This is a genomic window from Acidimicrobiales bacterium, from assembly GCA_016716005.1.
GTDB lineage: Bacteria > Actinomycetota > Acidimicrobiia > Acidimicrobiales > JADJXE01 > JADJXE01.
In genome coordinates this window covers 3,243,603-3,300,529 of record JADJXE010000001.1, presented here as the reverse complement: position 1 = coordinate 3,300,529, position 56,927 = coordinate 3,243,603, and the positions used below count along the sequence as shown (strand labels likewise).

General features: G+C 73.8%; 55 protein-coding genes and 1 pseudogene (2 of these 56 cut by a window edge). 25 read left to right on the top strand and 31 right to left on the bottom strand.

Translation table 11 applies throughout. The features are described from left to right. The 5 genes from IPM45_16045 to IPM45_16025 form a co-directional block, all read left to right on the top strand. Positions 1-1,618, top strand: the 3' portion of a protein-coding gene (locus tag IPM45_16045; GenBank protein MBK9181043.1) for a substrate-binding domain-containing protein. Its footprint begins 227 nt before the window's first position; only the last 1,618 of its 1,845 coding nucleotides appear in the window; its start codon lies off the left edge, out of view; its stop codon occupies positions 1,616-1,618. Positions 1,619-1,630: 12 nt separating this feature from the next. Further along, a complete protein-coding gene (locus IPM45_16040) occupies positions 1,631-2,386 on the top strand; it encodes a hypothetical protein (protein ID MBK9181042.1) in 756 nt (251 codons plus the stop codon). Positions 2,387-2,416: 30 nt separating this feature from the next. Beyond that, a complete protein-coding gene (gene murJ, locus IPM45_16035) occupies positions 2,417-4,045 on the top strand; it encodes a murein biosynthesis integral membrane protein MurJ (GenBank protein MBK9181041.1) in 1,629 nt (542 codons plus the stop codon). Between the two features lie 10 nt (positions 4,046-4,055). Then, on the top strand, positions 4,056-4,877 hold the full coding sequence (locus tag IPM45_16030) for a PspA/IM30 family protein (protein MBK9181040.1): 822 nt from the start codon (positions 4,056-4,058) through the stop codon (positions 4,875-4,877). 327 nt (positions 4,878-5,204) lie between these two features. After that, positions 5,205-5,600 carry a hypothetical protein gene (locus tag IPM45_16025; GenBank protein MBK9181039.1) on the top strand — a complete coding sequence of 132 codons (396 nt, stop codon included), beginning with the start codon at positions 5,205-5,207 and terminating at the stop codon, positions 5,598-5,600. A 15-nt stretch (positions 5,601-5,615) separates the two neighbouring features. Here IPM45_16025 and IPM45_16020 read toward each other — a convergent pair. The 6 genes and pseudogenes from IPM45_16020 to IPM45_15995 all read right to left on the bottom strand — a co-directional run bounded on the left by IPM45_16020 (position 5,616) and on the right by IPM45_15995 (position 11,238). Next, a pseudogene (locus IPM45_16020) lies at positions 5,616-5,861 on the bottom strand (type IV toxin-antitoxin system AbiEi family antitoxin domain-containing protein). Positions 5,862-5,933: 72 nt separating this feature from the next. Then, on the bottom strand, positions 5,934-7,040 hold the full coding sequence (proB, locus tag IPM45_16015) for a glutamate 5-kinase (GenBank protein MBK9181038.1): 1,107 nt from the start codon (positions 7,038-7,040) through the stop codon (positions 5,934-5,936). Positions 7,041-7,047: 7 nt separating this feature from the next. After that, positions 7,048-8,289: a GTPase ObgE gene (gene obgE / locus IPM45_16010; GenBank protein MBK9181037.1), complete on the bottom strand. Its 1,242-nt coding sequence runs from the start codon at positions 8,287-8,289 to the stop codon at positions 7,048-7,050. 47 nt (positions 8,290-8,336) lie between these two features. Beyond that, entirely contained in the window at positions 8,337-9,926 is a 1,590-nt protein-coding gene (locus IPM45_16005; GenBank protein MBK9181036.1) for a Tad domain-containing protein, read from the bottom strand. A 137-nt stretch (positions 9,927-10,063) separates the two neighbouring features. Further along, positions 10,064-10,687: a pilus assembly protein gene (locus IPM45_16000; GenBank protein ID MBK9181035.1), complete on the bottom strand. Its 624-nt coding sequence runs from the start codon at positions 10,685-10,687 to the stop codon at positions 10,064-10,066. Further along, a complete protein-coding gene (locus IPM45_15995) occupies positions 10,684-11,238 on the bottom strand; it encodes a pilus assembly protein (GenBank protein MBK9181034.1) in 555 nt (184 codons plus the stop codon). Before IPM45_15995 ends, IPM45_16000 begins: the two co-directional genes overlap by 4 nt. A gap of 298 nt (positions 11,239-11,536) precedes the next feature. On the opposite strand from IPM45_15995, the gene IPM45_15990 reads away from it, so the two are divergent. Next, positions 11,537-12,613 carry an HD domain-containing protein gene (locus IPM45_15990; GenBank protein ID MBK9181033.1) on the top strand — a complete coding sequence of 359 codons (1,077 nt, stop codon included), beginning with the start codon at positions 11,537-11,539 and terminating at the stop codon, positions 12,611-12,613. Positions 12,614-12,628: 15 nt separating this feature from the next. On the opposite strand, the gene rpmA is transcribed toward IPM45_15990, so the two are convergent. The 18 genes from rpmA to IPM45_15900 form a co-directional block, all read right to left on the bottom strand. Continuing rightward, entirely contained in the window at positions 12,629-12,892 is a 264-nt protein-coding gene (gene rpmA, locus IPM45_15985; GenBank protein ID MBK9181032.1) for a 50S ribosomal protein L27, read from the bottom strand. A 6-nt stretch (positions 12,893-12,898) separates the two neighbouring features. Continuing rightward, entirely contained in the window at positions 12,899-13,210 is a 312-nt protein-coding gene (gene rplU, locus IPM45_15980; GenBank protein MBK9181031.1) for a 50S ribosomal protein L21, read from the bottom strand. 36 nt (positions 13,211-13,246) lie between these two features. Then, the gene (locus IPM45_15975) at positions 13,247-15,172 is read right to left on the bottom strand and encodes an Rne/Rng family ribonuclease (protein MBK9181030.1); all 1,926 of its coding nucleotides are present in this window, start codon (positions 15,170-15,172) and stop codon (positions 13,247-13,249) included. Positions 15,173-15,187: 15 nt separating this feature from the next. Then, positions 15,188-15,931, bottom strand: a complete 744-nt coding sequence (locus tag IPM45_15970; protein MBK9181029.1) for a DUF2344 domain-containing protein — start codon at positions 15,929-15,931, stop codon at positions 15,188-15,190. After that, positions 15,928-17,883, bottom strand: a complete 1,956-nt coding sequence (locus IPM45_15965) for a TIGR03960 family B12-binding radical SAM protein (GenBank protein ID MBK9181028.1) — start codon at positions 17,881-17,883, stop codon at positions 15,928-15,930. The genes IPM45_15970 and IPM45_15965 overlap by 4 nt, the downstream gene beginning before the upstream one ends. Positions 17,884-17,937: 54 nt before the next feature. Continuing rightward, the gene (gene rodA / locus IPM45_15960) at positions 17,938-19,077 is read right to left on the bottom strand and encodes a rod shape-determining protein RodA (protein ID MBK9181027.1); all 1,140 of its coding nucleotides are present in this window, start codon (positions 19,075-19,077) and stop codon (positions 17,938-17,940) included. Continuing rightward, entirely contained in the window at positions 19,077-21,074 is a 1,998-nt protein-coding gene (mrdA, locus tag IPM45_15955; GenBank protein ID MBK9181026.1) for a penicillin-binding protein 2, read from the bottom strand. The genes rodA and mrdA overlap by 1 nt, the downstream gene beginning before the upstream one ends. Positions 21,075-21,156: 82 nt before the next feature. Further along, on the bottom strand, positions 21,157-21,672 hold the full coding sequence (gene mreD / locus IPM45_15950) for a rod shape-determining protein MreD (protein MBK9181025.1): 516 nt from the start codon (positions 21,670-21,672) through the stop codon (positions 21,157-21,159). Continuing rightward, entirely contained in the window at positions 21,669-22,601 is a 933-nt protein-coding gene (mreC, locus tag IPM45_15945; GenBank protein MBK9181024.1) for a rod shape-determining protein MreC, read from the bottom strand. Before mreC ends, mreD begins: the two co-directional genes overlap by 4 nt. An 18-nt stretch (positions 22,602-22,619) precedes the next feature. Next, entirely contained in the window at positions 22,620-23,657 is a 1,038-nt protein-coding gene (locus IPM45_15940; GenBank protein ID MBK9181023.1) for a rod shape-determining protein, read from the bottom strand. A gap of 103 nt (positions 23,658-23,760) precedes the next feature. Beyond that, complete coding sequence (ndk, locus tag IPM45_15935; GenBank protein ID MBK9181022.1) at positions 23,761-24,168, bottom strand: nucleoside-diphosphate kinase; 408 nt, start codon at positions 24,166-24,168, stop codon at positions 23,761-23,763. A 50-nt stretch (positions 24,169-24,218) separates the two neighbouring features. Next, positions 24,219-25,526 carry a bifunctional folylpolyglutamate synthase/dihydrofolate synthase gene (locus tag IPM45_15930; GenBank protein ID MBK9181021.1) on the bottom strand — a complete coding sequence of 436 codons (1,308 nt, stop codon included), beginning with the start codon at positions 25,524-25,526 and terminating at the stop codon, positions 24,219-24,221. Between the two features lie 28 nt (positions 25,527-25,554). After that, complete coding sequence (gene clpX / locus IPM45_15925; GenBank protein MBK9181020.1) at positions 25,555-26,829, bottom strand: ATP-dependent Clp protease ATP-binding subunit ClpX; 1,275 nt, start codon at positions 26,827-26,829, stop codon at positions 25,555-25,557. Positions 26,830-26,851: 22 nt separating this feature from the next. Beyond that, on the bottom strand, positions 26,852-27,469 hold the full coding sequence (locus IPM45_15920; GenBank protein ID MBK9181019.1) for an ATP-dependent Clp protease proteolytic subunit: 618 nt from the start codon (positions 27,467-27,469) through the stop codon (positions 26,852-26,854). Between the two features lie 20 nt (positions 27,470-27,489). Then, positions 27,490-28,878, bottom strand: a complete 1,389-nt coding sequence (tig, locus tag IPM45_15915) for a trigger factor (protein ID MBK9181018.1) — start codon at positions 28,876-28,878, stop codon at positions 27,490-27,492. A gap of 90 nt (positions 28,879-28,968) precedes the next feature. Continuing rightward, the gene (locus IPM45_15910) at positions 28,969-29,919 is read right to left on the bottom strand and encodes a calcium/sodium antiporter (GenBank protein ID MBK9181017.1); all 951 of its coding nucleotides are present in this window, start codon (positions 29,917-29,919) and stop codon (positions 28,969-28,971) included. Beyond that, entirely contained in the window at positions 29,916-31,202 is a 1,287-nt protein-coding gene (locus tag IPM45_15905) for an MBL fold metallo-hydrolase (GenBank protein MBK9181016.1), read from the bottom strand. Before IPM45_15905 ends, IPM45_15910 begins: the two co-directional genes overlap by 4 nt. Before the next feature lie 31 nt (positions 31,203-31,233). Next, positions 31,234-33,969, bottom strand: coding sequence for a glucosidase (locus IPM45_15900; protein MBK9181015.1), 2,736 nt, complete (start codon positions 33,967-33,969; stop codon positions 31,234-31,236). Between the two features lie 40 nt (positions 33,970-34,009). Here IPM45_15900 and IPM45_15895 point away from each other — a divergent pair, with 40 nt between their 5' ends. Both IPM45_15895 and IPM45_15890 read left to right on the top strand, forming a co-directional pair. Continuing rightward, complete coding sequence (locus tag IPM45_15895; protein ID MBK9181014.1) at positions 34,010-35,329, top strand: DUF1294 domain-containing protein; 1,320 nt, start codon at positions 34,010-34,012, stop codon at positions 35,327-35,329. A 71-nt stretch (positions 35,330-35,400) separates the two neighbouring features. Further along, positions 35,401-35,835, top strand: a complete 435-nt coding sequence (locus IPM45_15890; GenBank protein ID MBK9181013.1) for a pentapeptide repeat-containing protein — start codon at positions 35,401-35,403, stop codon at positions 35,833-35,835. An 82-nt stretch (positions 35,836-35,917) separates the two neighbouring features. On the opposite strand, the gene IPM45_15885 is transcribed toward IPM45_15890, so the two are convergent. Continuing rightward, complete coding sequence (locus tag IPM45_15885; GenBank protein ID MBK9181012.1) at positions 35,918-36,673, bottom strand: DUF72 domain-containing protein; 756 nt, start codon at positions 36,671-36,673, stop codon at positions 35,918-35,920. A gap of 191 nt (positions 36,674-36,864) precedes the next feature. On the opposite strand from IPM45_15885, the gene IPM45_15880 reads away from it, so the two are divergent. The 12 genes from IPM45_15880 to IPM45_15825 are packed head-to-tail and all read left to right on the top strand — an operon-like array spanning position 36,865 to position 46,169. Next, positions 36,865-37,314, top strand: a complete 450-nt coding sequence (locus IPM45_15880) for a hypothetical protein (protein ID MBK9181011.1) — start codon at positions 36,865-36,867, stop codon at positions 37,312-37,314. Next, positions 37,311-38,240, top strand: coding sequence for a hypothetical protein (locus tag IPM45_15875; GenBank protein MBK9181010.1), 930 nt, complete (start codon positions 37,311-37,313; stop codon positions 38,238-38,240). Before IPM45_15880 ends, IPM45_15875 begins: the two co-directional genes overlap by 4 nt. Then, positions 38,227-39,630, top strand: coding sequence for an ATPase (locus IPM45_15870; GenBank protein ID MBK9181009.1), 1,404 nt, complete (start codon positions 38,227-38,229; stop codon positions 39,628-39,630). Before IPM45_15875 ends, IPM45_15870 begins: the two co-directional genes overlap by 14 nt. Then, positions 39,624-40,043, top strand: a complete 420-nt coding sequence (locus IPM45_15865; GenBank protein ID MBK9181008.1) for an ATPase — start codon at positions 39,624-39,626, stop codon at positions 40,041-40,043. Before IPM45_15870 ends, IPM45_15865 begins: the two co-directional genes overlap by 7 nt. After that, entirely contained in the window at positions 40,040-40,255 is a 216-nt protein-coding gene (locus tag IPM45_15860) for a hypothetical protein (protein ID MBK9181007.1), read from the top strand. The genes IPM45_15865 and IPM45_15860 overlap by 4 nt, the downstream gene beginning before the upstream one ends. Continuing rightward, complete coding sequence (locus IPM45_15855; protein ID MBK9181006.1) at positions 40,252-40,752, top strand: hypothetical protein; 501 nt, start codon at positions 40,252-40,254, stop codon at positions 40,750-40,752. The genes IPM45_15860 and IPM45_15855 overlap by 4 nt, the downstream gene beginning before the upstream one ends. Further along, positions 40,749-42,491: a V-type ATP synthase subunit A gene (locus tag IPM45_15850; protein ID MBK9181005.1), complete on the top strand. Its 1,743-nt coding sequence runs from the start codon at positions 40,749-40,751 to the stop codon at positions 42,489-42,491. The genes IPM45_15855 and IPM45_15850 overlap by 4 nt, the downstream gene beginning before the upstream one ends. A 50-nt stretch (positions 42,492-42,541) precedes the next feature. After that, a complete protein-coding gene (locus tag IPM45_15845; protein ID MBK9181004.1) occupies positions 42,542-43,942 on the top strand; it encodes a V-type ATP synthase subunit B in 1,401 nt (466 codons plus the stop codon). Further along, on the top strand, positions 43,939-44,556 hold the full coding sequence (locus tag IPM45_15840; GenBank protein ID MBK9181003.1) for a V-type ATP synthase subunit D: 618 nt from the start codon (positions 43,939-43,941) through the stop codon (positions 44,554-44,556). Before IPM45_15845 ends, IPM45_15840 begins: the two co-directional genes overlap by 4 nt. Further along, entirely contained in the window at positions 44,556-45,029 is a 474-nt protein-coding gene (locus IPM45_15835) for a universal stress protein (GenBank protein ID MBK9181002.1), read from the top strand. Before IPM45_15840 ends, IPM45_15835 begins: the two co-directional genes overlap by 1 nt. Before the next feature lie 47 nt (positions 45,030-45,076). Further along, complete coding sequence (locus IPM45_15830) at positions 45,077-45,505, top strand: nitroreductase family deazaflavin-dependent oxidoreductase (GenBank protein MBK9181001.1); 429 nt, start codon at positions 45,077-45,079, stop codon at positions 45,503-45,505. 19 nt (positions 45,506-45,524) lie between these two features. After that, complete coding sequence (locus tag IPM45_15825; GenBank protein MBK9181000.1) at positions 45,525-46,169, top strand: methyltransferase domain-containing protein; 645 nt, start codon at positions 45,525-45,527, stop codon at positions 46,167-46,169. Between the two features lie 146 nt (positions 46,170-46,315). On the opposite strand, the gene IPM45_15820 is transcribed toward IPM45_15825, so the two are convergent. Further along, positions 46,316-46,747: an Hsp20/alpha crystallin family protein gene (locus tag IPM45_15820; GenBank protein MBK9180999.1), complete on the bottom strand. Its 432-nt coding sequence runs from the start codon at positions 46,745-46,747 to the stop codon at positions 46,316-46,318. Positions 46,748-46,892: 145 nt separating this feature from the next. On the opposite strand from IPM45_15820, the gene IPM45_15815 reads away from it, so the two are divergent. Next, positions 46,893-47,504: a hypothetical protein gene (locus IPM45_15815; protein MBK9180998.1), complete on the top strand. Its 612-nt coding sequence runs from the start codon at positions 46,893-46,895 to the stop codon at positions 47,502-47,504. Positions 47,505-47,528: 24 nt separating this feature from the next. Here the strand turns inward: IPM45_15815 and IPM45_15810 are convergent, their stop codons facing one another. Both IPM45_15810 and IPM45_15805 read right to left on the bottom strand, forming a co-directional pair. Then, positions 47,529-48,401, bottom strand: a complete 873-nt coding sequence (locus tag IPM45_15810; protein ID MBK9180997.1) for a hypothetical protein — start codon at positions 48,399-48,401, stop codon at positions 47,529-47,531. Further along, positions 48,398-49,309: a haloalkane dehalogenase gene (locus IPM45_15805; GenBank protein ID MBK9180996.1), complete on the bottom strand. Its 912-nt coding sequence runs from the start codon at positions 49,307-49,309 to the stop codon at positions 48,398-48,400. Before IPM45_15805 ends, IPM45_15810 begins: the two co-directional genes overlap by 4 nt. Before the next feature lie 126 nt (positions 49,310-49,435). Here IPM45_15805 and IPM45_15800 point away from each other — a divergent pair, with 126 nt between their 5' ends. Beyond that, the gene (locus tag IPM45_15800) at positions 49,436-50,092 is read left to right on the top strand and encodes a TetR/AcrR family transcriptional regulator (protein MBK9180995.1); all 657 of its coding nucleotides are present in this window, start codon (positions 49,436-49,438) and stop codon (positions 50,090-50,092) included. A gap of 20 nt (positions 50,093-50,112) precedes the next feature. Here IPM45_15800 and IPM45_15795 read toward each other — a convergent pair whose 3' ends face one another. After that, on the bottom strand, positions 50,113-51,180 hold the full coding sequence (locus tag IPM45_15795; protein MBK9180994.1) for a cell wall-binding repeat-containing protein: 1,068 nt from the start codon (positions 51,178-51,180) through the stop codon (positions 50,113-50,115). A 150-nt stretch (positions 51,181-51,330) separates the two neighbouring features. On the opposite strand from IPM45_15795, the gene IPM45_15790 reads away from it, so the two are divergent. Continuing rightward, positions 51,331-51,726, top strand: a complete 396-nt coding sequence (locus tag IPM45_15790; GenBank protein ID MBK9180993.1) for a VOC family protein — start codon at positions 51,331-51,333, stop codon at positions 51,724-51,726. Positions 51,727-51,865: 139 nt separating this feature from the next. Here the strand turns inward: IPM45_15790 and IPM45_15785 are convergent, their stop codons facing one another. Both IPM45_15785 and IPM45_15780 read right to left on the bottom strand, forming a co-directional pair. Then, entirely contained in the window at positions 51,866-52,867 is a 1,002-nt protein-coding gene (locus IPM45_15785) for a ribose-phosphate pyrophosphokinase (GenBank protein ID MBK9180992.1), read from the bottom strand. A 161-nt stretch (positions 52,868-53,028) separates the two neighbouring features. Then, positions 53,029-55,590, bottom strand: a complete 2,562-nt coding sequence (locus tag IPM45_15780; GenBank protein MBK9180991.1) for a penicillin acylase family protein — start codon at positions 55,588-55,590, stop codon at positions 53,029-53,031. Positions 55,591-55,898: 308 nt separating this feature from the next. Between IPM45_15780 and IPM45_15775 the strand changes: the two genes are divergently transcribed. Together IPM45_15775 and IPM45_15770 are read left to right on the top strand one after the other, a co-directional pair. Continuing rightward, positions 55,899-56,390 (top strand): SRPBCC family protein, encoded by a 492-nt coding sequence (locus IPM45_15775; GenBank protein ID MBK9180990.1) that lies wholly within the window; start codon positions 55,899-55,901, stop codon positions 56,388-56,390. 168 nt (positions 56,391-56,558) lie between these two features. Beyond that, positions 56,559-56,927, top strand: partial view of a dienelactone hydrolase family protein gene (locus IPM45_15770; GenBank protein MBK9180989.1) — the beginning only. It continues 960 nt past the right edge of the window; only the first 369 of its 1,329 coding nucleotides appear in the window; it begins with the start codon at positions 56,559-56,561; its stop codon lies beyond the right edge, outside the window.

The window sequence follows — 56,927 nt, the reverse complement described above, 5'->3', positions numbered from 1 at the left end:
GGTCGGCGACCAGTGCGTGTTCGTGCGCCCCTACAGCAAGGCGTCCGGCGCGGCCACCACCCTGCTCGCCGAGGGCTGGCCGAACCCCGACGTGGAGGGAGCTCGCCCGGTGGTGTGGTCGCCGGCCTCCAGCGCGTGGGGGGCGCTCCTCAACCAGCGGCTCGCCGACCAGGGCGAGGCGGCCATGGCCCCGCCCTCGCAGCCGTTCATGCTCACTCCCCTGGTGATCGCCATGCCCCGCCCGATGGCCGAGGCGCTGGGCTGGCCCGACGAACCCATCGGCTTCACCGACATCGCCGCCCTGGCCACGAACGGTGAGGGCTGGGGCGCCTACGGCCACCCGGAGTGGGGCCAGTTCAAGCTGGGCCGCACCAACCCCAACTTCTCGACGAGCGGCCTGTCGTTCACGATCGGCGAGTACTACGCGGCCACCGGGAAGACGTCCGACCTGACCCTCGAGGATCTCGACCGGCCCGACGTCGAGGGGTTCGTGCGCAGCGTCGAGTCGTCGGTGGCGCACTACGGCGACATCACCATGACCTTCCTCAACAACTGGTTCCGGGCCGACCAGCGGGGCACGGCGTTGACGTACGTCTCGGCCGTCGCCGTCGAGGAGAAGTCGGTGATCGACTACAACCAGGGCAACCCCGACGGCGTGCTCGACCCCGGCGAGGAGCCCCGGCCGCCGCGCGTGCCCCTGGTGGCCGTCTACCCGGAGGAGGGCACGCTCTTCTCCGACAACCCGTTCATCGTCCTCGACGCGCCCTGGGTGACCCCCGAGCAGCAGGAGGGCGCGGCCCTCTTCGAGGGGTACGTCCAGCGGCCCGAGAACCAGCAGCGGGTGCTCGAGTTCGGCTTCCGGCCGGGCAACCCCGAGGTGGCGATCGGCGCGCCCATCACGGCCGCCAACGGCGTCGACCCCGACCAGCCCCAGACGCTCGTCGAGGTGCCCGAGCCGCCGGTGCTCGAGCGCGTCCTCGAGCTGTGGGCCGAGCAGCGCAAGACGGCCCGGGTCCTGCTCGTCGTCGACGTGTCGGGCTCGATGGGGGACCTGGCCGACCCCGACACCGGCGCCACCAAGCTCGACCTGGCCAAGGAGGCCGCCATCGACGCGCTCGACCAGTTCAAACCCGACGACGAGGTGGGCCTGCGCATCTTCTCCACCGACCTCGGCCCCGACGGGCAGTCGAGCTACGTCGACCTGCTGTCGGTCGGGCCGATCGGCCCGCAGCGCGAGCAGATGAAGACGATGATCCGCAACCTCGTGCCCACCAACGGGACGCCGCTGTACGAGGTGACCGGCGACTCCTACGACGAGCTGCTCGCGTCCTACGACCCCGCCCGCATCAACGCGGTCGTGCTGCTCACCGACGGCATGAACGACGACGGCGACCCGAGCGACGACGACGAGCAGCTCGACCAGCTGCTGGCCGACCTGCGGGTCGGCAGCGAGGGTCAGGCCAGCCGCCCGGTGCGGGTCTTCCCGATCGCCTACGGCGAGGACGCCGACCTGGCCACGCTCCGCCGCATCGCCGAGGCGACCGCGGCGGCCGTCTACGACGCCAGCGATCCCGCGAGCATCAACAAGGTGTTCACCGCGGTCATCTCGAACTTCTGACACGCTGCACCTGTGCCCCTTCGGTTCCGCGACCGGTTCTTCACCCCGCCGGTCGCCCGCGCCATGACCTCGCCGTCGGGCATCCTCCTCGCCGGCGTGGGGGCCGCCGTCGTCATCGCCACCGGCCTGCCGCTCCTCCTGGCACCGGTCGTCGGGGCGGCCGCCTGGGCCGCCCGGGTCGCCGCGTCGGTGCCCCGGGCCGCCAAGCGCGAGCGCGTCGACCCCTTCGCCCTGGCCGACCCGTGGCGCCGCTTCGTGCAGGAGGCCCTGCAGGCGCGGGCCCGCTTCGACCAGGCGACCCGCACCATCGCCGCCGGCCCGCTGCGCGAGCGCCTCACCGGGATCGGCGACCGGATCCAGGACGGCGTCGACGAGTGCTGGCGCATCGCCACCCGCGGCCAGGCCCTCGACGAGGCCCTCGCGCAGCTCGACGTGACGTCGATCACGCGCGAGCTGGCCGCGGTCGAGCACGACGCCTCGTCGGGGGCCGAGGGCAGCAGCATCGAGCGCACGGCCGAGGCGCTGCGGGCCCAGCTGTCGTCGGCGGAGCGGATGACCCGGGTGGCGACCGACGCCCGGGACCGCCTGCGGCTGCTCGACGCCCGCCTCGACGAGGCGGTCGCTCGGGCCATCGAGCTCTCGGTCGGCACCGGTGACGACGAGTCCCTGGGGGGTCTGGGCAGCGACGTCGACTCGATCGTGGGCGAGCTGGAGGCCCTCCGCCAGGCCCTCGAGGAGACCGGCGGCACCCCCGCGCTCGGCGTGTGAACACGGGGCGGGCGTGATCGCGGGGCGGGCGTGACCGAGGCCACGGCGGCGTCGTCCCCGCGGCCCGCCCGCCGCCTGCTGCGCAGCAGCGCGGTGGTGAGTGCGGGCACGGCGCTCAGCCGGCTCACCGGGTTCGCCCGACTCCTGGCGATGGCCTTCGCGCTGGGCTTCACCGCCCTCACCGACTCGTACAACATCGCCAACAACACCCCGACCATCCTCTACGAGCTGCTCCTCGGCGGCGTGCTCGCCGCCACGCTCGTGCCGGTGTTCGTGGAGCACCTCGAGCGGGGCGACGACGACGGGCCGTCCGCCGTGGTGAGCGTGGCGCTCATCGCCCTGGCTGCGCTCACCGCCCTGGCCTTCGTGGCCGCTCCCTGGCTGATCCGGCTCTACACGGCCGCCGCCGCCGACACCCCCGGCTCCGACGCCGAGCGCCAGCTGGCAACCGACCTGTTGCGGTGGTTCGTCTTCCAGCTGCCCTTCTACGGCCTGGCCGCCCTGTGGTCGGCCCTCCTCCAGGCCCGGCGGCGGTTCGCGGCCCAGGCCTTCGCCCCGGTGGTGAACAACCTGGTGGTGATCGGCGTGCTGATCGCCGTCCCGCTGCTGGCCGGCGGCGCGCCCCAGGTGCGCGACGTTCTCGGCGACGCCGGCCTCACCGCGCTGCTCGGCGCGGGCACCACCGCGGGGATCGCGGCCATGGCGCTGGTGCTCTGGCCCGCGCTGCGGCGCGCCGGCGTGCGGCTCCGCTGGCACCCGGCCGGGCGCGACCCCGCGGTGCGCCGGGTCGTTCGCCTGGCCGGGTGGACCGTCGGCTACGTCATCGCCAACCAGGTCTCGCTGCTCGTGGTGACCGCCCTGGCCCTGCAGACCGACGGCGGGGTGTCGGCCTACCAGGGGGCCTTCCTGGTGCTGCAGCTCCCCTATGCGCTGCTCGGCCTGGCCATCACCACCACGTTCACCCCCGAGCTGGCGACGGCCGCATCGCAGCACGACGAGGCCACGTTCCGGCAACGCCTCGACCTGGGCCGCCGGCTGACGGCGATCGTGATGCTCCCGGCCGCCGCCGGCCTGGCGGTGCTGGCCCGCCCGCTGGTGTCGGCGCTGCTCGACCACGGTGCCTTCAGCGACGCCTCCGCCGAGCTCACCGGCGACACCCTCGCCCTGTTCGCCCTCAGCCTGCCGGGCATGGCGGCCTACCTGTTCATGCTCCGCGGCTTCTTCGCCCGGCAGGACACCAAGACGCCCTTCCTGCTCAACGTGCTCGAGAACGCCGTCAACGTGGCCCTCGCCCTGGTGCTCTACCCGTGGATCGGCGTGCCCGGCCTGGCCCTGGCCTGGACGGTCGCCTACGTGGTGGCCCCCGTAGTCACCCACGCGGTGCTCGCCCGGCGCCTCGGCGGCCTCGGGGACGGACGGGTGCCACCCGAGCTGGGACGCCCGCTGGCCGCCACCCTCGTGATGGCGGCCGCGGTGTGGGGCGTCACCCGGGTGGTCGGGGCCGACACGGGGCTGGGCTCGGTGGCCCGCACCGCGGTCGGGGTGCTTGTGGGCCTGGCGGTCTACGCGGCGATGCTCGTCGTGCTGCGCGAGCCGGCGGTGCACGAGCTGCGGGGCCGACTCGGCTCCCGAGGGCGCCACCCCGTGCCGGGCGCCTAGCATCGGATCCATGTTCAAGGCGATCAAGCGCTGGTGGAAGTACTGGACGGCCAAGGTCAACAGCCGGTTCAACGAGCGGGCCGATCCGAAGATCCAGCTCGAGCAGGCGATCACCGAGGCGCAAGATCAGCACCGGCGCCTCAAGGAGCAGGCCGCCAACGTCATCGCCAACCAGAAGCAGGCGGAGATGCGGCTCAACCGGGCCATGGACGAGCTCGAGAAGGTGAACGGCAACGCCCGCCAAGCCCTCCTCATGGCCGCCGACGCCGAGAAGCGGGGCGACACGGCCAAGACCGCCGAGTACAACCAGGCGGCCGAGGCGTTCGCCAACCGCCTCATCAGCCTGGAGCACGAGGTCGACGACCTGAAGACCCTGAGCCTGCAGTCGGCCCAGGCGGCCGACCAGGCCAAGGCCGCCGTCCAGCAGAACGCCGCCGTCCTGCAGAAGAAGCTCTCCGAGCGCCAGAAGCTCCTGTCGCAGCTCGACCAGGCCAAGATGCAGGAGCAGATGAACACGGCCATGGCCTCGCTGTCGGAGACCGTCGGCGAGGACGTGCCCACCTTCGACGAGGTGCGCGACAAGATCGAGGCGCGCTACGCCAAGGCCAAGGGCATGTCGGAGCTCACCGAGACCTCGGTCGAGAGCCGGATGCTGGAGATCGAGCAGGCAGCGCGCAACACCGAGGCGCAGGCCCGCCTGTCGGAGCTGCGCTCGCAGCTGGGCCTGGCCCCGGCCGCCGAGCCCGCGTCGCTGCAGGCCGAGGCGGCCTCGGTCGAGGCCGAGCCGGCGGCCCAGCCGGCGGCCGAGCCCGAGACGACCCCCGGCTCCTAGCTCCTGCGGTTCTGCGTCCCGCCCGTCCCGCTCACCGGGCCACCCGGGACGGAGAACCCGCGACGGACGGTCACGCGACGCGGGAAGCGGTGAACCGGGTGAGCATCGACGGAGGTCGGCGGCCACCTGCGCGGGACGCAGCACGAGCTGGCGGCGGAGGTGGCGCCGGACGCTCCAGCCGGCGTCCTCGAGGACGTGCTGGCGCTCGCGGTCGTCCTCGGCGGTGGCCATCCGCTCGTGCACCGTCCGCCCGTCGATCTCCACGATCCCCGCACACCACGGGTAGCCGAAGTCGGCCTCGAACACCCGCGCCCCCACGACGACCAGGTGGTGGTAAACGGGCTCGGGCAGCGGGTGGTCACCCACGAGGCGAGCGACGAGCATCTCCGCCGTGCTGTCGGGACGGGCGTCGGCCAGCTCTTGGCGCTCGAGGGCCCGCCGGAGCGCACCGACCCCGTTCCTCCCCGACCGGGCCATCTCCTGGAGCAGACCCACCACGGACGTTCCCGTCACCAGCCGGCGCACCAGCCACTCCTCCAGGGCCCGCTCGACGAGGAACGGGCGAGCCACCGCGCCCAGGTCGAGCAGCATGCGCTCGAGGGTGGTGACCGCCAGCGGCCCGACTCGGGCGACGTGCGCCTCGGGGAGGTGGGCCGAGCGGTGCGACACGGCCGCGCCGTCGCCGGCCGCGAGGCAGGCCGCCAGGAGCCGCTGGGTCGGTGATGCCGGCCACGCCGAGAGCCGGTGGACGCCGGGGTGGACCGGCACCAGCACGCCGGAGGCGTTGCGCCGGGCGATGCTCGATCGCGACAGCCCGGCCTGCACCAGCTGGGGGGTGGTGGCCAGCCCGAGCTGGTTGGCGAGCACGTCGACGAGGATGCGGTCGGCCCGGTTCACACCCCGACGATGCCAGGACGCTGTGTCAGCCTCGCCTCCCCCCGCTTCTGCGTCCCGGATGGCCCGCAAAGCGGGACGGGGAACCAGCGGTGGAGCGGATCAGCCTGCGGTGGAGCGGATCAGCCTGCGATGGCACGGGTCGACCCGGGGTGGCGCGGATCAACCCGCGATGGCGCGGGTCGGGACGACCACCAGGTCGTCCCGGTGGATCACCACACCGGCGGTGCCCTCGGGCAGCTCCGAGGAACGCCGCCCGGCCACGTCGGCCAACGTGGCTGCGTCGAAGCGCACCAGCCCCTTGGCGAACACCTGCCCGTCGGGCCCCGCCACCTCGACCGGGGCGTCCTCGCCGAACTGGCCGTCGACGGCCACCACACCTGCCGCGAGCAACGACGTCCCCCGGTCGAGCACCGCGCGCCGGGCCCCGTCGTCGACCACCACCGTGCCCTCCGAACCCACCGCGAAGGCGATCCACAGCTTCCGGGCCGTCAAGCGGCGGTGCGCGTGCGGGCGCACCACCGTGCCGACCCCGACCTCGTCGGCCACCGCGCCGGCCAGGACCCCGGGCCGGTCGGCCGCGGCGATCACGGTCCGCACCCCGGACCACGCCGCGATCTTGGCGGCGGCCAGCTTCGAGGCCATGCCCCCGCTGCCCCGGTCGGTGCCGGGCCCGCCGGCCAGGGCCTCGAGCTGGTGGTCGATCTGCACGATCTCCTCGATGAGCGAGGCCTCGTCGTCGACGCGGGGATCGGCCGTGAGCAGGCCGGGCGCGTCGGTGAGCAGCACCAGCAGCTCGGCCCCCACGAGGTGCGACACCAGAGCGGCCAGGCGATCGTTGTCGCCGAAGCGGATCTCGTCGTCGGCGATGGCGTCGTTCTCGTTCACCACGGGCACGACGCCCAGCTCGAGCAGCCGCCCCAGGGTCTGCCGGGCGTGCAGGTACTGGCGACGGTGCACGAAGTCGAGGGGCACCAGCAGCACCTGGGCGCCCACCAGGCCGACCGCGCCGAGGACGTCGTCGTAGGTGCGCATGAGGCGGCTCTGGCCCACCGCCGACAGCGCCTGGAGCGTCCCCACGTCGGCCGGCCGCTCCACCCCCAGCGCCTCGACACCGGCCGCGATGGCGCCCGAGGTGACCAGCACGACCTGGTGACCGGCGGCGCGCACGTCGGCCACCTCGCGGCACAGCTTCTCGACCGAGCGGAGGTCGATGCGGCCGCCGGCGTCGGTCAGCGACGACGTCCCGATCTTCACGACGGCGATCACCGGCACCTCACTCGTCGGGCTCGTAGTCGAACGACATCGACCCCACGTGGATCACGTCGCCGGCGCGGGCGCCGGCGCGGGTCAGCGCTCGGAACACGCCAAGCCGCCGGAGGCGGTCGTGGGCGTAGGCGAACGCCTCCGGGTTCGTGAGATCGCTCAGGGCCACCGCCCGCTCGGCCTGGCGACCCAGCACGGCGAACCCGTCGCCCGTGCGCTCGACGCGGATCCCCTCGGGCACGGGCCGGTGCACCACGAACGACCCGGACACCGGGGTGGCCGCCCGGGCCGCCGTGACCAGCTGCGCGACCTGGCCCAGGAGCGTCGGCAGGCCCTCTCCGGTCACCGCCGAGATGCGGGGCCCGGCCCAGGCGACGCCCGCTTCGGCAACGTCGGCCTTGGAGCCCACCGTCACCCGCGGCCGGGCGACCAGCTCGGGCTGGTAGCGGCCCAGCTCGTCCAGCAGGATCCGCTCCTGCTCCGCCGGGGCGTGCGGCGCCAGGGCGGACAGGTCGACCAGCACCACCAGTGCCCGGGCCCGCTCCACGTGGCGCAGGAACCGGTGACCGAGACCCCGCCCCTCGCTCGCACCCTCGATCAGCCCGGGGATGTCGGCCACCACGAACTCGGTGCCGCCGCCGAGCCGCACCACGCCCAGGTGCGGCTCGAGGGTGGTGAACGGGTAGTCGCCGATCTTGGGCTTGGCCGCCGAGATCCGGCTGATCAGGGTGCTCTTGCCGGCGTTCGGGAACCCCACCAGGGCCACGTCGGCGAGCAGCTTGAGCTCGAGGCGGAGCCAGCGCTCCTCGCCCGGCTCGCCCTGCTCCGCGAAGCCGGGTGCCCGCCGCTTGTTCGACAGGAACCGCGCGTTCCCCTTGCCCCCCTGCCCGCCGGCCGCGGCGAGGTACCGGTCGCCGTGGGCGGCCAGGTCGGCGAGCACCGAGCCGGTGGTGGGGTCGAGCACGACGGTGCCCTCGGGCACGGCCACCAGCAGGTCGGCGCCGGACGCCCCGTGTCTGGCCTTGCCCTGGCCGTGGGCGGCGTCGGCGGCGCGCCGATGGGGGTGGTCGCGGAAGGCCAGCAGCGAGGCGACGTTGTGGTCGGCCACCAGCCACACGGAGCCCCCGTCGCCCCCGTCGCCCCCGTCGGGCCCGCCCTTGGGCACGTGGGCTTCGCGTCGGAACGACACGCACCCGGCACCGCCGTCCCCACCGCGCACGTTCAGCGCGCACTCGTCGACGAAGCCGGACACGGGCGCTCAGGATAGGGTCGCCGGGCCCTCGACCCCGGCCGGCGGCCTCAGCCGACGAGGCGGACCGGGTCGCCGGTGATGTTCGCGCCCCAGGTGGTGGTGTCGTTGGGCTGGGCGTTGGTGAAGTCCATCCGGACCTTCACCCAGCACCCGTTGGTGACGTCGCCCTCGTTGCAGGTGTAGCTGGTGGAGATCGGGATGCTCATCTGGTAGAGGCGGCCGTTGCTGTTGCCGCTGTTGCGGTCGAGGATCGCGCAGTTCGGCGCGTTCGTCAGGCTGCCCCCGTCGACCGTGTACTGGCAGCCGGTGAAGGCTGCCGACTCGCTCGGCGCCTGGATGAAGAGGTCGACGTCGCCGCTGCTGGTGTCGCCGATGTCCCAGAACTGCAGGTTGAGGATGCGCCCCGTGCTGGGCGCGGGTGTCACCCGCACCAGGTAGAAGGTGCTGCTCCGCGTGACGCTCCCGGTGGCGGCCACGTTGGTGTAGATGGGCAGCCGGCCCTTGGCGAACACCTTCACGTCGGAGGCCGCCGGCTCGCCGGTTGCGCCCATGCCGGCCCGGACGGAGTACCGGTTGTGGCCGCCGGTGCTGTTCATGCTCGCCGAGAAGGTCTCGGGCGAGCCGGTGGCGGCCGTGGACCGCACCTGCAGGAAGTACTGGCCCTCGACCGGGTTGTTGATCGTGCAGATGGTGGCCCAGCGCCGGAAGTAGCCGGGGAAGGCCGCCGGGTTGTTGACCTGGGCGACCTGCCCGTTGAGCAACGGGTACACCGCTGCGCTGGTGGGCTGGTACTGGCGGCTGCACGAGGAGATGACCGGGTTGTTCGCCGGGTCCCACGGGGTCGAGTCGGGCGAGCGGACCAGGTACGAGGTCACCTCGTTGCTGCCGCCCACGTTCATGTCGCCGGTGCAGTAGGCGCTCGTGGAGCCGCTGGCGTAGCGGGTCGCGGCGTCGGTGTAGCCCTGGGCGACCAGGGTGGCGAGCTGGGTTGCGTTGGGGAGGTTGACGGTGCAGAGGTCGCCCACGTACACGTAGGCGGGGTCGAACACCTCGATCCGCAGCGGCTGGCCCGAGGCGACCGCAGTGGGGCCGACGTCGACGGCGAAGAAGTAGTTGTTGGTGTCCCACTCGTTGTTCACGCCGCCCGAGCACTGCCACCCACTGGCGCACTGGCGTGCTGCGAACCGGTCACCGGACACCTTGGTGGCGTTGGGCGCGGCGGTGTTGAGCCAGTGCTCCGGGTAGGGCGTCTGCGGGTTGTCGGGGTCGTTGGCCAGCTTGTTCGTGGGCGAGCCCATGGGGAGCTCGTCGTCGAACTCCGCCAGCGCCGAGCGGGTGATGTTCGTGGTGGCGAACCCGAGGAGCCCGGCGAAGAAGTTGGTGACCCGGCCGGTGATGGTGACCTGCAGCTGGTTGGGCCGCGCCGTGCCGTTCACGGCGACGGTGGTGCCGCCCGTACCGTTGGTGTAGCCGTTGGCGGTGGCGACCGACCGGGCCAGGGTCGCCGCCGACGAGGGGTTGCCGGGCATGTAGACGACCCCACCGAGGGCGGCCGCGTCGGCCGCCTTCTGGATGCGGGTCGCCGACCACCACCAGTTGCCCACGTCGATGGCGAAGCCGGCGAAGGCCAGGAGCACCACGAGCAGGAGGGCGAACCAGGCGATGACGAACCCGCCCTCCTCACGCCGGCCGGCTCGGCGGGGCGGCTGGGACCATCGCCACCTCGCCGATCGGTCGAGACAGGCGGGCCTGGCAGAGGAGGATCGGGTCGAGGTCATGTCGCACCACACACGTTGCGGGGGAGTGGCTCCAGCCGCGCCATCGACCGCTCGGCGAGCGTGCGGGAGGCGCCGAAGAAGCCCGTGACGAAGGAGTGCTGCACCGTGACGTAGACCCCCACGGACATGGGGCCGTCCGGGCAGGCGTACTGGCTCGACGGCGGCCATGAGCCGCTGGTCAGGTCGAAGCGGCGGGTGCCGGTGTTCCACTGGTACTGGAGGCACCACCCCGTCGGGCACCCGCCCGGCGTGAGGGTGCCGCTGCCGGTGCAGGCGGTGTCGGAGCAGGGAAGCCCCGTCTGGGGGTTCGCCCGGTAGAGGTAGAGCAGCTGCGGCGTCCCGTTCGACAGGGCGCTCAGGTCGCGCTCCACCACGCCCTTCGCGGCATCGGGCGCCAGCGCGCTGCGCGGGAGCGTGGAGAAGGCCCGGGCGCCGTCTCGGGCCGCGGCCGACGTGGTGTTCACGTTCTTCATGGCCATGCCCCACTCGAGGATGCCGAACGAGAACAGCATCACGATGGGGAAGACGATCGCGGCCTCGACGATGGTGGCGCCGCGCGAGCGGCGGGTCCGCCGGGGGGAGCGGGCGGGGTGGCGCCGCGGCGGCAGCGAGGCGCTCATGTCGGCGCGCAGAACCCGACGGGCATCGGCTCCAGCCGCATCATGGTTCGGTCGGTGAGGGTGGTGGACGAGCCGAAGAAGTTGGTGAAGAAGTTGTACCGGGCGCTGACCTGCGCGCCGACGGAGTCGGCCGTGGCCAGGCAGGCGTTGCGCGAGGACGGCGGCCACGAGCCGCCGCTCAGGACGAAGTCGGACGTGCCCGCGTTCCAGGTGTAGCTGAGGCACCACGTGGACCCGGACGTGCACACCGCCGAAACGGTGCTGCTGCCGGTGCAGCCCGAGTTGGAGCAGGGCTGACCGGTGGTGGGGTTGGCCCGGTACAGGTAGAGGTTGAGGGGCGTCGCCGACACCAGCGAGTTCAGGGCGTCCTCGGCGGCGAAGCGTGCCGCGTCGGCGGCCTCGTCGGACCTGGGCTCGGCCGCGAAGGCCCGGGCCGCGGCACGCGACGACTGGCTCACCATGCCGCCGTTCTTGAAGGCGACGCCGTACTCGAGGATGCCGAACATCACCAGGGCCAGGATCGGCAGCACGAAGGCGGCCTCGACGAGCACGGCCCCCCGCTGCCCCCGGGCGCGCCCCACCGGCCGACCGGCCGCACGGCCGGACACCCGGTGCTGGGCTCCCGGAGCATGGGTACGCATGGTCGGCGCCGCCCCCTGCGGCTCGTCGTCACGGCGGGAGAAACCGGCGACCGTCGCCGGACGCCCATCCCGATCGTACGGAGGCTCCCCCACCGTGACCACCCCACGCGCCGAAAATGGGCCGAATGGCCCACGCTCCGTGGTGACGGCGGTGCGACGGCGCCTCACGATCCTCTTCATCGTCACAACCGGTCGCTACCGTGAGCCCATGGCCGAGATCGGCGAGCCCGTCGCCGACACCGCGTGGGCCCATGGGCCCCTCCTCGTGGGCGAGCCCGGCCACGTCCTGCACCCGCGTCACGCCCGGGAGGAGGCCGAGGAGGCGCTCCTCGCGCCGTCGGCCACCCGCTCCCGAGGTGCCGGGTGTCGGGTCGAGCCCGAGGAGCCCGACCCGTTCCGCACCTGCTTCGAGCGCGACCTCGACCGCATCCACCACTCGAAGCCGTTCCGGCGGCTGGCGGGCAAGTGCCAGGTCTTCGTGGCGCCCGAGGACGACCACCTCCGCACCCGCCTCACCCACGCCATCGAGGTCAACCAGGTGGCGGTGAGCATCGCCCGGGCCGCCGGCCTCAACGCAGCCCTCACCTCGGCCGCGGCCACCGGGCACGACTGCGGCCACGGGCCCGCCGGCCACGCCTCGGAGGAGGCCCTGTCGCCCTACCTCGAAGGCGGCTACCACCACGCGGTCTACGGGGCCGACGTCGTCCTGGCCCCGCTGAACCTGTGCGCCGAGACGCTCGACGCCATCCGCAACCACTCCTGGAACCGGCCCGCCCCCACCACCCCCGAGGGCGAGGTCGTGGCCTGGGCCGACCGCATCGCCTACCTCTGCCACGACTTCGAGGACGCGGTGAGCGCCGGGATCGTCAGCCCCGCCGACCTGCCCACCGACATCGCCGACGTGGTCGGCCGCGACCGCCGGGGCCAGCTCCACCGGTTCATCACGGCCATGCTGGAGACCATCGCCACCACCGGCCAGGTGGGCATGCGCGCCGCCGAGGCCGAGGCCCTGGCCGCCTTCCGCGCCTTCAACTACGAGCGCATCTACCTGCGGCCCGAGGCCCTCGACCAGGCCCGGCGGGTGATCCGGCTGCTCCGCGACCTCACCGGCTGGTTCATCGAGCACCCCGAGGCCGTCACCGATGCGCCGCCGGCCGCACCCGGGTCGGTCGACGCTGTGGCCGGGGCGGTGCGCTACGTCAGCGGCATGACCGACCGCTTCGCGCTGCACCTGGCCGTCGAGCGCCTGGGCTGGTCGCCCTCGGCGCTCCCCCGGGGCGTCTGACGCGTCGGGGCCCGCTCAGACGCGGGCGGTCTCGGCCAGCACGTCGACCAGACGACGGCCCTTGCGACTGCCGAACTTCACGGTGCCCGGAGCGGTGGCGAACAGGGTGTCGTCGCCGCCCCGGCCGACGTTCTCACCGGGATGGAACCGGGTGCCGCGCTGGCGCACGATGATGGCGCCGGCCTGCACCCGCGTGCCGTCGAACACCTTCACGCCGAGCCGCTGCGCGTGGGAGTCACGGCCGTTGCGGGTGGACCCACCGCCCTTGGTCTTGGACATCTGCCGCTACCCCTTGCTGATCGAGGTGATCTCGATGACGTCGTACGTCTGGCGGTGGCCCCAGCGCCGCCGGCCGCGGGCCTTGGCCTTGTAGGTGAAGCCGACGATCTTGGGGCCCCGTGCCCGGCCGACGACACGGGCCGAGACCTCGGCGCCGGCGAGCTGGGCCGGGGTGGAGCGGACCTCGTCGCCGTCGACGACCAGGACCGGCGAGAACGAGACCGACCCGCCCTCGTCCACACCCAGCAGCTCGACGTTCAGCCGCTGGCCCTCCGAGACCCGCTCCTGCTTCCCGCCGGTGCGGATGACTGCATACATAGATCTGCCAGCGTACCGAGCGAGGAACCCCGGTCGCTAGTCGATCAGGTCGGTGTCGACCACGATGCCGCGGCCCCCGCACTCGGGGCACGACGCCGCGAACGCCGTGAGCAGCCCTTCACCGATGCGCTTGCGGGTCATCTCCACCAGGCCGAGCTCGGAGATGTCGAAGACCTGGGTGCGCGTCTTGTCGCGGGCCAGGGCCTCGCGGAAGGCGCGCACGACCGCCTCTCGGTTGTCCCGCACCTCCATGTCGATGAAGTCGATGACGATGATGCCGCCGATGTCGCGGAGCCGCAGCTGGCGGGCGATCTCCTCGGCCGCCTCCAGGTTGTTGCGGAACACCGTCTCCTCGAGGTTGGACGTGCCGACGTTCTTGCCGGTGTTGACGTCGATCACCGTGAGCGCCTCGGTGTGCTCGATGATCAGCGACCCCCCCGACGGCAGCCACACCTTGCGGTCGAGGGCCCGGTGGAGCTGCTCGTGGACGTGGTGGCGCTCGAACAGCGGCAGCGGCTCCTCGGCCACGTCGTAGAGCTCCACGCGGTCGGCCAGCGCGGGGCTGATGCTGGCCACGTAGTCGCGCACCTCCTCGAAGAGCCCCGGATCGTCGATCACCACACCCCGGTAGTCCTGGTTGAACTCCTCGCGTATCACCCGAACGGCCATGTCGGGCTCGCGGTAGAGCAGGGCGGGGGCGCTGGACCGGCGGGCCAGGCCGTCGATCCGCTCCCACTGGCCGAGCAGCCGCACCACGTCGCGTTCGATCTCCTCCGCGGTGACGCCCTCGGCCGCGGTGCGCACGATGAGGCCGTGCTCGGCCGGCTTCACCCGGTCGAGGATCGAACGGAGCCGCTTGCGCTCGTCGTCGCTCAGACGCTTGGAGATGCCGTAGGTGGAGCTGTTGGGGATGAGCACGACGAACCGCCCGGGCAGCGACACCTCCTGGGTGAGGCGAGCCCCCTTGGCACCGATCGGGTTCTTGGTGACCTGGCAGACGATGGTCTGGCGGGGCCGCAGGATCTGCTCGATCCGCGGGTTGGCCCCCCGCTCCACGATGTCCTCGGGCTCGTACTGGACATCGCCCCGGTAGAGCACGGCGTTCTTCGGGGTGCCGATGTCGACGAAGGCCGCCTCCATGCCGGGGAGCACGTTCTGCACCCGTCCCAGGTAGATGTTGCCGTGGATCTGGGCGGCGTCGTCGGACGATCGGGACACGTAGTGCTCGATGAGCGCCCGCCCCTCGAGCACCGCGATCTGGGTGGCCTGGGGTTGGACGTGCACCGCCATCAGGTACCGGCCGACCGGCCGCCCCTTGCGCTCACGGCCGCGGCGGCGCTCGAGGGTCTCGGCGTCGAGCTCGACGGGCTCGTCGGCCAGCACCGCCTCGACCGGCTGCTGGTCACGCGAGCGGCCCGCGCCGCGGCCCCGCCCACCGCGCCGGCGGCGCCGCCGTGGGCTCTCGTCGCCCTCCCCGGCCCCGGCCCCGGCCCCGGCCCCGGCCCCGGCCCCGGCCCCGGCCTCGGCGCCCGCGCCCTCGGCCTGCGGGCCGGGAGGCGCGGCGGGCGGTGCCGGGCGGGTGTCGCCGATCTGGGGGCGGCGTCGCACGAGTGCCCGCTCAGCGGCCGCCGCCGACACGCGGCCCTCCTGGGGCGGATCGGGGAGCTCGGTCGGCAGCTCGTCGCCGCCATCGGCCCTGTCGGACCGGTCCTCGGCCGCAGGGGTGTCGGCCTGGCCCTCCGGCTGGCGGCCCCGGTTGCGGCTCCGGCCGCCCCGGGAGCCCCGCCGACGCTTGCGGACCCCGGCGTCGGTGACCGGACCCTCCGGGGGCGCGCCGGCGTCGGGGCCGCCCCCGCCCGGGGAGGGCTCGGCGGGTTGCGCGACAGCTCGGGGCTCAGCGCCGGGGCGGGCGGCGGCGAGCTCGTCGGGCGGGGGCTGAGCGCCGGCTGCGGTGTCGGCCATGGAGACGATCCCTTCTCACGACGCACGCGCCTCGGCGTGCGGCGCCCACGTCGCGCCGGCCGGGAGCGGCTCCCGGCGCGCGCCGTCGCGCTCGATCCACTGGTGCAGGCGGCACACGCCGCCCTCGTCCAGACCCGGCCCGAGCGCGCTGATCAGCTCGCTCGGCCGGAGGCCACGGGGCTGCGTGGCCAGCTCGGCCTCGAGGAGGACACCCCGGGCCGACGGGCCGGTGACCGCCAGGTGGCGGATCGCGGGCCGGATGTCGTCGTGGACCTCGTGGCCCTTCCGCGTGCGTGCGACCACGAGCGACGGGGTGGCCAGCAGAGCCACGACCTGGTCGTGCACCTCGGCCAGCGACGCCCCGACCACCTCGATGCGCCACGTGCAGCTGGTGACGTCCTCCTGGAGCGACGGCGTGCGGGGAGCGACCACCGCCGCCGCCGTGACCTCGACCCCCGGGGGGAGCACCGGCGACAGCAGGTCGGCGAGGGCGGCCGGGTCGACCACGCCCACGGTGGGGCCCAGCGGCCCCACCAGCCCGGCACCGTCGACCAGCTCGACGTCGAGGTACTCGCCCTCGGACTCGTGGCCCGTGGACAGGGCGAGCCCGAAGCTCACCCGGGGGCGGGGTGAGAACCCCGCGGTGCGGGCCACCGGGAGGCCCACCTTCCGGAACGTCCGCTCGAACACCCGGGCCACGTCGCGGTGGCTCGCGAAGCGGACCTTGCCGTGCTTCGTGTAGCGCAGCCGCACCCTCATGCGCCCAGCCTCACCGGTCGGGCGGGCCGGATCGTGACCGGCGTGACGCCCCCCGCGGCGTGGTCCTGGCCGGTCCCCTGGCTGCCGCCGGCCGGTGGCGTGGCCGAGGCCACCACGTGCTCGATGCCGTAGCCGGTGCAGACGCCGCAGTCGTAACAAGGTGTCCACCGGCAGTCCTCGAGGCCGTGCTCGCGCAGGGCGTCCTGCCACTCCTGCCACAGGAAGTCGGGGTGCAGGCCGGCGGAGATGTGACCCCACGGGAGCACCTCGTCCTCGGCGCGGTGCCGGTGCACGTACCAGTCGATCGACAGCCCGTGGGCGGCCATGGCCTCCTCCCAGCGGCGGACGTCGAAGTGCTCCGACCACTCCTGGAACACGCCGCCCCGCCGCCAGACCTCCTCGATCACCGGCCCGAGCCGGCGGTCGCCACGGCTCACCAGGCCCTCGGCCAGGCTGGCGCGGGGGTCGTGCCACTTGAGCTGCACCGCCCGGTCACGGCGCAGGTCGTCCCGGAGCAGACCGATCTTGCGCTGCAGCTCGGGGACCGTGTTCTGGCCGAACCACTGGAAGGGGGTGTGCGCCTTGGGCACGAACCCGCCGAGGGAGACCGTGACCGACGCCGACGACGTGTACTCGCGGCCGATGGCCACGCAGCTGCGGGCCAGCTCGGCGATGCCCCGGGTGTCGGCGTCGGTCTCGGTCGGCAGCCCCGTGAGGAAGTAGAGCTTCATGCGGCGCCAGCCGTTGGCGAAGGCCGAGCGCGCCGCGCCGTAGAGGTCTTCGTCGAGGACGAGCTTGTTGATGACCTTCCGCAGCCGCCAGGTACCGGCCTCGGGCGCGAAGGTGAGGCCCGAGCGGCGCGCCCTGGCGACCTGGGCCGCGACGCCGACGGTGAAGGCGTCGACCCGCAGGCTCGGCAGGGAGACCGAGACCTCGCCGCACGTGGTTGGATCGTCGACGGTGGCGGCCACCAACGCCTCGATGCCGCTGAAGTCGGCGGTGGAGAGCGACGTGAGGCTCACCTCGTCGTAGCCGGTGCGCCGGATGCCCTCGGCCACCATCGTGCGGACCTGCTCGGCGGGGCGCTCGCGCACCGGGCGCGTGATCATCCCGGCCTGGCAGAAGCGGCACCCGCGCGTGCAGCCACGGAAGACCTCGACGTTGAGCCGGTCGTGCACCACCTCGGTGAGGGGGACGAGCTGCCGCTTGGGGTAGGGCCAGTCGGCCAGGTCGGGCACCGTGCGCTTCCCGACCCGCTCGGGGACGCCCGGGTGGCGGGGCGTGACCGACACCAGACGGGGGCCGTCGTAGACCACCTCGTACATCGACGGCACGTAGACCCCGGGGACCGAGGCCAGCTCGCGCAGCACGCCCTGTCGCGACCCCGGCCCCCGACCGGACCGCTTCCACTCGCCGACCACCGTGGTGACCTCGCCGACCACCTCCTCGCCCTCGCCGATGACGAACAGGTCGACGAAGTCGGCCATCGGCTCCGGGTTGAAGGTGGCGTGGCCGCCGGCGATCACCAGGGGCACGTCGGGCCCCCGCTCCTCGGCCCGCACCGGTACCCCGGCCAGGTCGAGGCACTCGAGGACGTTGCTGAAGACCAGCTCGGCCGACAGGTTGAACGCCAGCAGGTCGAAGCCGCCCGCGGGCCGGTGCGTGTCGACCGAGAACAGCGGGAGCCGCTCGCGCCGCAGCAGGGCGGCCAGGTCGGTCCACGGCGCGTAGGAGCGCTCGGCGACGCTGTCGTCGCGCTCGTTCAGGATCTCGTAGAGGATCTGGAGCCCCTGGTTGGGGAGACCCACCTCGTAGGTGTCGGGGTAGATCAGGAGCCACGCCACCTTGCCCGGCGCGTGGAGCGGGGCACGGGCCCCGTCCTCGCAGCCGATGTAGCGGGCGGGCTTCTCCACCTTGGCCAGGAGCGGCTCGATCCGTGGCCAGAGAGTCATGTCCCGACGGAGTGTACCCGGCGGCTCCGCCGATGGGCAGACCCGGCCGGACGATCAGGTGAAGCGACGCATGTGGACGTTGACGACCAGCCCGATCGCCGCGAAGAAGGCCAGGGTGGAGGACCCGCCGTAGGAGAGCAGGGGCAGGGGGATGCCGGTGATCGGCATGATCCCCATGGTCATGCCGACGTTCTGGAACACCTGGAACACCAGCATGGCCAGCACGCCCACGCAGATCAGCGTGCCGGTGAGGTCGCGGGCCAGCTGCGCCGCCCGCCAGATACGCCAGGCCATCACCCCGTAGAGCAGCAGCAGGGTGGCGCCACCGGCGAAGCCGAGCTCCTCGCCCACCACCGTGAAGATGAAGTCGGTGTGCTGCTCGGGGACGTAGTCGAGGTTCGTCTGGGTGCCCTGGAACAGCCCCCGTCCCACCAGGCCGCCGGCACCGATCGCGATCTTCGACTGCTCGAGGTTGTACGTGGACTGCTGCGAGTCGGCCTCCTGGTCGAGGAAGGCCGTGAGGCGGTCGCGCTGGTACTCCTTGAGCACGCCCAGGTTCAGCACCGCGGCCACCCCGACCACGCCGATCATCGCCAGCACGAGCAGGTGGCGCGCCCGGGCGCCGGCCACGACCAGGATCCCCGCCAGGATCGCCGCGAACACCAGCGCCGTGCCGAGGTCGGGCTGGAGCATGATCAGCCCCATGGGGATGCCGGCCACCACCAGCACCCCGAGCAGCCGCCGGCCGTCCAACTCGCCCCGCCCGGCCGCGGCCACCGTGGCCAGGGTGACGACGAGCACCACCTTGGCCAGCTCCGACGGCTGGAGCTGGAACCCACCCAGCTGGAACCATGCCTGCGCGCCCTTGGACTCCGACCCCAGCGGTGACACGACCAGGGCCAGGCCGGCCAGCGAGAGGGCGTAGAAGATCGCGATCCGGTCGCGGATCCACCGGTAGTCGACCAGGGCGGTGAGCGCCATCACCCCCGCGCCGAGCGCCACGAACACGCCCTGGCGCACGGCGTACGTGGCGCCCGACAGCCCGCGGGTGGAGCTGTAGACCATCAGCAGGCCGAGGCCGGCGAGGGCCAGGCTGGCGCCCACCAGCGCCAGGTCGACGTGGCGGGCCGGCGCGGCGGGGTCGTCGGCGCCCCGGCCACCCAGCACACCGCTCAGAGGGGAGGCGACGGCCATCAGTCGCTCGCATCCACGATAACGCCCGGCGCCTGCTCGGCGGGAGGGGTCGCCGCCGGCGCCGGCGCGCCGAACAGCGGCGCCTCGCTCGCCGTGGGGAACGGGGCGAGTCCGGCCAGCCCGTCGAAGACGCGCCGGACGGCGGGGGCGGCCGCCGTCGATCCGAAGCCGGCCTCCTCGAGCACTGCGGCCACCACGTACTCGGGGTTGAAGACCGGGCCGAAGCCCACGAACAGCGAGGTGTCGAACACGTCCTCGTTGGCCCGTGTCTGGGCCGTGCCCGTCTTGCCGGCGAGCGGGAACTCGGCGAGCGGGAAGCCGGCGAAGGGCCCGTACGCGGTGCCCTCCTCGGTGGAGATGGCCTCGCGGAGGCCCTCGAGGATCGGGTCGCGCACCTCGGGCGGCAGCGCCACCTGGCGGAGCGCCCGCGGGCCGAACTCCCGCACCACCGCGCCGTCGGGCTCCTGCACCCGCAGCGCGATGTTCGGCGAGTGCAGCGTGCCGCCGTTGGCGAAGGTGGCGTAGGTGTTGGCCAGCTGCAGGGGCGTCAGCAGCATGTCGCCCTGCCCGATCGAGAGGTTCACGTTGTCGCCCGTGAACCACTCCCCGAAGGGGAACGCCTCGGGGTTCTCCTCGTGCAGGGCCTGCTTGGTCTCGGGGTCGGGCACGCGGCCGGCCTGCTCGTCGGGCAGGGGGATGCCCGACTCGGCACCGAGGCCCAGGTCCCTCGCCGTCTCCTGGATGCCGAGGCCCAAGCGGCCGCGGGCCATCCAGAAGTCGGCGCCGAGCTTGTAGAAGAACACGTCGCTCGACACGGCCATGGCCCGGCGGATGTCGACGGTGCCGTCCACCCCACCGCCGGAGTCGCGGAAGATGCACTGGTCGGTGCAGTCCGGCACCTCGTACTCGCCGTCGTCGACGATGGAGGTGCGAGCGTCGATCAGACCCGACCGCAGGGCGGCCACCGCGGTGATGAGCTTGAAGGTGGACCCGGGAGAGTAGAGGCCCTGGGTGGCGCGGTTGTTGAGCGGGTAGTGGTTCGCCGGGTCGTTGAGGAAGTCGAACTGACCTTGGCTGATCCCGTTGACGAAGACGCGCGGGTCGTAGCTGGGATAGGACGCCAGCGCGATCACGGCCCCGTCCCGGGGGTCGAGCACCACCATCGAGCCGGCCGGCGCCGCGTAGTTCACGTCGCTGGTCCGCGGGCGGCGGGTCCGGGCGTTGGCCAGCTCTTCGGCCAGGACCTGCTCGGTGTACGACTGCACGTTCAGGTCGATGGACAGCACGACGTCGTGACCGGGCTGCGGTGGGCGGCGGGCCAGCACCCGCAGCACCCGGCCCTGCGAGTCGACCTCCAGCTTGGTGACGCCGGGGGTGCCACGCAGATCCTGCTCGTAGGTCTTCTCGACCCCCGTCTTGCCGAGCTGGTCCCCGAGCTCGTACCCGTCGCTGGCCAGGGCTTCGAGCTCGCTCTCGTTGATCTCCCCCACGTAGCCGAGGACGTGGGCGGCCAGCGCGCCGTAGGGGTAGTCGCGCACCGCGACCAGCTCGGTGGACACCCCCGGAAGCTGGTCCTGGCGCTCGTCGAGGTACACCACCGTGCCCTCGGGGACGTCCTCGGCCAGCGGCAGCGGGAGGAGCGCGTTGTAGCGACCGTCCTGGTAGCGGGCCTCGAGGTCCTCCGGCGCCTTGCCGAGCACCGGCGCCAGGCTGGCGAACAGCGCCTCCCGATCCCCGGGTTCGGCGATGGCTTCCCGATCGACGGTGACGACGGCCGACTGGCGGTTCCCGACGATGATCGTGCCGTTCCGGTCGAGGATCCGGCCCCGCACCGGCGTCTCCTGCACGATGCGCACGCGGTTGCTCTCGGCGGCCACCTGGAAGGTGGGGGCAGCCATCACCTGCAGGAACCAGAGGCGCGCGAACAGCGTGGCGAACAGCGACACCACCACGATCCCGAGGATCCCGAGCCGGAGGCGGGGCGAGTCGGCGCTCACGGGCGCGTCGCCGCCACGATGCCCCTCGGTCCGCTCACCCCTCCATCCTCGCGGCTCCACGGCCCCGAGGGGCGTCGCGGCCTCATCGCCGGGCCGCGGCCAGGTCCGCCCCCGCCATCGCCCAGCGCTGCACCCAGACCGCCGGGCGGATCAGCACGGCGTTCACGGCCGCTTGGACCAGGATGATCCGCGCCAGCTCGCCGCTGAGGAGCTGGCGCTCGCCGAGCACGTAGCCACCCAGGGCGTAGATGCCGATCCCGAGGGCCGTGGCGGCCGCCGCGGTGAGCATGGGGATCCACCAGGTGGCCCGAAGCACGACCGTCTGGATGCTCGCGACGACGTAGGCGGTGAGGCACCCGGCGAGGGCCGACAGCCCGAACGGCGTCTCCACCACCAGGTCGAGGCCGAGGCCCGAGGCGAACCCGACGACGGCGGCCCGCTGGGGCGGGCCGACGAGCCCCGCGGCGACGGCCAGCAGCAGGAGGAGGTCGCCGTTCACACCGAAGAGGCGCAGCTCGGCCACGAGCGTGGTCTGGAGCACGACGGCCGCCACCAGCACCAGGGGCACCCGCACCCACGGGGTGGCGAGCGCCGTCACGGTTGGGCCGTGGTCGGGGCGATCGGCTCGGTGGCAACCGGGGCGGTCGTGGCCGGGGTCTCCCCCCCGGCCGGCGCCTCGGTGCCCGTGGGGGCCAGGAGCGCCGGCGCCTCCCAGAGCAGCACCTTCACGTAGGCGAGGCGGTCGAAGTCGACCATCGGGTCCACCTCGACGTCCTGTTGGATGGCATCGGGCCCGGCCGAGGCGGTACGCACCCGGCCCACGGGGATCCCCGGCGGGAACGTGGACTCCTGCAGCCCGCTCGTCTTCACGAACTCGCCCTCCAGCACGCTCGTGTCCGGGTCGATGAGGTCCACCGTGAGGGGCTCGCCGCGCCCGTTGCCGTGGGCGACGCCGGTGTCGCGGGTGCGGGTGAGCACCACGCCCACGGCCGAGGTCGAGTCGGTGATCAGGCGCACCACCGATTGGCTCCTCGACACCCGAACCACCCGACCGACGAGGCCGGCGCCGGTCACGACGGGCATGCCCTCGCGGATCCCGTCGGCGCTGCCCCGGTCGATCACGACCGTCAGGTCGAAGTTCGTGGGCGGGGCGCTGGTGACGCGGGCGGACACGGCCGGGATGTCGCCCACGTAGGGGAGGTCCTGCAGCGCCAGCAGCTCGCGTCGGTCGGCCTCGGCGTCGGCCGCCCGGGCCACCTCTCCCCGGGCGTCGTCGAGCTGCTGGCGCAGGCGGTCGTTCTCCGTCGTCAGATCGCCGTAGTTGGCCACCCCGTTCCACACGTTGGCGAACGGCGTGACCACCCAGTGAGCCGCCGACTTGAGGGGCGCCAGGACGTCGAGCGTCAGGTCGCGGGCCCCCTCCACCACCCCCGACCCGCGGTAGTCGAGCGTGAGCGCGGTGATCGAGATGAGCACCAGCAGGACGATCGTGAGCCGGGACCGCCCGGCACGGCGCGACACGGCCACGGGCGGGGCCCTCGCCCGTCAGTCGCGGGCGGAAGAGAAGAGCACCCCTCGCAGCGCCTCGAACTCCTCGAGGGACTGACCCGACCCGATGGCGACGCACTGCAGCGGGTTGTCGGCGATGCGGATGGGCATGCCGGTCTCCGCCGCCAGCCGGCGATCGAGGCCGTTGAGCAGGGCGCCACCGCCGGCGATCACGATGCCCTGCTCCATGATGTCGGCGGCCAGCTCGGGGGGCGTGCGGTCGAGGGTGGCCTTGACGGCGTCGACGATGGCGGTGACGGGCTCGTCGATGGCGTCGCGGATCTCCTCGGTGGTGGTGACGATGGTCTTGGGCAGACCGGTCACCAGGTCGCGTCCTCGGATCTCGGCGTGCAGCTCCTGCTCGAGCGCCCAGGCCGACCCGAGGGCGATCTTCACCTCCTCGGAGGTGCGCTCGCCGAGGGCGAGGCTGTACTCCTTCTTGATGAACTGGATGATCGCCTCGTCGAGCTCGTCGCCGCCGATGCGCACCGACTGGCTGGCGACGATGCCACCGAGCGAGATCACGGCCACCTCGGTGGTGCCGCCGCCGATGTCGACGATCATGTTGCCGGTCGGCTCCTGCACGGGGAGACCGGCACCGATGGCCGCGGCCATCGGCTCCTCGATGATGTAGGCGGGCTTGCGCGCGCCCGCGTACTCGGCGGCCTCCTGCACGGCCCGCTGCTCGACGCCGGTGATGCCCGACGGCACGCAGATCACCATGCGAGGCTTGCCGAAGCGGCGGTTGTGGACCTTCTGGATGAAGTAGCGGAGCATCTTCTCGCAGATCTCGAAGTCTGCGATCACCCCGTCCTTCAAGGGCCGGATGGCCTGGATGTGACCCGGCGTGCGGCCGATCATCCGCTTGGCCTCGGCCCCCACGGCGAGGGGACGGCCGTCGCGGACGTTGACGGCCACCACCGACGGCTCGTTGAGCACGATGCCCCGGCCGCGGACGTAGACGAGCGTGTTGGCAGTGCCGAGATCGACCGCCATGTCGCGGCCGACGATCCCGGAGAAGAGACGGTCAGGCATGAGGAGCCTCCGCTGCACCTTGACGGGCGCGCATCAGGTCAGCCTACGGGACGCCCCGAGGGGCCACAAGCGGCGCGCGACGTCCGTGGCGACGGCAGACGTGCTACCGCGCAGGGAAGAAGATCCCGATCTCGCGCTCGGCGGATCCGGGGCCGTCGGACCCGTGGATCAGGTTCTCGGTGAACAGGATGCCGAGGTCGCCGCGGATCGTGCCGGGCGCTGCGTCCCGGGGGTTGGTGGCGCCGATCATGGTGCGGACCACCTTCCAGGTGTCCTCGGGACCCTCCACCACCGCCAGCACCGAGGGGCCGCCGGTGATGAACTCGACGAGCTCGCCGAAGAACGGCTTCTCCTTGTGCTCGTCGTAGTGGCGGGCAGCGGTGTCGCGGTCGATCGTGCGGAGCTCCAGGGCGGCCAGGCGCAGACCCTTGCGCTCCAGGCGCCCCACGATCTCGCCCACCAGGCCGCGCTGGACGGCGTCGGGCTTGCAGATGACGAGGGTGCGATCCATGGGCGGCGAGGGTAGGCGACCCCTCCGGCCGGGGGCGAAACGAGCTCGGCTCAGCGCCGGCCCGGGAACAGCCGGCGGGCCTCGCCCACCACGTAGAGCGAGCCGGTGACGAGGACGACGTCGTCCTCGGCGGCCTCGTCGAGCGCAGCGGCCACCGCCCGGCCCACGTCGTCGTGCACGATCACCCGCTCGGCACCGAGGGCGCGTGCCGCGGCCCCGACCGCGGCGGCGGGCAGGGCCCGCGGCGAGCGCGGCGTGCACGCCACCACCATGCGGGCCGAGGCAGCGTCGAGCGCGCTCAGCATGGCCTCCGGATCCCGGCCGGCGAGCATCCCGACCACGAGCACCCGGTTGTCGTCGGCGCCGAAGTCCTCCTCGAGGACGCCGGCCGCCACCTCGGCGCCAGCTGGGTTGTGGGCGCCGTCGAGCACGACCAGGGGGTGCCGGTGCACCACCTCGAACCGGCCGGGCACCGTGACCTCGGCGAAGCCACCGGCGATCAGGTCGGGGTCGAGGGCCCGCCCGAAGAACGCCTCGGCCGCGGCCAGGGCCGCGGCGGCGTTGTCGCCCTGGTGGGCACCGTGCAGCGGCAGGAACTGCTCGGTGTAGCTCGCGGCCGGGGTGCGCAGATCGAGCATCCGGCCGCCGACCGCCACCCGGCTGTCGACGCAGTCGAAGTCGGGGCCCCGCTCCCACACCGCCGAGGCCCCCGCGGCGCGGGCCTCGGACCGGAGGAGGGCGGCCAGCTCGGGGTCGGTCTCGCCCTGCACGAGGGTGGCGCCGGGCTTCACGATGCCCGCCTTCTCCCTGGCGATGTCGGCGCGGGTCGGCCCGGCGTACTCGGTGTGGTCGAGCTCCACGTTGGTCACGACCGCCACCCGGCCGTCGGCCACGTTGGTGGCGTCCCACCGCCCCAGCAGCCCCACCTCCAGCACCGCCACGTCGACGGGCGCCTCGGCGAACCACCAGAAGCCGGCGGCCGTCAGGATCTCGAAGTACGTGGGACGCACACCGGCCAGGGGCTCCACCAGGGCCACGGCACCGATCGCTGCGACCAGGTCGTCGTCGGCGATGGGCTCGCCGTTGCGGGCGATCCGCTCGTTGACCCGCTCGAGGTGCGGGCTGCTGTAGAGGCCGACGGAGAGCCCGTGCGCCTCGAGGAGCCGGGACAGGATCCGGCCGGTGGAGCCCTTGCCGTTCGTGCCGGTGAGGTGGATGACCGGCACCGCGAGCTGGGGGTCGCCCAGCAGATCGACCAGGCGGCGCATCCGGTCGAGCGAGGGCGGGGCGACACGGCCGGTGGCGGCCTCGAGGTTGACGTGGTCGTCGAGGTACGCCAGCGCGCCGGCGAGATCCATCGGGGCCGGGGGCGCGGCGGGGACGGCGCTAGGACGCGGCCCGGCGCGGCCGCTGGCTGCGCGGCGCGCCGCTGCGGGGCACAAGCGTCGGGTTGGCCTTCTCCATCACGGCGGCGCGGTCGATCACGCAGCGCTCGACGTCGGTGCGTCCGGGCAGGTCGTACATCACGTTGAGCAGGACCTCTTCGAGGATCGCGCGCAACCCGCGAGCCCCGGTCCCCCGCAGGAGGGCGAGCTCGGCCACGGCCTCCAGGGCGTCGTCGCTGAAGTCGAGCTCGACGTCTTCGAACTCGAAGAACTTGCGGTACTGCTTCACGAGGGCGTTCCGCGGCTCCACGAGGATGCGGATCAGCGCGTCCTTGTCGAGGTTGGACACCGCACCGATCACCGGGAGCCGCCCGATGAACTCGGGGATGAGGCCGAACTTGAGCAGGTCTTCGGGGAGCACCATGTTCAGCAGGTCCCCGAGCTCCTTCTCGTCGGAGCGGCGGATGTCGGCCCCGAAGCCGACCCCCTTGCGGCCGACCCGGCTCTCGATGATCTTCTCGATGCCCGCGAACGCGCCGCCGCAGATGAACAGGATGTTCGTGGTGTCGATCTGGATGAACTCCTGGTGGGGGTGCTTGCGGCCGCCCTGCGGTGGCACGGACGCGGTGGTGCCCTCGAGGATCTTGAGCAGGGCCTGCTGCACCCCTTCGCCCGAGACGTCGCGGGTGATCGACGGGTTCTCGCTCTTGCGGGCGATCTTGTCGATCTCGTCGATGTAGATGATGCCGGTCTCGGCCTTCTTCACGTCGTAGTCGGCCGCCTGGATGAGCTTGAGGAGGATGTTCTCGACGTCCTCGCCCACGTAGCCGGCCTCGGTGAGAGCGGTGGCGTCGGCGATGGCGAACGGCACGTTGAGCAGCCGGGCGAGGGTCTGGGCCAGCAGGGTCTTGCCGCAGCCGGTCGGGCCGATCAGCAGGATGTTGCTCTTGGCCAGCTCGACGTCGGTGTCGTGGTTGGCCCCGAACTGCACCCGCTTGTAGTGGTTGTAGACGGCGACCGAGAGGATCTTCTTGGCCCGCTCCTGGCCGATGACGTAGTCGTTCAGGAACTCGTAGATCTCACCGGGCTTGGGGAGCTCGTCGAACTTGAGCTCGCTGGTCTCGCTGAGCTCCTCCTCGATGATCTCGTTGCACAGGTCGATGCACTCGTCGCAGATGTAGACCCCGGGGCCTGCGATGAGCTTCTTCACCTGCTTCTGGGACTTGCCGCAGAAGCTGCACTTCAGCAGCTCGCCCCCGTCACCGAACTTGGCCACGACCGCTCTCCCCCGTTCCCGCTCAGTCGCCCACGGCCGCGATGGGCCGGTCGCCGCCGGCCGACTGTCGCGACTCGATCACCTCGTCGATGATGCCGTAGTCGCGGGCCTCCTCGGCGGACATCACGAAGTCGCGCTCGGTGTCGCGATGGATGCGCTCGACCGTCTGGCCGGTGTGCCCGGAGAGGATCATCTCGAGCAGCTCGCGCATCCGCAGGATCTCCCTGGCCGCCAGCTCGATGTCGGTGGCCTGCCCGGCAGCGCCGCCGTAGGGCTGGTGGATCAGCACGCGGGCGTGGGGGAGGGCCAGACGCTTGCCCTTCGTCCCGGCCGCCAACAGCACCGCGGCCGCGGACGCGGCCTGCCCGAAGCAGATCGTGGTGATGTCGGGCTTGATGTACTGCATGGTGTCGTAGATGGCGAACAGGGCCGTGATGTCGCCGCCCGGCGAGTTGATGTAGATGTTGATGTCCTTGTCGGGGTTCTCCGACTCGAGGTGCAGCAGCTGGGCGCACACCAGGTTGGCGATCGTGTCGTCGATCGGGGTGCCCAGGAAGATGATGTGGTCCTTGAGGAGCCGGCTGTAGAGGTCGAACGCCCGCTCCCCGCGGTTGGTCTGTTCGATGACCGTGGGGACCAGGTAGTTCCGGATCGGCTCGATCACTCGCCGGCCTCCTGCTGTGCTGGCTCGTCGTCGGCGTTGGTGGGTTCGCCGGGCTCGGCCTCGGAGGCGTCGCTCGGGGGCGTCAGATCGCTGCGGTCGATGGGTTGGCCCTCTTCGTCGACGAGCTCGACCTGCTCGACGAGCCACTCGAGGGCCTTGCGCTTCTCGAGATCGGAGCGTACCGCCGAGAGCCGCTCGCCGCGCTCGAGCTGGCGCCGGAGCGCCGCCGGCTTCTCCCCGACGCGCTGGGCCAGCCGCTCGATCTCGACGTCGAGGTCCTCGTCGGCGACCTCGATGACCTCGGCTTCGACCACGGCCCGCAGGGCCAGGTCGACCCGCACCGCCCGCTCGGCCGTATCGCGGAGCTCCTCGGCCACCTCTTCCTGGGTTCGGCCGGTGGCCGCCAGGTACCCCTCGAACGTGGCGCCCTGGGACTGCAGCCGCAGGAGCAGATCCTCGAAGCGCACCCGCATCTCGTCGTTCACCAGCGCGTCGGGCAGCTCGTCGTCGACCAGGTCGGCGAGGGCGGCGGCCGTGTTCTCCTGCAGCGCCATCTGGGCTCGAACGGCCTTGACCACCTGCAGGCGGCGGCCGATGTCTGCCCGGAGCTGGTCGACGGTGTCGAACTCGGACGCCTCGTTGGCCCACTCGTCGGTGACCTCTGGCAGCAGCTTCTCCTGCACCTGCTTCACGAGGACACGGAAGTGGAGGGGCGGCTCGTCGGGATCGGGGTGGGCGCCGTCGAACTCGAGGATGTCGCCGATCTCGGCGCCACGGAGGTGCTCGTCGACCTCGGGCAGGATGCTGGCGCTGCCGACCTCGTAGGAGTAGTCCTCGGCGGTGAGACCGTCGAGCTGCTCGCCGTCCTGGGAGCCGGTGATGTCGATGGTGACGAAGTCGCCGTCGACGGCGGGCCGGTCGACGGCGGAGAGCTCGCCGAACTGCTGGCGCAGCCGCTCGACCTGGGCGTCGATCTCGTCGCTGGTCGGCGTGGGGCGGGGGATCTCCACCCGGAGGCCGCGGTAGCCGGCCACCGACACCCGGGGCCGCACCTCGACGACGGCGTCGAACGCCACCGGGCCCTGGTCGTGGCCCGCGGTGATGTCGATCTCGGGGGCGGCGATCACGTCGATGTCGTGCTCGCGCACCGCTCGGGCGTAGTAGTCGGGCAGCGCGTCGCGCAGCGCCTCCTCGCGGGCGACGCCCGCGCCCAGCCGGGCCTCGAGGATCCGCCGCGGGGCCTTGCCGGGGCGGAAGCCGGGGATGCGCACCTGGCGGGAGATCTTGCGGAACGCCACGTCGATGGCCTGGTCGAACTCGACCTCTTCGACCTCGACGGAGACCTTGACCCTGTTCCCCTCGAGGGGCTCGACGCTCGTCTTCACAGGATCGGCAGTGTACCGGCGCAACCCCCACGGCCCCGCCCGATCGGGACCGACCGCGACGGACGGCCGCCCCGCGACCCCGGCACGTGATCAGCCGAGCAGGGGCAGGCAGGCGGCGTACCCCACGAGGAGGATGACACCCTCCCCGCGGGTGACCCGCCGCCCACGGGCCATGAGGGCCCAGCCCAGCAGCGCCGCCACCACCATCACGGGCACGCCCACCTGGATCAGCGTGCGGTCGACCACCTCGCCCGGCCCGATCACCGCCGCCAGCCCGGCCACGCCCAGGCTGTTGAACAGGTTCGAGCCCAGCACGTTGCCGACGATCAGGTCGTGCTCGCCGCGCCGGCCGGCCTGGACCGCGGTGACCAGCTCCGGCAGCGAGGTGCCGACGGCCACGACGGTCACCCCCACGAAGCCCTCGGCCAGCCCGAGGTCGCTGGCGATCCCCGTCGCCGCCCACACCACCAGCTGGGCCCCGACCAGGGTGCCGGCCAGCCCGGCCGCCACCCGGAGCGCCTCCCGGCCACCCCGCAGCGGCGCGCCGTCGACGAACTCCTGGACCTCGCGACCGAGCTCGTCGGGCGGCTCGGACCGGGCTCGGCGCACCATCCACACCAGGGCCGCCGCCAGCACCGCGAGCAGCCCGACACCCTCCGCGCGGCCCAGGCCCCCGCCCAGCACGAGCAGTGCCCCGAACAGCACGACGGCCGCCGTCGACACCAGCGCCTGGCCCCGGAGGAGATCGGTGTCGACGTGGATGACGGCCACGACCGCAGCCAGGCCGAGGACCAGGCTGACGTTGGCCAGGTTCGAGCCCACGATGTTGCCGACGGCGAGGTCGAGGCGCCCCTGGCCGGCGGCGATGCCGCCCAGGGCCAGCTCGGGGGTGGACGTTCCGAAGCCGATCACGACCGCGGCCACCACCGCCGGGGCCACGCGCAGCGCAGCCGAGAGGCGGGCCGCCCCCCGCACCAGGTGCTCCGAGGCGACGGCCAGCAGCGCTGCGCCGGCGAGCCCGCCGGCCACGAGGGCGATCACGCCCCGGCGCGCTCCGAGGACTCCCTCGCGGCGCCGCCGAACACGCCCTTGGCCATCAGCGACATCTCGATCCGCCGCCGCTCGCCGTAGATCTCGGCCCTGGCCGCGTGGGCGGCGCGATCCTCCGGCGCGGCCTGCACGGCCCACTCCACCAGCTGGGCGGCGAGCCGCAGATCGCCGGCCGCGGCCCTGTCGCGGGCCCGTGAGACGAGCGCCGCTGCGCCGCCGGCCAGCGCGGCCACCTCCGCGGCCAGGGCCGCGTCGGCGGGGGGCTTGAGGCGGGCCGGGTTGCCGTCCCACCACCCGCCGAGCTGCCGCCACACGTTGCGCACCACGAACTCGGGCTCGTCGTAGATCGGCTGCATCCACGGCAGGGCCAGCACGTCGTCGGACACGCGCACCGCCGCGACGATCTCGTCGAGCACCGCGCCGGCGTTCATCATCCCGACCACCTGCTCGACGATGCCCTCGAGGGCACCGGCCACCGAGGACAGCACCGAGGCGATCCGGCCGGCCCCGCCGATGGGCAACCCGTGGGCCGGGAGGAGCAGCTCGGGCTCGAGCGCGACGATCTCGCGGAGCGCCGCCGCCCACTCCCCCGGGTACCGCTGGACCTTCTGGGGGTTGCCGGCGTTCGGGAACACCCAGGTGAGCAGGTCGCCGACGCACACGGCACGGCGGTCGGGGATCCAGGCCCAGGCGTGGTCGTCGGTCTCCCCCATGGCGTGGCGGAGCTGCACGTGCAGGTCGCCCACCTGGAACGAGCTGCGGTGCGAGAAGGTGTCGGTCGGCGCCAGGGTCCCGGGCGGCACGAAGCGGGGGGCGGCGCCGATGTCGAGGGCCGCCGCGCCGCGGGCGCCGCCGAACTGGCGGGCGTTGATGGCCAGGTTCCAGCCGTTGGTGCGCTGGTAGCGGGCCAGGCGGGGCCCCACGTTCTCGTGGCCGATCACCCGCGGGTCGGCGTGGCCGCGGGTGCGGCCGTCGGCCACCAGCGCCGCGCTGCCACCGACGTGGTCGACGTGGCCGTGCGTGTACACGACCGTGTGGACCGGGTCGGCCGACCAGCGGCGGAGGCTCTCGACGACGCCGCCCCCCGTCATGCCCGAGCTGGTGTCGAACAGCACGAGCCCGTCGCCCGTCCGGAAGGCGACGACGTGGGAGAACGACTCGACGACGGCCAGGCTCTCGTCGATCTCGGAGAGCTCGTTGGTGACCCGGTTGGTCGGGCCGGTCAGCTCCCGGCGGTCGATCATCTCCGCGGACAGGGCGAGCAGGTCGGCCATGGGCGGGCACCGTACCCGGCGCCCGCCGCCGTCACCCCTCGGTGGACCGCAGGTAGTGCACGGTGAGCGGCGCGATCCCCTCGTCGCGCAGGACCTCGGGGGTGAGCAGGGCCAGCAGCTGCATCACGCGGGCGACCGTGCCCGTCCAGCCGGTCTGGTGGCTGGCGCCGAGCCCGGCGCCGTCGTCGCCCTGGAAGTACTCGTAGAACAGGAGGTTGTCCCGCCAGTGCGGGTCGGTCTGGAAGCGCTCGGCACCCCCGAACACCGGGCGACGGCCGTGCTCGTCACGCCGGAAGATCGCCGTGAGCCGGGACCCGATCTCCTGGGCGACCTCGAACAGGTTCATCTCGCGGCCGGAGCCGGTGGGGCACTCCACCCGGAGGTCGTCGCCGAAGTACGTGTAGAGCTGCAGCAGGGCGCGGATGATCAGCACGTTGACGGGGAACCACACGGGGCCGCGCCAGTTGGAGTTGCCGCCGAAGAGCCCGCTGTCCGACTCGGCCGGCAGGTAGCCCACCTCGTAGCGCTCGCCGTGCACCTCGAACACGTAGGGCTCGCGCTCGTGCCACTTGCTGAGGGAGCGGACGCCGTACGGGCTGAGGAACCGCTCCTCGTCGAGCATGCGGGCAAGGATCCGGCGGAGCTTCCCCTCGTCGATCACGGCGAGCAGCCGACGCCCCTGCACCCCGGGGACGCGGGGGTCGGTGATGTTGGCGAGGAGGTCGCCGTGGCGCTCGAGCATCTTCCGGAGCTGCTCGGCCACCCGGGGGAACCGCCCGACGAGGTCGCCCGACAGCACCGTGACGGCGCACAGCGGGAGCAGCCCCACGTACGAGCGCACCTTGAGCCTCGTGGCGCTGCCGTCGGGCAGGCGGAGGACGTCGTAGAAGAAGCCGTCCTCCTCGTCCCACATCTCGTCGTCGTGGGTGCCGACCCGATCCATGGCTGCCGCGATGCGCACGAACTGGGCGAGGAAGCGCAGGACCATGTCCTCGTACGTGGGGTCGTGCAGCGCCAGCTCGACGGCGATCTCCAGCATGTTCTGCGTGTACAGCGCCATCCAGGCGGTGCCGTCGGCCTGCTCCAGGTGGCCCCCGGTCGGCAGGGGCTTCGAGCGGTCGAACACGCCGATGTTGTCGAGGCCCAGGAAGCCGCCCTCGAACACGTGGCGCCCCTCGCGGTCCTTGCGGTTGACCCACCACGTGTAGTTGACGAGCAGCTTCTGGAAGGCGTCCTTCAGGAACTGCAGGTCGGCGTGGGCGGGGGCGCCCTGGCCCCGGCCCGAGCGGTAGAGGAACAGGGTCGCCCAGGCGTGCACCGGCGGGTTCACGTCGCCGAAGTTCCACTCGTACGCGGGGATCTGGCCGTTGGGGTGCAGGTACAGCTCGCTGAGCATGAGGTCGAGCTGCTGGAGCGCGAAGTCGTGGTCGACCAGGTCGAGCGCGAGCGTGTGGAAGGCGAGGTCCCACGCCGCGTACCAGGGGTACTCCCACTTGTCCGGCATGGAGATCACGTCGTCGTTGATCATGTGGAACCACTCGCGGTTCCGCACGTCGGGCCCGCGGAAGCTCGCGAGCGGCTCGGCGCCGTGCTCCTCCAGCCAGGTGGCCACGTCGAACAGGTAGTACTGCTTCGACCAGAGCATGCCGGCGAGCGCCTGGCGGATGATCAGCCGGCCGTCCTCGTCGGCCGAGGGCGGGGTGATGGCGTCGTAGAAGTCGTCGGCCTCGGCGCGTCGCCAGACCATGATCCGCTCGAGCTCGTCGCCCACCGGGTCGTCCGACCACTCGTCCGGCCAGCGATCGACCAGCCGCAGCCGCAGGACGGCCGAGCCACCCGCAGGGACCTCGAGCTCGTGGTGGGCGGCGCACTTGGTGCCGACGCCGTCCGGGTTCACCGCGCCCGCGACCCCGTTGACGACGGCCTCGTGGAACGCGTCCTTCACGAAGGGCTGGGGGTTCGGCTCGCCCCAGAGCCGCTCGCGGTTTGTCTCGTTCTCGGTGAAGAGCAGCTGGGGCTGGCCCTCGACGTACAGGTGGCGGGTGCCGAGGCGAGGGTGCTCGGCGGCCACCGCAGCCGGCGCGTCGGCGGTGGCGTCCACCCGCCGGAGCACCGGCTTCGTGGTCTCGTCGCCACCCCACGACCAGGTGTTGCGGTACCACAGCGTCGGCAGCAGGTGGATGGTGGCCGACTCGGGACCCCGGTTGTGGGCCTCGATGCGGACCAGGAGGTCGTCCGGCCCCCCCTTGGCCACTTCGACCACCACGTCGAAGTAGCGGTCCTCGTCGAACACGCCGGTGTCCAGCAGCTCGTACTCCGGCTCGGTCCTCGTCCGGGCCCGGTTGGTGGCGACCAGGTCGGCGTAGGGGAACTCGGCCTGCGGGTACTTGTAGAGGTACCTGAGGTAGGAGCTCGTCGGCGTGGCGTCGAGGTAGAAGTAGTACTCCTTCACGTCCTCGCCGTGGTTGCCCTCGGCGTTGGTCACGCCGAAGAGCCGCTCCTTCAGGATCGGGTCGCGCCCGTTCCACAGCGCGAGCGCGAAGCAGAGCTGCTGCTTGTCGTCGCAGATGCCCGCGATGCCGTCCTCGCCCCACCGGTACGCCCGCGAGCGCGACTGGTCGTGGGTGAGGTAGCCCCAGGCGTCGCCGTTGTCGCTGTAGTCCTCGCGCACGGTGCCCCACTGGCGCTCGCTCAGGTAGGGGCCCCAGCGCTTCCAGGCGATCCCCTCGCGGGCCTCTCGCAGACGGGCGTGCTCGACGGTGGGCATGGCCGGATCCTACGGGCGACCACGAACGTAGGGTGGCGCCGTGGTCCCTGCCGTCCGCCCACACCGCTCGTTCGCGATCCTCGGCGGCGCGCTCACCGCCGTCGCCGTGGTGGCCCTGGCGGTCCTCACGCCGCTCCCCCTGGTGCTCGTCTGGCTGGTCGCCGCCGGCGCGGCCACGTTCGCCCTGTACGGGTTGGACAAGCGCCGGGCCCAGCGGGGAGGCACTCGCGTGCCCGAGGTGGTGCTGCACGCGGCTGCGCTGCTGGGGGGCGTGGCCGGGGGGTGGGCCGGCCGGGGGTGTTCCACCACAAGACCCGCAAGCCGGCCTTCACCCTGGTGCTGGCGCTGGCGACCGTGCTCTGGGCGGGCGTCGCCGTGGCCGCCCTCACCGGCTGAGGGCGGGGGCCCCATGACCGGCCCGAGCGTCCGGCCCTTCACGCCCCACGACGCGGCCGGCGTGCAGCGCGTGCTCGACGCGGTGTGGTCGGGCGACCCCGTGATGCGCTCGATCTCCTCGGTGCACGGCCGGCTGCCCCTCCGCCCGGACCTCCCCGGCCGCACCCTGGTGGCCGTCGACGACCGCACCGTGGTGGGGGTGGGCTCCCTCGCGGGCAGCAGCCACTACCCGTCGCACCGGCTCGTCGTGATCGACGTGGCGCCGCAGCGCCGGAACGAGGGCATCGGGACCAGCCTGGTGACGGCCCTGCGGGAGGCCGGCGACGCCCGGCCCTGGCTGGCTCGGGCCCGGGGCACCGACGCACCCACGATGGCCTTCCTCGCCCGTCGCGGCTCCTCGGTGGTCGCCCGCACGCTCGAGGCGGTGGTCGACCCTGCGGCCCCCGAGGTCGCCCGCTGGGCGGCCGACGCGGCCGACGCGGCCTCGCTCGGGTACCGGCTCCTCGCGGTGGGCACCGGGCTGGGGTCCCCGGTACCGGTGGCCGACGCGGCCCGCGCCCACGCCGAGCGCCACCGGCGCACCCACGCGTGGGCCCCGCCGGCGGCCATGACCGGCCACGAGGCGGTGGCCGAGTTCTGCGGCCCGGACGTGATCAGCGGGTCGTCGGTCTGCGCGCTCGACGCCAGGGGCCGGATCGTCGGCGTGGCCGAGCTCGTCCGCCCACCGGCGCCGCCCGACACCGGCTGGGCCCACCTGGTGCACGTCGGCGTGCTCGACCAAGAGCTGCCCCGGGGATCCGCGCTCACCCAGGCGCTGCTCGCGCACTGCCTGGCCGTCGCCGCCCGGGCCGGACTCCGGTTGCGGGCGGAGGTCGACGACACCTCGCCGCTGCTCTGGGCCGCGCTCTCGGCTCTGCCGGCGGTCGAGCGACGCGCCGACCTGACCACCCTCACCACGGGCTGAGCCACCCCCTCACGCGGGCTGCGCCATCGCCGCCACGGGCTGGTGGGCACCGCCCGGTACCGTGGAGACCGGTGGCCACGCGACGCGAACCCGACCGGCCAGGTGCCGACCTCCGCGACCAGGATCTGCACGGCCGGGACCTCCGCCGGGCCGACCTCGACGGCGCCGACGCCCACGGCGCCAACCTGGAGGGTGCCGACCTCGAGCATGCCCAGCTCGGCCACGCCGACCTCACCAGCTCCGACCTCGGCCGCGCCGACCTGCACGGCGCCCACCTCCGCGGGGCCGAGCTGGCCGGTGCCGACCTGGTCGGGGCCGACCTCCACGACGCCGACGCGACCGCCGCCGACCTGCTGCTCGCCGACCTGCGCGACGCCGACCTGCGGGGGGCCGACCTGCGGGGGGCCGACCTCGACGGCGCCGACCTGCGGGGCGCGCACTACGACGACGACACCAGGTGGCCGCTGGGGGTCGAGCCCGACGACGGCGGTGCCGTCCGCGACTGACGCGTGGCCGCCGGTGACGAGCCCGACCACCACCGTCGTGGTGGCCGCTGAGGCGGTCGACGTCCTCGGTCCGTAGGGCGGTTCACGCCGCCCCGCCGAGGGCGCGGCGCAAGGCCAGGGCGTCGTCCACGGCCGCGCCCCCGATGTCGTTGTTGAAGTAGGCGAACACGTCGCGGCCCTCGGCCAGGTGGGCCCGGAGCCGCCGGGCGGCGGCGTCCAGGGCGTCGTGCGGATACCGACCGGCGTACGGCGCCCGGCGCGCGTCGGGGCCGTGGAAGCGCTCGTACGCGAACCCTGCCGTCACCACGTCGGGGTGGTCGGGGAGCAGGTCGTGGTGGACGAGGGCGGCGCGGTGGCGGCGCAGCACCTCGAACACGGGGTCGCACAGCCAGCGCGGGTCGCGCACCTCGACCGCCCACCGCAGGCGGCGGGGCGCGGCGGCGAGGAAGGCGTCGAGGCGGGCGGGATCGGCACGCCAACGAGGTGGGAGCTGCACCAGCACGGGTCCGAGCACCGGCCCCAGGGGCTCGAGCCGCTCCAGGAACACCGGCAGCCACGACCCAGGGTCGATGAGCCGCTTGCGGTGGGTGCCGAACCGGCTCAGCTTCACCGCGTACACGAAGCCCTCGGGCGCGCGGGCGCGCCACGACCCCACGACCGCCGGCGTGGGGAGGCCGTAGAACGTGGCGTTGAGCTCCACGGTGTCGAACAGCTCGGCGTAGCGCTCGAACCACCGCTGGCGCGCCAGCCCCGGCGGGTACACCACGCCCCGCCAGTCCGGGTAGTCGTACCCGGAGCACCCCACGCGGGCGACGCCCGCGGGCTGGGCCCGTCTCATTCGCTCTCATGTTGGGCCCGGCGCCCGGCGCCGTCGACCCACCGCGGCCGCGGGGTGCACCGCCGACCGCCGAGGTCCGGGAGGTCCGCGAGGTCCCGGCCGTCGAGGGACGTTGGCCCCTGCCCGCCGGTCGGCGGGAGGCGTACGCCAGAGGTGTGACCGCACCCCGTCGAGGGCGAGGGGGCTGAGCGGTGCCTGCTCCCCGGCTGCGCGACCGCCTGCGCCGCCTCCGACCGGTCGCGGCGCCGGGGCCGGCCGGGCCCGCGGGCGTCCCCGCCGACGTGACGCGCGCCGTCGAGGCCGAGCTGGCCCCCGTGTTCGCCGCCCTCGACGACGCCCAGCGGGAGGCCCAGCGCCGGCGGGCCCGTGCCGCCGCCGCCGCCCGAGCCCGCCGGGCCGAGGCCACCGCCAGGGGCGAGCAGCTGCGGGCCGGGGCCCGCACCGATGCGGCCGCCCAGCGCGCCGACGCCGCCCGGCAGCGGGTGGCCCTGGAGGCGGCCGAGCGTGACCGCCTGCTCGCCGCGGCCGACGCCGAGGCCGCCGCGGTGCGGCACCGGGCCGACGCGCGGCTCCCGGCCCTGGTCGACCGGGTCCTGGACGAGGTGCGCCGGGGCGCCTGGCCCCACGAGCCGGCCCGATGAGCGCGGGCTGGGTGGCGGGGAGCGTGCGGGCCCGGCTCCTCGCTCGCCGACGGCTCGGCCGCGACGGTGCCCGCGACCTCGCCGCGGCCCGCACGCCCGCCCAGGCGGTGGCCGCCCTGGCCCGCTCCCCCTACGGGCGCGACGTCGACCCCTCGATGACCGCCCTCGCCGCCCGCCACGCCCTCGCCGCGACCACGCTCTGGCACCTCCGGGTGCTGGCCGGCTGGCTCGGGCCGCCCGGCGCCGAGATCGTCCGCCTGCTGGCCGGCGGCTTCGAGATCGCCGACGTCGAGGCGCTCCTCACCCGCCTGGCCGGCGGGTCGCCCGAGCCCACCTACGACCTCGGCGCGCTGGCCGTGGCCTGGCCGCGCATCCGCCAGAGCACGGGGCCCGCGGAGGTGCGCGCCGCGCTGGCGGCGTCGCCGTGGGGTGACCCCGGCGGGACCGACCCGGCCGACATCGGCGTGGCCCTGCGCCTGGCGTGGGCCCGCCGCGTGGCCGACGGCGTGGAGCCGGCTGCCGACTGGGCCGTGGCCGGCGCCGCGCTGGTCGTGGCCCGCGAGGCCCTCGTGCACCGGCGTGCGCTCACGCCGGTGGCCCGCGTCGAGGCGTGCCGCCTGCTCGGGCCGCGCTGGGAGCGGGAGCCCTGGGCCACCCCCGAGGCCCTGGCAGCCCTCGTGTCGCCCGCGGCGCGGGCCGCCCTGGAGGGCACCAGCGGTCCGGACCAGCTGTGGCGGGCCGAGGCCCGGTGGGTCAGGCGGGTGGACGACGACGCGCTCCTCCTGGTGGGCTCCGGCCGCCCCGGTCCGGCGCTGGTGGTCGGCGCGGTGGCGCTGCTCCTCGTCGACGCCTGGCGGGCCCGGGCCGCGCTGGAGGCGTGCGCCTGGGGCGAGCGCGGGCGGGAGGTGCTCGATGCGGTGGGCTGAGCGAGCCACCCCCGTGCGCATGAGCCGCGTCGCCATCGTCGCCCCCACCCGTCGCTGGCGCGCCACGCTGGCCGCGGTCGCCGATGCCGGCATGGTGGAGCCCGACGCCCGCCCCGGTACGCCGGCCGGCCCGGCCGCCGAGCGCCTGGCCGAGGCCCGCAGGGCCGATCCGGGCGCACCCGCCGCCGCGGCCCGACTCGCCCGGGGCACCCCCGACCTCGATCGGCTCGTGGACGACGGCCACCTCGACCTGCTGGCGGGGGAGGCCGAGCTCGAGCGGGTGAGCGCGGCCGCCGTCCGTCGGGGCGAGGTCACCGCGGCCGTCGGCTGGGCGCCCACCGCCCACGTCGCGGCCATCGAGGCCCGGTTGCGACCGCTCGGCGGCGCCCTCGTCGAGCTCCCCCGCCCCCGGCTCGCCGATCCGCCGACGGTGCTGCGGCCCTCGCGCGCCGCCGCGTTCCGCCCGCTCGTCGACACCTACGCCACCGTCCCCTACCGCGACGTGGATCCGACGCCCTTCGCGGCGGCTGCGTACGTCGTGATGTTCGGGATGATGTTCGGCGACGTCGGCGACGGCCTGCTCCTCGTGGCCGCCGCGCTCGCCCTGCGCGCCGGCGCCCTGCCGGCCCTGGCCCGCCTCCGCCCGGTGTGGCCGATGGTGCTGGCACTGGGCCTGAGCTCGTGCGCGTTCGGCCTGCTGTTCGGCGAGCTCTTCGGCCCCACCGGGGTCCTCCCGGTGCTGTGGATCTCTCCCCTCGACGAGCCGCTCACCCTGCTGGTTGCCGGCATCGGCGTGGGAGCCGTGCTCCTGGGGGTCAGCTACGTGCTGGGGACGGTCAACCGCTGGCGGGAGGGGGGGCCGGCCCTGGCCCTGTACGCCCCGACGGGCATCGCCGGTGCGTCGCTGTTCCTCGCCCTCGGCCTCGTCGCCGCTGGCGTCTGGTTCGGGCAGGACCTGCTGTGGGTCGCGGGCGCCGCCCTCGGCGCGGTCGGGCTGGGCCTGGCCTTCGTGGGCCTGCTGGCCGAGGCCGGGCCGGGCCCGGGCGGCGTCGCCCAGGCGGTCATCGAGCTGTTCGACACGGTCCTGCGGCTCCTGTCGAACGTGGTGTCGTTCGCCCGGCTGGCGGCCTTCGGCCTCACCCACGCCGCCCTGGGCCTGGTCGTCTGGGACGCCACGACCGCCCTGTGGGACGGCGCCTGGGCCCTGCTGGCCGTGGTCGTGTTCGTGGTGGGCCGGGCCCTCACCTTCGCCCTCGAGGCCCTCGTCGCCGGCGTGCAGGCGCTGCGCCTCGAGTACTACGAGCTGTTCTCGCGCGTCTTCGTGGCCGAGGGCCGTCCGTTCCGGCCCTGGCACGTCCCCATCGACCGCTCCGGGGAGGCCCCATGTTGAGCTGGCTCCTTGCCCTGCCCGTGCTGGTCGGCGTGGCCTGCGCCACCACCGCCGTCCTGCACCGCCGGCCCGCGGCCGGGCTGCGTTGGCTCCGCATCCTGAACGTCGCCCTGCTGCTCGCCGGCGGCGGGCTGCTCGTCGCCGCCCTCTTGGCCGACCCGGGCGCCGCCCAGAGCGACGGCGGCACCACCGCGTCGGACTCGGCCTGGGCAGCCCTGCTCGGGGCCTCCATCGCGGTGGCGGGCTCCTCGATCGGCGCCGCCATCGCCGTGGCGTACACCGGCTCCGCGGCCCTCGCGGCCATCAGCGAACGACCCGAGCTGTTCGGTCGCGCCATGGTGATCGTGGGGCTGGCCGAGGGCATCGCCATCTACGGCCTGATCGTCGGCGTCATCCTGATCGGGAAGGCATGAGCGCCATCGTGGTGCTGGGCGAACACCCCCGCGTCGACGGGTTCGTCCTGGCCCGCGCACGGGTCGTCGCCGCCGAGGGGCCCGACGAGGTGCGGGCCGCGTGGGACGGGCTGCCACCCGACGCCGTGGTCGTGCTCACCCCGGCCGCAGCCGCCGCCCTGCGCGGTGTGCCCGCGCCCGCCCGGCGCCTCCGGGTGGTGATGCCGGCGTGAACCTCGACGCCGTCCGCGACGCCCTCATGGCCGACGCCGACGGCGACGGCCTCGCGGAGATCGCCGAGGCCGATCGGTGGGCCGCGCACCACCTGGCCGAGGCCCGGGCAGAGGCCGGCGCCGCCGTCGCCACGGCACGCGCCGAGGGCGAGGCGGAGGTGGCGGCCGAGCTGGCCGGCCAGCGGGCGGAGGCCCGCCGCGACGCGCGACGACGCGTGCTGGAGGCCCGGTCCGAGGCTCGCACCCGGCTCCTGGAGGCAGCCGCCTCCAGGGCCCTCGCCCTGCGCGACCGGCCCGGCTACGAGCGCTTCGTCGACGCCCTCGCCCTGCTGGCCCGGTCCCAGCTCGGGGAGGGGGCCGACATCGAGCGCGATCCGTCCGGCCGGGGCGGGGTGATCGCCACCGCCGGCGGCCGCCGGGTCGACTACACCCTGCGCGCCCTCGTCGAGCGCGGCGTGGAGCGGCTCGGGCCGGAGGTCGACTCCCTGTGGCGCTGACGGGCCGCCCCGCGGATGGCGCCCCCACCCTGGTCCGGCGCGTCAACGGGCCGCTCGTCGACGTCGACGGGCTCCCCGGGGAGGCCGGGCTGTTCGACCTGGTCGCGGTGGGCCGGGCCGGCCTGACCGGTGAGGTGGTGGCCCTGCGCCCCGACCGGGCGAGGGTGCAGGTGCACGAGTACACGGGAGGGTTGCGCCCCGGCGACCCCGTGCGCTGGCTGGCCCGGCCGCTGTCGGCGCCGCTCGGGCCCGGGCTGCTGGGCGGGGTGTTCGACGGGCTCCTGCGACCGCTGAGCGGCGGCCCCCGCTGGCTGCGGCCCGGCGCCGCCGGTCACGGCGCGGCACCCCGCTCCTGGGCGTTCACCCCGGCGGCGCACGCCGGCGACGACGTCGGCGCCGGGACCGTGCTCGGCACCGTGCCCGAGACGGTGGCGCTGGCCCACCCGATCGTCGTCCCGCCCGGCACCTCCGGTCGCCTGGAGTGGATCCACCCGGCGGGCGAGGTCACCTCCGACGAGCACGTCGCCGTCGTGGCCGGTGCCGACGTGCCCCTGGTGGGGTCGTGGCCGGTGCGGGTCCCGCGCCCCTACCGCCGCCGGCTGGACGCCGCGGTCCCGCTGGTGACCGGTCAGCGGGTGCTCGACCTGCTCGAGCCAGTCGCCAAGGGCAGCAACGCGGCCGTGATCGGGGGGTTCGGGACCGGCAAGACGATGCTGCTCCAGCAGATCGCCAAGTGGTGCGACGCCGACGTGATCGTCTACGTGGGCTGCGGCGAGCGGGGCAACGAGCTCTCCGACACCATCGACGACCTCGGGCGGCTGGAGGACCCCCGCACCGGCCGCCGCCTGGCGGAGCGGACGGTGATCGTCGGGAACACCTCGAACATGCCGGTGATGGCCCGCGAGGCGTCGATCCACACTGGGATGACGGTCGCCGAGTACTACCGGGACCTCGGCTACGACGCCGTGGTGATCGCCGACTCCACCTCCCGGTGGGCCGAGGCGCTGCGCGAGTACGCGTCGCGCGCCGGCGAGCTGCCCGCCGAGGAGGGCTACCCGGCGGGGCTCGCCTCCGCCCTGGCCGCCTTCTACGAGCGGGCCGGCCGGGTGGAGACGCTCGGCGGCGCCGAGGCGTCGGTGACCCTGGTGGCGTCGGTGTCGCCGCCCGGCGGCGACCTCACCGAGCCGGTGAGCGCGCACACCCAGCGGTTCGTGCGGTGCCTCTGGGCCCTCGACCGCGACCTCGCCTACGCCCGCCACTACCCGGCCGTGACGTGGCGCTCGTCGTTCTCCCGCGACGCGGCGGCGCTGGGGGGCTGGCATGCGCAGCACGGCGACCCCGGCTGGGCCCGGCGGCGGGCCCGCCTCGAGGCGGTGCTGGCCGAGGCCGACCGCCTGGAGTCGGTCGCCGAGCTGGTGGGCCTGAGCGCCCTGCCCGGCCGGGAGCGAGTGGTGCTGCTCACGGCCCGGCTGGTGCGGGAGGCGGTGCTGCAGCAGAACGGCCTCAGCGCCACCGACGCCCACTGCTCCCCCGGCAAGCAGGCCGCGCTGGCCGACGCGGTCCTGGCGGTCCACGACCGCTGCCAGGAGCTGGTGGCCGCCGCGGTGCCGGCCTCGATCATCGAGGAGACCGACCTGGGCCCGCTGATCCGGGCCCGCGACGCCGTCGGGCCCGACGACGCCGCGGGGGTCGTCGCCGTGGCCGACGGCGTGCTCGCGGCCCTGGAGGCCCGCCGGTGAACGGCCCTGACCGCCGAGGCGCGGCGGCCGGCACGGCGCCCCTCGCGCCGATCGAGTTCGGCGACGTGGTGCGCGTCCAGGGGCCGCTGCTCGTGGTGCGCGGCGTGGCGCAGGTCGGGTGGGACGAGGTGGCCGAGATCCACCACGGCGCCGGCGAGACGCGCCACGGCGTGGTGCTCGACGTGGACGGCGACGTGGCGGTGGTGCAAGTGCTCGAGGGCACCGACGGTCTGGCCGTGGCCGCGACCCGCGTGGCCTTCGGCGGCACCCCCCTCCGGGTCCCGGTCGGCGACGGGTGGCTGGGCCGGGTGTGCGACGGCCGGGGCGAGCCGATCGACGGCGGGCCCCCCGTCACCGGCGAGCGGTGGGCCGACGTGAACGGGGCGCCGCTCAACCCCACCGCTCGCGAGACGCCGGCCGAGCCGATCCTCACCGGCGTGGCCGTCATCGACGCCCTCACGACCCTGGTGCGCGGCCAGAAGCTGCCCGTGTTCTCGGTGGGCGGGCTGCCGCACCTCGAGCTGGCCTGCCAGATCGCCGCCCAGGCCCACGCCGGCGACGAACCGTTCTCGGTGGTGTTCGCAGGGATGGGCATCACCCACGCCGACGCCGCGGCGGTGCGCGACGCTCTGGAGACCCGGGCCGAGGCCGAGGAGCTCGCCCTGTTCCTCAACACGGCCGACGACCCGGTGATCGAACGGATCCTCACGCCCCGGCTGGCCCTGACGGTCGCCGAGGACCTGGCCTTCACCGGCGGTCGCCACGTCCTGGTGGTCATGGCCGACATGACCGCCTACTGCGAGGCCGTCCGCCAGGTCGCGGCGGCGCGCGGGGAGATCCCCGGCCGGCGCGCCTACCCGGGCTACCTCTACAGCGACCTGGCCTCGCTCTACGAGCGGTCCGGCCGGGTCCGCGGCCAGCGCGGCTCGGTCACCGAGGTGCCCGTGCTCACCATGCCGGCCGGCGACATCACCCACCCGGTGCCCGACCTCACCGGCTACATCACCGAGGGCCAGGTGGTCCTCTCCCCCCACCTGCACGCAGCCGGCGTGTACCCGCCGGTCGACCCCCTGTCGTCGCTGTCGCGGCTGATGCGACGCGGCGCCGGGCCCGGCCGGACGCGCGCCGATCACCTCGACCTGGCGGCCCAGCTGGTGGCCCTGCTGGCCAGGGCCCGGGACGTGCAGGACCTCACCGAGCTGCTGGGCGACACCTCCCTGTCGGAGACCGAGCGCAGCTACCTCGAGCTGGCGGATGCCTTCTCGCGCCGCTTCGTGTCCCAACGGCGCGACGAGGCCCTCACCCTCGACGCGACCCTCGAACGGGGGTGGGCGGTGGCGTCGATGCTGCCCCGCCGGGAGCTCACGATGCTGAGCGACGACCTCCTCGACGCCCACCTCCCGCCCGGGAGTCGCGGCGACGAGGCGCGACGCGGGATCGGCCCGACATGAGCCTGCGCCACCCCCCGGGCCGAGCCGGCCGGCTGTGGCTCCACGACCGGCTCCGCACGGCCCGCCACGGAGCGGAGCTGCTCCGCCGCAAGGAGGACGTGCTGCGACGGGACGAGCGGCGGCTCGCCGCCCTCGAGGAGCGCACGGGTGCGGCATGGGAGCGCCGGTGCCGGGACGCCGAGGCGTGGGCGGTGCGGGCCCTGGTGCTCGGCGGACGCGAGGCGCTCGAGCGGGCCGCCCTGGGCGACGGCCACGCCCAGGCCGACGTGCGCTGGCGCTCGTCGATGGGCGTCACGTACGCCGGCGAGGCGACCTGCCGGCTCCCGGCGCCAACCGCCCTGGGCGGGCCGTCGGCCCTCGCGCTGGCGGCCGACGCCTACCGGATCGCACTCGACGCCGCCGTGCAGCACGCGGCCGCGGCCGACGCCCACGCCCGCGTGGCCGCCGAGCTGACGGCGACCACCCGGCGCCTGCGGGCGGTTCGCGACCGCTGGGTGCCCCGGCTGGACGAGGCGCTGCAGGCGCTCGACCTGCGGCTCGACGAGGCCGAGCGGGAAGAGGTGGTCCGCGTCCGCTGGGCCGCGGCCGCCGGCGAGATCGAAGGAGGCTCGTGATGGTGGAGCGGCTGCTCCTCGCCGTCGACGACTCGCCCGCGGCGCTGGCCGCCACCCGGGTGGCGCTCGCGCTGGCTGCAGGCTGGGGCGCGACGGTTCGTGTCGTGAACGTGGTGCGGGACGGGGCCCTGGCGGACGCCATCGACGAGATCCGCCCCGACGGCGGCGCGGAGGAGCGCCTCACCGAGGCGGGCGCCTCCATGCTGGCGTACGTGGTGCGCCAGGCCGTCGAGGCGGGCGTGGAGGTCCACGCCGTGCAGCGCGTCGGCGAGGCGTTCCGCTGCATCCTCGACGAGGCGCTGGCCTGGGACGCGGCCGTGATCGTCATGGGGAGGGGCGATCGGCGCGGTCCGGCATCGCCGTACGTCGGCAGCGTCGTCGAGCACGTCCTCGAGTTCACCGAACGACCGGTGCTCGTCGTGCCGCTCTCCTCGGACCCGGACCCGGACCCGGACCCGGGTGACGAGCCCTGACCCCGAGGGCCAGGCGCCGCGAGGGGGCCGGCACTACCCTCGGCCCCGTGGGCATCGCTCGCACGGGGCAGAAGCTGTTCACGGGGTTCCACGTGTGGGTGTACCGGACGACCGGGGGCAGGATCGGCCGGCGCATCGGTTCGATCGAGAACGTCCTGCTCACCACCACCGGGCGGCGGACCGGACAGGCGCGCACCACGCCGCTCACGGCCACGATCGACGACGACCGGGTGGTGCTCGTGGCGTCGAACGGCGGCGCACCGAGGCACCCCGACTGGTACCTCAACCTGGTCGCCCACCCCGAGGTCACCGTGCAGCGAGGCGCCGACGTCCAGCGCATGGGGGCCCGGACGGCCGGCCCCGAGGAGCGGGCGGTGCTGTGGCCGAGGGTCGTCAGCACGTACAAGGGCTACGAGGGGTACCAGTGCCGCGCGCCCCGGGAGATCCCGATCGTCATCTGCGAGCCGACCCCCTGACGGTCGGCGAGGCGGGCTGATGCCGCCCCCGGGAGCCGGCCGGAGGCTGTTCGACCTCTGGTCGCGCACCTACGACGACCCGCTCGCACAGGCCATCGTGTACCGGCCGGTGCAGGACGCCGTCCTCCGCGCCCTCCGGGAGGGGGCGCCGGCACGCGTGCTCGACGTCGGCTGCGGCACGGGGCTGCTCACCCGTCGGGTCGCCGACGAGCTGGGAGCCGTGGCGATCGGCTGCGACTTCTCGCGAGGGATGCTGCAACGGGCCGCACCCCGCGCCCGTCCGGGGGTGGCCTGGGTGCAGGGCGACGCCCTCGCCCTGCCGGTGGCCTCGGGAGCCGTGCACGCCGTGGTGTGCACGGAGTCGTTCCACTGGTACCCCGACCAGGGCGCTGCGCTGCGCGAGCTGGCCAGGGTCACCGCACCCGGTGGCCGCGTGCTGCTCGCGCTGGTGAACGCACGGTGCGTGCCGGTCAGCCAGCTCGTCCACCGCTGGAGCAGCCTGGCCGGCCAGCCCTTCCGATGGCCGACGGCCCCGCAGGTGCGGGCCCTGGCCGGGCAGGCGGGGCTGGCCGTGGTCCGCCAGACCACCGTGCGCCGCCGGCCCGGTGTGCCGCTGCTGCCGGCCGTGCTGACCGTGCTGGAACGGCCCGGGCCCGACCGCTGACGGCGGGGGGGACCTTCGGCCCTGGCACCCGGCCGCGTCGTCCCCTGGGCTGCCCGAGATCGAGCAGTACCTGAGCGACCGCCTCGCCGGGGAGCCGGCCCCCACCAGCTGCTGAGCCGAGCGCGCGCCGCGGCCCTGCCGCAGCGTCAGCCTCGCTGGATCGGCACCTTCACGGCCTCGGCCCTGCCGCGGTCGACGGGCACCTTCACGGTGAGGATGCCGTCGGCGTACGAGGCCTCGACATCGGTCGCCGTCGCGCCGGCGGGCAGCGGCACCACGCGGGTGAACGACCCGTAGCGGAACTCGCTGCGGAACCGGCCCTTCTCCTCGACCTCCTCCTCGCGACGGCGCTCGGCCCGGATCGTCAGCACGTCGTCGGACACCGTCAGCTCGATGTCCTTGTCGGGGTCGACGCCGGGCAGCTCGGCCTTCACGACCAGCTTGCCGCCCTCCACGGACTCCTCGACCTTGATCGCCTCCTCCTCGAACCACTCGGGGAAGTCGAACAGCCGCTCGGGCCACTCGAGCATCCGCCGACCGATCGGGGCAGGCCAGATGGGACGTCGCACCAGTGCCATCGCACACCTCCTTTCCTCCCTTCTCATGATGCGACGCCACGAGACGGTGCGGAAGGGCCGCTGCGCCCACGGCGCGGCTGGGGCGCTGGCAGGGTCCGGGCCGGGGGTGCGACCCTGGGTCGTGCGTCGTGCGCTGCCGTGGTCGCTGGCCGGAGCCGGGGTGCTCGGGGCCTGGCTCTACGCCAGGGTCGTGCGCCCCTGGCACCTCCGGTGGGGAGCCACCGACGCCGAGGCCGACCGGAGCATGCCCGGCGACGATCTCGTCGCCCTCGCCGAGATCCAGGCGACCCGGGCGATCACGATCGCCGCCCCGCCCGAGCGCGTCTGGCCGTGGATCGTCCAGATGGGCACCGGCCGGGCGGGCTTCTACGCCCTCGACCGGATCGACAACCAGGGCGCACCGAGCGCGACGCGCCTCGTCCCGGAGCTGCAGCACCTCGCCGTCGGCGACGTCATGCCGACCGACCCGAGCGGCGAGGGGTTCACCGTCGTGGCCGTGGACGAGCCTCGATCGATGGTGCTGCACATCGCCGTCGACCCGACCAGGCCGGTTCGGATGACGGTGAGCTGTGCGATGACCCTCGAGCCGATCGATCAGGCTGCGACGCGGCTCGTCTGCCGGTTGCGGGCCTCGTTCGGCCGCAACCTGCTCTCGCGGCTCTACCGCGTTCTGTTCGGCCCGGGTGACTTCATCATGATGCGCCTCATGCTGCGCGGCATCGGCCAGCGGGCCGAGGCTGGGGGCACGTCGCCGTGACGTCCGTCCTCGTGAGGGTGCCGGTCAGGCCCGGCCGTCCTCCTGCTCGATCGATCGGGTCAGGGTGTCGATGACCGGCCGGGTGATGATTGCGAAGGTGTCGGCGATGGCGGTCTCGCGGTGCTCGGCCTGGGCCTCGAGCCGCTCGGGGTCGAGGGCCACGGCCATGAACGCCCGCCTGCTGGGGAAGGCGTTGAAGCGCACCTGATCCCACTGGCGGCCGTCGCCGACGATGGTGCCCTCGGCTGCGAGCCACCCGGCGATCCGCACCCCGTGGGGAACGGCGACCTTCTCCGCCTCCCGCTGGTAGGCGGCCATGTGGTCGCCATCACCGTGGTCGTAGCCGTGCAGGGTGACGCCGTCGGTCTCCTGGAAGCGGATCACGTGCACCACCACCACCGGGCCATCGTCGTCGGTGGGCGGGTGAGGCACGTCGGTCCACTCCGGCTGCACGGTGCGTCCGGACGGCTCGGGGAAGGGGAGCGGCTGGCAGCCGATCACGATCGTCTGCTCCATGCCTGCGTCCTTGTGGGCGTGCTTCTCGACGAAGTCGGGCCGCGACTGCATGTCGATGAACGCTCTTCGGGTGGGGTACTTCACCACGCCGATGCGGTCCCAGGTGGGCTGGCCGAGGAGCTGGGTGTCGACGTCGGCGACGAACACGACCTCGGCGCCGACCGCTGCGAGGGGACCGGTGGGCGCGTAGAGGTCGTCGGCCTCACGGCCGCTCAGGTCGGAGCTTCGGCCGTCGGCGTACTCGGCCCGCGGGCGGTACTTCATCAGGTTGACCATCCACACCGGGCCGTCCTCGTCGGGCGGGGTGGCGGCCAGACGCATGGCGTAGTCGCGGCCGATCTCGCCGTAGCGGACGGTGCTCGTGGCGGTGCGCCCGCTCACCACGTCGCTTCCATGAAATCGACGATGACCCGTGCCAGCTCGGGTCCCCGGTCCTCCTGGAGGAAGTGGCCGCCCCCGGCGATGGTGGTGTGGGGCTGCCCCTGCGCGCCGGGCACCCGCTCGCCGAAGGGCCTGTCGCCGCCGCCGGTCACCGGGTCCTGGTCGCTGAAGGCACACAGGAACGGCCTGTCGAACCGCCCGAGCACCTCCCACGCGGCCCGGTTGTCGGCCGCGGCCGGGTCGGCAGGTGAGGTCGGCACCAGCGAGGGGAAGATCCGGGCGCCGGCCTTGTAGGCGTCGTCGGGGAACGGGGCGTCGTAGGCGGCGACGATCTCGTCCGACAGGTCGGTGGTGCAGCCGCCCTTCACGATCTGGCCGATGGGGAACGCCGGCGACTCCTGGGAGAACCTCTGCCACGTCAGGAACGCCTCCGACGGGCGCATCGAGCCGTCCGGCAGCCCGGTGTTGCCCACGACCACCCTGGCGCAGCGCTCGGGCTGGGCGGCGACGAGGCGCAGACCGACGAGCCCACCCCAGTCCTGGCCGAAGAAGGTGAGGTCGCGCAGATCGAGGTGGTCGAAGACCAGCTCGGACATCCAGGCCACGTGGCGGGCGTAGCTGTAGTCGGACATCTCGGTCGGCTTGTCGCTGCGGCCGAACCCGACGAGGTCGGGGGCGACGACCCGGTGCCCGGCATCGATGAGCACCGGGATCATGCGCCGGTAGAGGAAGCACCACGACGGCTCGCCGTGCAGGAGCAGCACCGCTGACGCGTCGGCCGGTCCCTCGTCGAGGTAGTGGACCCGCAGCGAGCCCCCGTCGCCGTCGGCGATCTGGGCGTAGTGCGGCTCGAAATCGAAGTCGGGAAGATCGGCGAACCGATCGTCAGGGGTACGGAGGACGTCCAACGGGTGCTCCTCGGATCGGCTGTCGGAAGGGTGGTGGGTCGGCGAGCGCAGCGGCGTGGCGAGCGAGCCCGGCAGCGGGACCTCGTGGCAGGTGCCAGGTGGTGCCAGCACTCTATTCTGCAAGTCATGCTCTCACAACACGTCCCGAACACGGCGCTCGCGCAGGACGCGGGGATGCCGAGGCAGGTCGACGGACGGACCGCCCGGCGGGAGCGGGGTCGCGTCGCGGTGATCGACGCGGTGCTCGAGCTCCTCGACGAGGGCCACGTGCGCCTGTCCGTCGACGAGGTGGCGAAGCGGTCGGGCGTGTCGACGGCCTCGGTCTTCCGCTACGTCGAGAACCTCGACGAGCTGCACCGCCTCGCCTTCGAGCGCAAGGTCGAGCAGGTGCTCCCGATGCTGCGGATCGAGGGCCTGGGCGAGATGCCGCTCGAGCAGCGCACCGAGGCGTTCGCCCGAGGGCGGCTCGACGTGTACGACGCCATCGCGGGCCCCGCGCGCATGGGCAGGGCGCGAGCCGTGGATCACCCGATCATCGCCGAGTCCCTCGCCGAGGCTCGGCGTCGGTGGCTCACCCAGGTCCGCGAGGTGTTCGCTGCCGAGCTCGCCCGCATGTCCCGCACCGAGCAGCGGGACGCTGCCGCGCTCGTCGACACGGTGGCGTCGTTCGAGTCGTACGAGCTGCTCCGAACGACCCACGGGCTGCCCCGCCGAGTGATCGCCAGGTTGTGGGCGTCGACGATCGCCCACGCGCTGTCGGCAGGGGCGGCCCGCGGCGGATGAGGTGTGGTCATCGGCGACGATCAGCAGGTCACCCCGGCCTCCACGTCGAGCGACACCGCGTCGTCCGTGCCGAGGATCGTGATGCGGCTGGCCCCCGATCCCGCGATCGCGGCCGCCACGTAGGCGGGGATGCACTCGGGTCGGGTCAGCACGAGCACGTTCGGGTGCGGCGTGATGCCGGCAGCCTGGGCTCGGCCGACGAACAGCGACCCGGCGAGCCCGTCGGGCCAGTTCGTCCCCGTCGTGACCACCACGTCGACGGGCGGCGCCAGGAGCGCCCAGATGTTCACCGACCGCTGGTACGCGTCGGCGCCCGGGAGCCGGGAGACGGCGAAGGGCGCACCGGCGATGCTGCCCAGCGCAGCCTCCACCCCCGGCGACACGTCGGCCGGCGAGCCGACGATGACGATGTTCGTGTACCCGGCCGCCGACAGGTTCTGCAGCTCGGTCACCACGGTGAGCGGCAGCGGTCCGCTGGGCCGGACCAGCAGGAGCGGCCAGCGGTAGACGCCGCCGGCGGCGCCGGCCACCATGGCGTCGGCGAAGTCCTCACCGCTGGCGACGAACACGGCGGGCAGGAACCCCGGAGGCCCGGCGAAGCGGCTCACCACTGCGGCGGACGTCCCGTAGCGGTCGATCCCGGCGAGCCGGACCACCGCTGCGCCCGTCGCCCCCAGCTCGCCGAAGACGGCGTCGCTCACCACGTCGGACCCGCCCAGGACGTAGATCTCGGGCGGGGCGAGACGGGCCAGCTCGGTCCGCGTCACGGGCGGGATGGAGTCTCGGCGCACCAGCAGCACCGGAGCGCCCGAGGCGCCGCTCACCCATCCGGCCGCGATGGCGTCGGGGTAGTTCTCGCCGGACGCGACGAACACGGGCAGCCCGACCGGCGAGAACTGGCCCGAGATCAGCGCTGCGGTCTCGTAGCGGTCGATCCCGCCGACCCGGACCGCCGCGTCGGCCGGCTCGGGCATGGCGACCACGGCGGTGACCAGCGCCAGGGCGCCGAGCACGCGGGGGAGGAGTCGATGACGGTCGTGTCGAAGCATGGTGCGACCCCCTTCCTTCGACATCTCATCCGTCCTCATGGTGGACCCCTCGCCGGGAGGCGTACAGGGGGCCGGGCGGCGGGTTCGTGCCCGCTGGACGGCCACCCCGGAGCCCGGGCTCACCCGTCGAGCTGCGGCGACGATCGGGCAGGCTGAGCCCGCACCCCCGACGACTGCGATACTCCGGTCATGCCGATCGCTGCACCGCTCCATCACCTCACGCTGAGCGTCACCGACCTGGACCGCAGCGTGGAGTGGTACCGGCGCGCCCTCGGGCTGGAGCACGCCGCCGACCGGGAGGCGCCGGGCTGGAAGCGGGTGCTCCTCCGCTCGCGAGCCGGGCTGGTGATCGGGCTCACCCGCCACGACACCACACCCGCTGGTGACCGCTTCGACCACACTCGTGTCGGGCTCGACCACCTGTCGATCCACTGCCCCGACCGGGGCGCCGTCGAGGCCTGGGCCAGGCACCTGGAGTCCGCCGGCATCGAGCACGAGGGCGTCGTCGACGCCCCGACCGGCCACGTGCTGGTGTGCCGGGACCCCGACGGGATCCCGGTCGAGTTCTTCGCGACGACGACGTAGCATCGGCGCCACCGGGGCGTGGCGCAGTGGCAGCGCACCTGCTTCGGGGCCAGGGAACACCGAGCGCTGTGCTCGACCAGCCCTCCACCCCGCTGTTCGTCCTGTTCGGCTGCTTCGCCGTCGACCAGTGGCTGCAGGTCTACGCCGGAACCCTCGCCGACCGAGGAGCGTCACCGGGAGCACCGGATCGTGGCGCTCGGCCGAGGCCGAGCGACACGACGGCCCCGGCGAGGAGTGGGGCGACCGACACCACCTCCAGCTTGGCGGCAGCCGGTCCGGTCCCGAGCCGGGTCGGCCAGATCGTGTCGGTCACCACGATCCGGTCGATCACGGGATCGGCCAGCGCGTCAGGAGCGCCCCGCGTGAACAGGCCGTGGGTGATCGCAGCCACGACCCCGGCGGCACCCTCCCGCCGGCAGGCTGCCGCCGCCCGAACCAGCGTCGTCCCGCTGGCGACCATGTCGTCGACGATCACGGCGGTGGCACCGGCCACGTCGCCGACGACGACACCGTCCGAGACGACGCGATCGGTGCGGTGCTTCTCGACGACCGCGCCCGCGACCTCGCCACCGGTGCGCTCCGCCAGGGCCCGACGCACCCGCTCGGCCCGGTGCATCGCGCCGGCGTCCGGCGCCACCACCACGCACCGGGCGCCGTCCAGAGCGGGGAGCAACGCGTCGCACATGAGCTCGGCCGGGAGCAGGTTGAGGGAGCGGGGATGGGCGTTGTCGAACGCGGCGGCATCGTGCACGTCCACGGTCACCACCGCATCGGTCCCCATGGCGCAGAGCAGCTCGGCGACGTACCGGGAGCTGACCGGATCGCGGGGAACCACCTTGCGGTCCTGGCGGGAGTAGCCGAGGTAGGGCGCCACCACCGTGAGGGACGCCGCCCCGTCGTCGCGGAGCGTCCCGACCAGGAACAGGAGCCGACACAGCTCGTCGTGCACGCTCAGGTCCGCTCCCCCGGCGACGCTGGCGAGCACCACGAGGTCGTCGCCGCGTGCACTGGCGTGCGGGCGGATCCGCCGCTCGCCGTCGTCGAAGCAGGCCTCGTCGTAGCCACCCGGCTCGGTGCCCAGCGCCGCCGCCACCTCGGCCTCGAGCTTCCGGCTCGACCCGAGGGCGTAGACCTGCACCACGGGCGCAGGGTACCCGCCGGCGCCAGGGGCCACGGCGGCCCACCCGTCGAGCGTGCGCCGTCAGGTGCAGGTGATCACGAGCTTGCCCCGAACCTCGCCGGCCGCGGAGAGCCGGAAGGCGTCAGCCGCGTCGGCCAGTGGGACGGTCCGCCCACCGTGCCCTACCCGTCGGCCGGCGCGAACTCCAGCAGCTGCTGGTAGGTGGGCCGGTTGGTGGTGCGGAACGTCTCGGGGATCAGGCCCGGCACGAAGCTCGTGCGGTCGGCCTCGTCGAGCCACGTGGTCGGGTCGGGACCGCGCTCGGCGGCGAGCTGCTGTGCGACCTGGTCGACCACGGCCCACAGCGACTCCTGGCACGCCTCGAGGTCGCCGTTCCCGCAGTAAGTCAGGTTGAACTCCCCGTCCACGTCCTGGCCGAGCAGGGTCCGGAGGTCCTTGTCGACGAGGCTGGCGCCGTCGTCGCCCCCGAGGCTTCGGATCTCGTCGAGCTCGACGACGAGGTCACCGAACACCGGCGTCATCACGGCCACGGCGAGCGGCTCCCAGACCGCACCCATCACCGTGGGTCCGGCGCTGTCGTAGAGCCCGTCCTCGTCGGCGTCGAGCCGCGGGGCGTCCTCGGCCACCCAGTCGTCGAGCAGGGCGACCACATCGGCGGCGAGCGGGCTCGGCGCCTCGCCGCCGGAGAGCACCTCGCTCACCACCGGCCACACCGTGGCGTGGGTGTCCTCGGTGGCGGCCCGGTTCATCACCGACACCACGCCGGCGAGGTCGACCGGTTCGGGCCACTGGTCGAACAGCTCGACGCGGTGGACCGAGCCGTAGGGGTTGTCGTCGCCGTGCATGAACCCGGGCGCAGCCTGGTTGTTCCAGTTGAGCAGCCGGCCACTGGGGTGGCCGTCGGCGTGCGGGTGCTCCTCCACGTCGAGGAAGCCCTGCCACTCGTACTCGCCGGTACCGAGTGTCGGCAGACGCCGGTCGAGGCCCTCGGCCCGCTCGGGGAGCAGACCGGAGACGAACGTGGCGACGCCGTCGCGATTGGCGTATCCCCAGTTGAACGTGAAGCCGAAGTTGTCGGCGATCTCGTAGAACTCCTCCGGAGTGGTGGCGTCGCCCTCCGTCATGTCCTTCAGCGCAGCGAGGTTCAGGCCGTCTCGGCCGAACGTGGAGCGCTGGCGGGCAAGGGCGACGGGGCGGCCCTCCGACGTCGCCGTTCCGATCACCGGCCCGTGCACGGTTGTCGGGTACCTGATCGGCACCCCGCCCAGCGCGCCGGCGTCGAACTGCTCGAAGGGCAGGCACTCGCCTTCGAACTCGTAGTGCTGGGACTCCCGGGTGGCGGGGGAGCCGTCAGGATTGCAGAGGATCTCGGCGAACACGTCGCGCACGTCGTTGCTCGCGGACGTGAGGCTCCAGGCGTAGTCCTCGGTACGGCCGATCAGGAGGTACATGGCCAGGCCGGGCACGGCGGCGCCCTGGGCCTCGATCCCGGGACCGCTGAGGTGGATCTGCTGGACGATCTCCGGGTAGTAGTAGCCGAGCTGCGGGCCCATCACCGCGAGGCTGGTGCCGTTCTCCGACTGCTCGGGCTCGGCGAGGAGCCAGTTCGACGCCTCGCGCCGGGGCACGGGGTCGGCCGCCGGGTAGAGGGCGGCCTGCTCGCCGCCCTCCGCGGGTGCCGATTCGGCCGGGGCGGCGGCGAGCACGTCGAGCGACTCGATCGAGCCTGCGTCGATCACCACCGAGCCGGTCACCTCGCCACCGGTCAGCGGGCCGTACTCGAAGGTCTCGGTGATGGTCGTGGGCGCCTCGGGGTCACCGAACAGCATGACGTCCTCCCAGGCCTGCCGCCCACGCTCCGCACCGAGCCCGTTCTGCAGGGCCGACAGGAACTCGGCGTTCTGGGCCTCGGCCCCGCCGCCGGCGCCGAAGATCGAGCCGATGAACGCCGTGACCGCCACCACGTCGTTGACCGTCACCGGCTCCTCGTCGACCCCGTTGGCCTGCCAGTACGCGTTCACCCCGTCGGCGTAGGCCTGCGCGTCGGCGACGATCTCGTTCCCCTCCTCGCCATAGGTCTCCACGATCAGGTCGACCTGGTCGGTCACGAGCTGCTCGGCCTGCGCGCTCGGCACGTAGTCCTGACCGGTGAGCAGCAGCTCGAAGGCGTCGATGCCGGGGACGTCGGCGACGGCGGCGCGCGCCGGCCCCCGCCCCAGCTGGAGCAGCAGGGCCCGGTCGCGGGCGGTCACCCAGCCGGCGCCGAACGCGAGGTCTTCACGGGTCTCCCCGGTGACGTGGGCGACGCCGTACTCGTCGTACACGATCGTGGTTCCCGGCCGGCCCGTGGGCTCCTCGCGCGTCTCACCGACGGGCTCGAAGTCCTGCGGGAGGAACAGCTGCTCGATGTCGGCGTCGGTGACATCGCCCCGAAGGGGGGTCAGCCCGTCGTACAGCGGCAGCTGGTCGAGGGAGTTCTCGGTGGTGGGCAGGCCGCCGTAGTTCCCGGGCGGCAGGACGTAGTACGCCCGGTCGGCGGCCGGGCTGGCCGGGGTGCTCTCGACGCCGTCGGCGGCGGTGGACGACGTCGCCGCTCCGGTGTCGGCCGTCGCCTCCTCGTCGTCGTTGGAGGTGCAGGCAGCGAGCGTCACCGCGCCCACGAGGCCGAGCGCCAGCGCCGTCCTGCCCAGGCTCCTGCCCATCCGGCCGGATCTCGTCGCCATCCCGGCACCCCCTCGTGCAACAGCGGTTCCCGCGTCGCCGGATGCGACGCAAGTCGTCAAGCAAACCACGATCTGCCCCATCCGGCCAAAGTCAGGCGGACCGCAGCGGCGGCGGGTTGCGCCACCGACACCCGCCGCGGTACGCGTGGGGCATCGTGCGTCGTTGGCTCGCCGCCCTCGTCGGCCTGGTGGCCGCCTACCTGGTCGCGGTCCGTCCCCGGCTCGTGCGCTGGGGGGCCACGGACGAGGAGGTACGCCGGCCGTTCCCCGGTGCCGATCTGATCCCCGACGGCGTCCGCAGCCCGACCATGGCCGTGACGATCGACGCCCCCCCGTCCGCCGTGTGGCCGTGGCTCGTGCAGATGGGCGTCGACCGGGGTGGCTGGTACAGCTGGGACCGCCTCGACAACTTCGGCCGGCGCAGCACCGAGCGCATCCACCCGGAGTGGCAGCAGATCGCCGTGGGCGACCACTTCACGGCCAAGCCGGACGGCAGCGAGTGGTGGGAGGTGGCGGCGATCGAGCCCGAGCGCTTCCTCTGTCTGCGGATGTCGCTCGACCTGCGGGGGGCGCCGTTCGATCCCACCGGCCCGCCCCCGCGGGCCTTCACGGACTCCACGTGGGGATTCCTCCTCGAGCCGCTCCCCGGCGACCGCACCCGCCTGGTGGTGAGCGGCCACTGGGCGCTGCGCCCGCCGTGGCTGCGACCGGCCCTGAGCGCGGTGGTCCTGGAGCCGTCGCACTGGGTGATGCAGACCCGCCAGTTCGCCATGCTCAAGCAGCGCGCCGAGAACCGCTGAGCTCCCCCCGGCCCCCCCGGGTTGCTGGACGCTCACCCCGTGCAGACGCACGAGGACGTCCAACGAAACCGGGGGCACCCTTGACGGCGGGCCTCGTGGCGCGGACGGTGGACTTGGAGCGCTCGCCCTGCGCATGGCGGAGGGCTACGCGAAGAAGGAGGCGTGACGATGGTCTTCTCGGATCGCGTCGACGCCGGCCGGCGGCTGGGGGCGGCACTCGGGCACCTGCGGGGCTCCGGCGCCGTCGTGGTGGGGCTGCCCCGGGGAGGGGTCCCCGTGGCCGACGAGGTCGCCGTGGCGATCGACGCACCACTCGACGTGATCGTGGTGCGCAAGCTCGGTGTGCCCTACCAGCCCGAGCTGGCCATGGGCGCCGTGGGCGAGGACGGGATCCGCGTCCTGAACCGCGAGGTCCTCGCCCTGTCCGGCGTGAACGACGACGCCCTCGAGGCCATCGAGGCGCGAGAGCGCGCCGAGGTGGACCGGCGGGCAACCCGGTTCCGTGCCGGGCGCCCCCGGGTGACGCTGGCGGGACGC

What these genes read in the sequence shown, in the direction of transcription:
- IPM45_16030 (MBK9181040.1), top strand. Translation starts at nt 4,056, where the DNA reads ATGTTCAAGGCGATCAAGCGCTGGTGGAAGTACTGGACGGCCAAGGTC.
- IPM45_16000 (MBK9181035.1), bottom strand. Translation starts at nt 10,687, where the DNA reads ATGAGCGCCTCGCTGCCGCCGCGGCGCCACCCCGCCCGCTCCCCCCGG.
- IPM45_15990 (MBK9181033.1), top strand. Translation starts at nt 11,537, where the DNA reads ATGGCCGAGATCGGCGAGCCCGTCGCCGACACCGCGTGGGCCCATGGG.
- rpmA (MBK9181032.1), bottom strand. Translation starts at nt 12,892, where the DNA reads ATGTCCAAGACCAAGGGCGGTGGGTCCACCCGCAACGGCCGTGACTCC.
- rplU (MBK9181031.1), bottom strand. Translation starts at nt 13,210, where the DNA reads ATGTATGCAGTCATCCGCACCGGCGGGAAGCAGGAGCGGGTCTCGGAG.
- IPM45_15975 (MBK9181030.1), bottom strand. Translation starts at nt 15,172, where the DNA reads ATGGCCGACACCGCAGCCGGCGCTCAGCCCCCGCCCGACGAGCTCGCC.
- IPM45_15970 (MBK9181029.1), bottom strand. Translation starts at nt 15,931, where the DNA reads ATGAGGGTGCGGCTGCGCTACACGAAGCACGGCAAGGTCCGCTTCGCG.
- IPM45_15965 (MBK9181028.1), bottom strand. Translation starts at nt 17,883, where the DNA reads ATGACTCTCTGGCCACGGATCGAGCCGCTCCTGGCCAAGGTGGAGAAG.
- rodA (MBK9181027.1), bottom strand. Translation starts at nt 19,077, where the DNA reads ATGGCCGTCGCCTCCCCTCTGAGCGGTGTGCTGGGTGGCCGGGGCGCC.
- IPM45_15940 (MBK9181023.1), bottom strand. Translation starts at nt 23,657, where the DNA reads ATGCCTGACCGTCTCTTCTCCGGGATCGTCGGCCGCGACATGGCGGTC.
- ndk (MBK9181022.1), bottom strand. Translation starts at nt 24,168, where the DNA reads ATGGATCGCACCCTCGTCATCTGCAAGCCCGACGCCGTCCAGCGCGGC.
- IPM45_15930 (MBK9181021.1), bottom strand. Translation starts at nt 25,526, where the DNA reads ATGGATCTCGCCGGCGCGCTGGCGTACCTCGACGACCACGTCAACCTC.
- IPM45_15905 (MBK9181016.1), bottom strand. Translation starts at nt 31,202, where the DNA reads ATGGCCGACCTGCTCGCCCTGTCCGCGGAGATGATCGACCGCCGGGAG.
- IPM45_15900 (MBK9181015.1), bottom strand. Translation starts at nt 33,969, where the DNA reads ATGCCCACCGTCGAGCACGCCCGTCTGCGAGAGGCCCGCGAGGGGATC.
- IPM45_15885 (MBK9181012.1), bottom strand. Translation starts at nt 36,673, where the DNA reads ATGAGACGGGCCCAGCCCGCGGGCGTCGCCCGCGTGGGGTGCTCCGGG.
- IPM45_15875 (MBK9181010.1), top strand. Translation starts at nt 37,311, where the DNA reads ATGAGCGCGGGCTGGGTGGCGGGGAGCGTGCGGGCCCGGCTCCTCGCT.
- IPM45_15870 (MBK9181009.1), top strand. Translation starts at nt 38,227, where the DNA reads ATGCGGTGGGCTGAGCGAGCCACCCCCGTGCGCATGAGCCGCGTCGCC.
- IPM45_15865 (MBK9181008.1), top strand. Translation starts at nt 39,624, where the DNA reads ATGTTGAGCTGGCTCCTTGCCCTGCCCGTGCTGGTCGGCGTGGCCTGC.
- IPM45_15860 (MBK9181007.1), top strand. Translation starts at nt 40,040, where the DNA reads ATGAGCGCCATCGTGGTGCTGGGCGAACACCCCCGCGTCGACGGGTTC.
- IPM45_15840 (MBK9181003.1), top strand. Translation starts at nt 43,939, where the DNA reads ATGAGCCTGCGCCACCCCCCGGGCCGAGCCGGCCGGCTGTGGCTCCAC.
- IPM45_15835 (MBK9181002.1), top strand. Translation starts at nt 44,556, where the DNA reads ATGGTGGAGCGGCTGCTCCTCGCCGTCGACGACTCGCCCGCGGCGCTG.
- IPM45_15825 (MBK9181000.1), top strand. Translation starts at nt 45,525, where the DNA reads ATGCCGCCCCCGGGAGCCGGCCGGAGGCTGTTCGACCTCTGGTCGCGC.
- IPM45_15820 (MBK9180999.1), bottom strand. Translation starts at nt 46,747, where the DNA reads ATGGCACTGGTGCGACGTCCCATCTGGCCTGCCCCGATCGGTCGGCGG.
- IPM45_15800 (MBK9180995.1), top strand. Translation starts at nt 49,436, where the DNA reads ATGCTCTCACAACACGTCCCGAACACGGCGCTCGCGCAGGACGCGGGG.
- IPM45_15795 (MBK9180994.1), bottom strand. Translation starts at nt 51,180, where the DNA reads ATGAGGACGGATGAGATGTCGAAGGAAGGGGGTCGCACCATGCTTCGA.
- IPM45_15790 (MBK9180993.1), top strand. Translation starts at nt 51,331, where the DNA reads ATGCCGATCGCTGCACCGCTCCATCACCTCACGCTGAGCGTCACCGAC.
- IPM45_15780 (MBK9180991.1), bottom strand. Translation starts at nt 55,590, where the DNA reads ATGGCGACGAGATCCGGCCGGATGGGCAGGAGCCTGGGCAGGACGGCG.
- IPM45_15775 (MBK9180990.1), top strand. Translation starts at nt 55,899, where the DNA reads ATGGCCGTGACGATCGACGCCCCCCCGTCCGCCGTGTGGCCGTGGCTC.